The sequence below is a fragment of the Streptomyces justiciae genome, from assembly GCF_015163075.1.
Taxonomy (GTDB): Bacteria; Actinomycetota; Actinomycetes; order Streptomycetales; family Streptomycetaceae; genus Streptomyces; species Streptomyces justiciae.
In genome coordinates this window covers 1-57,106 of the sequence record NZ_JADDXU010000028.1, presented here as the reverse complement: position 1 = coordinate 57,106, position 57,106 = coordinate 1, and the positions used below count along the sequence as shown (strand labels likewise).

At 70.6% G+C, this 57,106-nt stretch carries 49 protein-coding genes and 5 tRNA genes (1 of these 54 cut by a window edge); 21 read left to right on the top strand and 33 right to left on the bottom strand.

Translation table 11 applies throughout. The features are described 5' to 3' along the window. Positions 1–1,445, top strand: the 3' portion of a protein-coding gene (locus IQ210_RS43765; RefSeq protein WP_194084826.1) for a tetratricopeptide repeat protein. It extends 1,504 nt beyond the left edge of the window; the window shows 1,445 of its 2,949 coding nt (coding positions 1,505–2,949); the start codon falls outside the window, past its left edge; it ends in the stop codon at positions 1,443–1,445. Positions 1,446–1,494: 49 nt separating this feature from the next. Here IQ210_RS43765 and IQ210_RS43760 read toward each other — a convergent pair whose 3' ends face one another. After that, positions 1,495–3,171 (bottom strand): DAK2 domain-containing protein, encoded by a 1,677-nt coding sequence (locus IQ210_RS43760; RefSeq protein ID WP_194084825.1) that lies wholly within the window; start codon positions 3,169–3,171, stop codon positions 1,495–1,497. Positions 3,172–3,427: 256 nt separating this feature from the next. Here IQ210_RS43760 and rpmB point away from each other — a divergent pair, with 256 nt between their 5' ends. Then, entirely contained in the window at positions 3,428–3,613 is a 186-nt protein-coding gene (gene rpmB, locus IQ210_RS43755) for a 50S ribosomal protein L28 (protein ID WP_003993230.1), read from the top strand. A gap of 80 nt (positions 3,614–3,693) precedes the next feature. Here rpmB and thiD read toward each other — a convergent pair whose 3' ends face one another. After that, complete coding sequence (gene thiD, locus IQ210_RS43750; protein ID WP_194084824.1) at positions 3,694–4,479, bottom strand: bifunctional hydroxymethylpyrimidine kinase/phosphomethylpyrimidine kinase; 786 nt, start codon at positions 4,477–4,479, stop codon at positions 3,694–3,696. Then, complete coding sequence (locus tag IQ210_RS43745; RefSeq protein ID WP_126274566.1) at positions 4,476–5,441, bottom strand: thiamine-phosphate kinase; 966 nt, start codon at positions 5,439–5,441, stop codon at positions 4,476–4,478. The genes thiD and IQ210_RS43745 overlap by 4 nt, the downstream gene beginning before the upstream one ends. 206 nt (positions 5,442–5,647) lie before the next feature. Here IQ210_RS43745 and IQ210_RS43740 point away from each other — a divergent pair, with 206 nt between their 5' ends. Both IQ210_RS43740 and IQ210_RS43735 read left to right on the top strand, forming a co-directional pair. Further along, the gene (locus IQ210_RS43740) at positions 5,648–5,881 is read left to right on the top strand and encodes an Lrp/AsnC family transcriptional regulator (protein ID WP_003997603.1); all 234 of its coding nucleotides are present in this window, start codon (positions 5,648–5,650) and stop codon (positions 5,879–5,881) included. Positions 5,882–5,901: 20 nt separating this feature from the next. Next, the gene (locus IQ210_RS43735; protein WP_194084823.1) at positions 5,902–6,402 is read left to right on the top strand and encodes a DUF3515 domain-containing protein; all 501 of its coding nucleotides are present in this window, start codon (positions 5,902–5,904) and stop codon (positions 6,400–6,402) included. 13 nt (positions 6,403–6,415) lie between these two features. On the opposite strand, the gene IQ210_RS43730 is transcribed toward IQ210_RS43735, so the two are convergent. From IQ210_RS43730 to IQ210_RS43720, 3 genes are read right to left on the bottom strand one after another with little or no spacing between them, the layout of a single operon-like run. Continuing rightward, positions 6,416–7,573, bottom strand: a complete 1,158-nt coding sequence (locus tag IQ210_RS43730) for a D-alanine--D-alanine ligase family protein (RefSeq protein WP_194084822.1) — start codon at positions 7,571–7,573, stop codon at positions 6,416–6,418. Between the two features lie 59 nt (positions 7,574–7,632). Further along, the gene (locus IQ210_RS43725) at positions 7,633–8,643 is read right to left on the bottom strand and encodes an NAD(P)H-dependent glycerol-3-phosphate dehydrogenase (RefSeq protein ID WP_194084821.1); all 1,011 of its coding nucleotides are present in this window, start codon (positions 8,641–8,643) and stop codon (positions 7,633–7,635) included. Continuing rightward, positions 8,640–9,404 (bottom strand): lysophospholipid acyltransferase family protein, encoded by a 765-nt coding sequence (locus IQ210_RS43720; RefSeq protein WP_194084820.1) that lies wholly within the window; start codon positions 9,402–9,404, stop codon positions 8,640–8,642. The genes IQ210_RS43725 and IQ210_RS43720 overlap by 4 nt, the downstream gene beginning before the upstream one ends. Before the next feature lie 156 nt (positions 9,405–9,560). On the opposite strand from IQ210_RS43720, the gene cofC reads away from it, so the two are divergent. Next, positions 9,561–10,199 carry a 2-phospho-L-lactate guanylyltransferase gene (cofC, locus tag IQ210_RS43715; protein ID WP_194084819.1) on the top strand — a complete coding sequence of 213 codons (639 nt, stop codon included), beginning with the start codon at positions 9,561–9,563 and terminating at the stop codon, positions 10,197–10,199. A gap of 94 nt (positions 10,200–10,293) precedes the next feature. After that, positions 10,294–10,485, top strand: a complete 192-nt coding sequence (locus tag IQ210_RS43710; protein WP_194084818.1) for a hypothetical protein — start codon at positions 10,294–10,296, stop codon at positions 10,483–10,485. Between the two features lie 63 nt (positions 10,486–10,548). Here the strand turns inward: IQ210_RS43710 and IQ210_RS43705 are convergent, their stop codons facing one another. The 4 genes from IQ210_RS43705 to leuC form a co-directional block, all read right to left on the bottom strand. Next, the gene (locus tag IQ210_RS43705; RefSeq protein WP_194084817.1) at positions 10,549–11,193 is read right to left on the bottom strand and encodes an HU family DNA-binding protein; all 645 of its coding nucleotides are present in this window, start codon (positions 11,191–11,193) and stop codon (positions 10,549–10,551) included. Positions 11,194–11,330: 137 nt separating this feature from the next. Next, entirely contained in the window at positions 11,331–11,561 is a 231-nt protein-coding gene (locus tag IQ210_RS43700) for an SCO5555 family protein (RefSeq protein ID WP_079310414.1), read from the bottom strand. Between the two features lie 277 nt (positions 11,562–11,838). Continuing rightward, a complete protein-coding gene (gene leuD / locus IQ210_RS43695) occupies positions 11,839–12,432 on the bottom strand; it encodes a 3-isopropylmalate dehydratase small subunit (RefSeq protein WP_194084816.1) in 594 nt (197 codons plus the stop codon). Between the two features lie 6 nt (positions 12,433–12,438). Continuing rightward, a complete protein-coding gene (gene leuC, locus IQ210_RS43690) occupies positions 12,439–13,863 on the bottom strand; it encodes a 3-isopropylmalate dehydratase large subunit (RefSeq protein WP_194084815.1) in 1,425 nt (474 codons plus the stop codon). Between the two features lie 192 nt (positions 13,864–14,055). Between leuC and ndgR the strand changes: the two genes are divergently transcribed. Further along, complete coding sequence (gene ndgR / locus IQ210_RS43685; RefSeq protein ID WP_015036427.1) at positions 14,056–14,772, top strand: IclR family transcriptional regulator NdgR; 717 nt, start codon at positions 14,056–14,058, stop codon at positions 14,770–14,772. A 77-nt stretch (positions 14,773–14,849) separates the two neighbouring features. Here ndgR and IQ210_RS43680 read toward each other — a convergent pair whose 3' ends face one another. Further along, entirely contained in the window at positions 14,850–15,368 is a 519-nt protein-coding gene (locus IQ210_RS43680) for a DUF4188 domain-containing protein (RefSeq protein ID WP_194084814.1), read from the bottom strand. Positions 15,369–15,457: 89 nt separating this feature from the next. Here IQ210_RS43680 and IQ210_RS43675 point away from each other — a divergent pair, with 89 nt between their 5' ends. Continuing rightward, the gene (locus tag IQ210_RS43675; protein ID WP_194084813.1) at positions 15,458–16,102 is read left to right on the top strand and encodes a MerR family transcriptional regulator; all 645 of its coding nucleotides are present in this window, start codon (positions 15,458–15,460) and stop codon (positions 16,100–16,102) included. A 66-nt stretch (positions 16,103–16,168) separates the two neighbouring features. On the opposite strand, the gene IQ210_RS43670 is transcribed toward IQ210_RS43675, so the two are convergent. The 9 genes from IQ210_RS43670 to IQ210_RS43630 form a co-directional block, all read right to left on the bottom strand. Then, positions 16,169–16,241, bottom strand: a tRNA-Glu gene (locus IQ210_RS43670). A 28-nt stretch (positions 16,242–16,269) separates the two neighbouring features. Further along, positions 16,270–16,341: transfer RNA gene (locus IQ210_RS43665), tRNA-Gln, on the bottom strand. A gap of 20 nt (positions 16,342–16,361) precedes the next feature. Then, positions 16,362–16,434, bottom strand: a tRNA-Glu gene (locus IQ210_RS43660). Between the two features lie 62 nt (positions 16,435–16,496). Further along, a tRNA-Glu gene (locus IQ210_RS43655) sits at positions 16,497–16,569 on the bottom strand. A 21-nt stretch (positions 16,570–16,590) separates the two neighbouring features. Continuing rightward, positions 16,591–16,662: transfer RNA gene (locus tag IQ210_RS43650), tRNA-Gln, on the bottom strand. 91 nt (positions 16,663–16,753) lie between these two features. Then, positions 16,754–17,485, bottom strand: a complete 732-nt coding sequence (locus IQ210_RS43645; RefSeq protein ID WP_194084812.1) for an HAD family hydrolase — start codon at positions 17,483–17,485, stop codon at positions 16,754–16,756. 95 nt (positions 17,486–17,580) lie between these two features. After that, the gene (gene gltX, locus IQ210_RS43640) at positions 17,581–19,065 is read right to left on the bottom strand and encodes a glutamate--tRNA ligase (RefSeq protein ID WP_194084811.1); all 1,485 of its coding nucleotides are present in this window, start codon (positions 19,063–19,065) and stop codon (positions 17,581–17,583) included. Next, positions 19,049–19,825: a fumarylacetoacetate hydrolase family protein gene (locus IQ210_RS43635; RefSeq protein ID WP_079310420.1), complete on the bottom strand. Its 777-nt coding sequence runs from the start codon at positions 19,823–19,825 to the stop codon at positions 19,049–19,051. The genes gltX and IQ210_RS43635 overlap by 17 nt, the downstream gene beginning before the upstream one ends. 137 nt (positions 19,826–19,962) lie before the next feature. Next, a complete protein-coding gene (locus tag IQ210_RS43630) occupies positions 19,963–20,148 on the bottom strand; it encodes a hypothetical protein (RefSeq protein WP_194084810.1) in 186 nt (61 codons plus the stop codon). Between the two features lie 605 nt (positions 20,149–20,753). Between IQ210_RS43630 and IQ210_RS43625 the strand changes: the two genes are divergently transcribed. The 8 genes from IQ210_RS43625 to IQ210_RS43590 all read left to right on the top strand — a co-directional run bounded on the left by IQ210_RS43625 (position 20,754) and on the right by IQ210_RS43590 (position 31,482). Then, on the top strand, positions 20,754–24,635 hold the full coding sequence (locus tag IQ210_RS43625) for a sensor histidine kinase (protein ID WP_194084809.1): 3,882 nt from the start codon (positions 20,754–20,756) through the stop codon (positions 24,633–24,635). A gap of 9 nt (positions 24,636–24,644) precedes the next feature. Next, the gene (locus tag IQ210_RS43620) at positions 24,645–25,058 is read left to right on the top strand and encodes a roadblock/LC7 domain-containing protein (protein ID WP_003973453.1); all 414 of its coding nucleotides are present in this window, start codon (positions 24,645–24,647) and stop codon (positions 25,056–25,058) included. A 113-nt stretch (positions 25,059–25,171) separates the two neighbouring features. Then, complete coding sequence (locus IQ210_RS43615; protein ID WP_030611532.1) at positions 25,172–25,567, top strand: DUF742 domain-containing protein; 396 nt, start codon at positions 25,172–25,174, stop codon at positions 25,565–25,567. Next, positions 25,548–26,123, top strand: coding sequence for a GTP-binding protein (locus IQ210_RS43610; protein ID WP_015657619.1), 576 nt, complete (start codon positions 25,548–25,550; stop codon positions 26,121–26,123). Before IQ210_RS43615 ends, IQ210_RS43610 begins: the two co-directional genes overlap by 20 nt. Before the next feature lie 379 nt (positions 26,124–26,502). After that, entirely contained in the window at positions 26,503–29,811 is a 3,309-nt protein-coding gene (locus IQ210_RS43605; RefSeq protein WP_194084808.1) for a sensor histidine kinase, read from the top strand. Positions 29,812–29,821: 10 nt separating this feature from the next. Then, positions 29,822–30,235 (top strand): roadblock/LC7 domain-containing protein, encoded by a 414-nt coding sequence (locus tag IQ210_RS43600; protein WP_004983065.1) that lies wholly within the window; start codon positions 29,822–29,824, stop codon positions 30,233–30,235. Between the two features lie 97 nt (positions 30,236–30,332). After that, the gene (locus IQ210_RS43595; protein ID WP_194084807.1) at positions 30,333–30,920 is read left to right on the top strand and encodes a DUF742 domain-containing protein; all 588 of its coding nucleotides are present in this window, start codon (positions 30,333–30,335) and stop codon (positions 30,918–30,920) included. Next, positions 30,901–31,482, top strand: a complete 582-nt coding sequence (locus IQ210_RS43590) for a GTP-binding protein (RefSeq protein WP_026248371.1) — start codon at positions 30,901–30,903, stop codon at positions 31,480–31,482. Before IQ210_RS43595 ends, IQ210_RS43590 begins: the two co-directional genes overlap by 20 nt. Before the next feature lie 140 nt (positions 31,483–31,622). On the opposite strand, the gene IQ210_RS43585 is transcribed toward IQ210_RS43590, so the two are convergent. The 3 genes from IQ210_RS43585 to IQ210_RS43575 all read right to left on the bottom strand — a co-directional run bounded on the left by IQ210_RS43585 (position 31,623) and on the right by IQ210_RS43575 (position 35,905). After that, positions 31,623–31,817, bottom strand: coding sequence for an acyl-CoA carboxylase epsilon subunit (locus tag IQ210_RS43585; RefSeq protein ID WP_194084806.1), 195 nt, complete (start codon positions 31,815–31,817; stop codon positions 31,623–31,625). A gap of 46 nt (positions 31,818–31,863) precedes the next feature. After that, positions 31,864–33,447, bottom strand: a complete 1,584-nt coding sequence (locus IQ210_RS43580) for an acyl-CoA carboxylase subunit beta (RefSeq protein ID WP_194084805.1) — start codon at positions 33,445–33,447, stop codon at positions 31,864–31,866. A 154-nt stretch (positions 33,448–33,601) separates the two neighbouring features. Further along, on the bottom strand, positions 33,602–35,905 hold the full coding sequence (locus IQ210_RS43575; RefSeq protein WP_194084804.1) for a polysaccharide lyase 8 family protein: 2,304 nt from the start codon (positions 35,903–35,905) through the stop codon (positions 33,602–33,604). A 159-nt stretch (positions 35,906–36,064) separates the two neighbouring features. Between IQ210_RS43575 and IQ210_RS43570 the strand changes: the two genes are divergently transcribed. The 3 genes from IQ210_RS43570 to IQ210_RS43560 all read left to right on the top strand — a co-directional run bounded on the left by IQ210_RS43570 (position 36,065) and on the right by IQ210_RS43560 (position 39,710). Continuing rightward, positions 36,065–36,619 carry a YceI family protein gene (locus IQ210_RS43570; protein WP_194084803.1) on the top strand — a complete coding sequence of 185 codons (555 nt, stop codon included), beginning with the start codon at positions 36,065–36,067 and terminating at the stop codon, positions 36,617–36,619. Between the two features lie 307 nt (positions 36,620–36,926). Next, positions 36,927–38,120 carry a Cmx/CmrA family chloramphenicol efflux MFS transporter gene (locus IQ210_RS43565; RefSeq protein ID WP_194084802.1) on the top strand — a complete coding sequence of 398 codons (1,194 nt, stop codon included), beginning with the start codon at positions 36,927–36,929 and terminating at the stop codon, positions 38,118–38,120. Between the two features lie 804 nt (positions 38,121–38,924). Then, positions 38,925–39,710 (top strand): serine protease, encoded by a 786-nt coding sequence (locus IQ210_RS43560; protein WP_194084801.1) that lies wholly within the window; start codon positions 38,925–38,927, stop codon positions 39,708–39,710. A 262-nt stretch (positions 39,711–39,972) separates the two neighbouring features. Here the strand turns inward: IQ210_RS43560 and IQ210_RS43555 are convergent, their stop codons facing one another. Together IQ210_RS43555 and IQ210_RS43550 are read right to left on the bottom strand one after the other, a co-directional pair. Beyond that, on the bottom strand, positions 39,973–41,364 hold the full coding sequence (locus tag IQ210_RS43555) for a hypothetical protein (RefSeq protein WP_194084800.1): 1,392 nt from the start codon (positions 41,362–41,364) through the stop codon (positions 39,973–39,975). A 46-nt stretch (positions 41,365–41,410) separates the two neighbouring features. Next, positions 41,411–44,404, bottom strand: coding sequence for a glycoside hydrolase family 3 protein (locus IQ210_RS43550; protein WP_194084799.1), 2,994 nt, complete (start codon positions 44,402–44,404; stop codon positions 41,411–41,413). 245 nt (positions 44,405–44,649) lie between these two features. On the opposite strand from IQ210_RS43550, the gene IQ210_RS43545 reads away from it, so the two are divergent. Then, the gene (locus IQ210_RS43545; protein WP_194084798.1) at positions 44,650–45,162 is read left to right on the top strand and encodes a hypothetical protein; all 513 of its coding nucleotides are present in this window, start codon (positions 44,650–44,652) and stop codon (positions 45,160–45,162) included. Between the two features lie 143 nt (positions 45,163–45,305). Here IQ210_RS43545 and cimA read toward each other — a convergent pair whose 3' ends face one another. The 7 genes from cimA to ureA all read right to left on the bottom strand — a co-directional run bounded on the left by cimA (position 45,306) and on the right by ureA (position 54,223). Then, positions 45,306–46,910, bottom strand: a complete 1,605-nt coding sequence (gene cimA, locus IQ210_RS43540) for a citramalate synthase (RefSeq protein ID WP_194084797.1) — start codon at positions 46,908–46,910, stop codon at positions 45,306–45,308. 309 nt (positions 46,911–47,219) lie between these two features. Next, the gene (locus tag IQ210_RS43535) at positions 47,220–48,500 is read right to left on the bottom strand and encodes a TolB family protein (protein ID WP_194084796.1); all 1,281 of its coding nucleotides are present in this window, start codon (positions 48,498–48,500) and stop codon (positions 47,220–47,222) included. A 107-nt stretch (positions 48,501–48,607) separates the two neighbouring features. Continuing rightward, positions 48,608–49,885 (bottom strand): TolB family protein, encoded by a 1,278-nt coding sequence (locus IQ210_RS43530; protein WP_194084795.1) that lies wholly within the window; start codon positions 49,883–49,885, stop codon positions 48,608–48,610. A 194-nt stretch (positions 49,886–50,079) separates the two neighbouring features. Then, positions 50,080–50,688 carry a TetR/AcrR family transcriptional regulator gene (locus IQ210_RS43525; protein WP_194084794.1) on the bottom strand — a complete coding sequence of 203 codons (609 nt, stop codon included), beginning with the start codon at positions 50,686–50,688 and terminating at the stop codon, positions 50,080–50,082. A 59-nt stretch (positions 50,689–50,747) separates the two neighbouring features. Beyond that, positions 50,748–51,779, bottom strand: a complete 1,032-nt coding sequence (locus IQ210_RS43520) for an agmatine deiminase family protein (RefSeq protein WP_194084793.1) — start codon at positions 51,777–51,779, stop codon at positions 50,748–50,750. A gap of 9 nt (positions 51,780–51,788) precedes the next feature. Further along, positions 51,789–53,501, bottom strand: coding sequence for an urease subunit alpha (locus tag IQ210_RS43515; protein WP_194084792.1), 1,713 nt, complete (start codon positions 53,499–53,501; stop codon positions 51,789–51,791). Then, the gene (ureA, locus tag IQ210_RS43510) at positions 53,498–54,223 is read right to left on the bottom strand and encodes an urease subunit gamma (RefSeq protein ID WP_194084791.1); all 726 of its coding nucleotides are present in this window, start codon (positions 54,221–54,223) and stop codon (positions 53,498–53,500) included. Before ureA ends, IQ210_RS43515 begins: the two co-directional genes overlap by 4 nt. Before the next feature lie 117 nt (positions 54,224–54,340). Between ureA and IQ210_RS43505 the strand changes: the two genes are divergently transcribed. Beyond that, positions 54,341–55,780: a cytosine permease gene (locus IQ210_RS43505; RefSeq protein WP_194084790.1), complete on the top strand. Its 1,440-nt coding sequence runs from the start codon at positions 54,341–54,343 to the stop codon at positions 55,778–55,780. Here IQ210_RS43505 and IQ210_RS43500 read toward each other — a convergent pair. Continuing rightward, complete coding sequence (locus IQ210_RS43500; RefSeq protein ID WP_194084789.1) at positions 55,777–56,865, bottom strand: branched-chain amino acid aminotransferase; 1,089 nt, start codon at positions 56,863–56,865, stop codon at positions 55,777–55,779. The genes IQ210_RS43505 and IQ210_RS43500 overlap by 4 nt on opposite strands. Between the last annotated feature and the right edge of the window lie 241 nt (positions 56,866–57,106).

Here is a 57,106-nt window from a genome sequence, read left to right as displayed (position 1 = left end):
ACGGCACCGGCGTACGGCAGACGGCGTCGGTGCTGATGGGGCGGGCGCGGATCCTGCTGCGGCGGGTGCAGGCGGCCGAGGAGGAGGGCGCCGTACCGGCGTCGGTCCTGGCGGAGGCCGAGGCCGCCGTCCGGGAGGTGCTCGCGCTCGTCGACGGGCGGGTCGGCGAGGACGTGCGGCTCGGCTCGCGGGACGCCGAGGCGCGGGCCATGCTCGCGGAGCTGGCGGCGCACGCCGGGGACCTGCCGAGGGCCGCCGAGCTGTTCGCGCGGGCCGCTGAGGGGTTCGTGGCGGCGGGGCTGCCGTGGTTCGCGGTGGAGTACCAGGCCAGGCTGGCCGGGCTCGCCCACCATCTCGGCGACATCGGGCAGGCCGAGTGGGCGCTGCGGGCGGCCCTGACGCACGGCGAACCGTATCTGGAGGCCACCGGGCGGGCCCAGCTGCACCTCCAGCTCGCCGAGGTGCTCGGCGGCACGGGACAGCCGGAGGAGGCCGCGGAGCAGGCCCTGGAGGCGGCGCACTGGGCCGACGAGGCCGGTGCCGGACCCACGCTCGGCGCTTGGGCGCGGCATCTGCTCGGCGGGTTCCTGCTGCGGCAGGGCCGGTGGGCCGAGGCGGCGGCGGTGCTGGAGTCGGCGCTGCCCGACCTGAGCGTCGACACGCACGGCGACGCCGCGGTCGTCCAGGCGCAGTGGTGGCTCGGCGACTGTCTGAGCGAGCTCGGCGAACACCGTGAGGCCGCCGAGCACCGCCTCCGGGCCGCCGAGATCGCGCGCGAGTGGCCCGAGCAGCAGGACCACGCGACGCTGGCCCACCTCGCCGGGGAGTCGCTCAGTCAGGCCGGGCTGCCCGACGAGGCCGACCGTGCGTACACGCGCGCGGGCGAGCTGTGGCGCGAGGTCGGTGACGTGCACGGGCTGGTCCGCTCGCTGCGCGCCCGCGCGTGGCTGGCGCTGCGCGCGGAGGGCGGGCAGGACGAGGCCCGGGAGCTGATGGCGGAGGCGGTGCGGGAGTGCGGGGAGGCGCTGGGCGCGGACTCCGTGGGCGACGAGGCCCGGCAGCGGCTCGTCGCCGAACTCGGGCACACCCATCGGCAGTACGGCGACCTGCTCGCCCGTTCGGCCGCCGAGGACGCCGAGGACGAGACGATCCAGGCCGCCCTGGAGGACGCCCTCGCCCAGATGACCGAGGCCATCGTGGTGTTCGCGTCCCTCGGCGACGAGGCCCTGCACAGCCGTACCGGCGCCGAGCTCGCCGCGGGCTGGCTGGAGGCCGACCTCAGCCGCCCCGACCGCGCGGTGGCACGCGCGCGTGCGGTGCTGGCGGCGTACGAGGACTACGAGCCGTACGAGGCCCATGGGGCGTACGACGAAGGCGAGGACGACGAGACGGCCGAGGCGCGCTGCGCGGAGGCCCGGCAGATGCTCCAGGTGCTGGACGACTAGGGCGCCCCCCAGCAGCCCCCAACGGCTCCCCACGCCTGTCGGCGACCCGCTACTCGACCCCGATGAGGAGCAGCGCCCCCTGGCGTCCGCCCCGGTACACCACCGTGTCGACGGCGAGGTACGCCTCACGGACACGTGCTTCGAGATGGTCGGCGATGGACTCGGGGGCGTCGTCGCCGAGGACGAGGGTCACGAGTTCGCCGCCCGCCGACAGCATGCGGTCCAGGACGGTCTCGGCGGCGGCGGTGACGTCGGAGCCGATCACGGCCACGTCGCCGTCGATGAGGCCGAGGACGTCGCCCGCCTCGCAGATGCCGGCGAGGGTCCAGGACTGGCGTTCGGCGACGGCGACCTCGGCGTAGCGGGTGGCGCCGGCGGCCGAGGTCATCGAGACGACGTCCTCGTCGAAGCGGCGCTCGGGTTCGTGCACGGCGAGCGCGGCGATGCCCTGGACCGCGGAGCGGGTCGGGATCAGCGCGACCCGGATGCCCTCGGTGCGGGCCTGCTCGGCGGCGGCGGCCGCGGTGTGGCGCAGGTCGGCGTCGTTGGGCAGCAGCACGACCTCGCGCGCGTGGGCCCGTCGTACGGCCTCGACGATCTCCCCGCTCGCGGGCGGCTCCCCGGGGCGCGCGAGCACGGTGGTGGCGCCGGCCTCCGTGTAGAGCCCGGCCAGCCCCTCGCCGGGCACGACGGCCACGACAGCCCGCTGGACCCGTTCCCGGGGCGGTCGCTCGCCCCCGCGCGTGTGGACGTCACCGAGCCCGAAGTGCGTGATCCGGATCCGGTACGGCCGCCCCGCCTCGACGCCCGCCTCCACGGCCGCGCCCGCGTCGTCGACATGCACATGGACGTTCCACAACCCGTCGCCCCCGACGACGACGAGCGAGTCCCCCAGGGCGTCGAGGCGGGTCCTCAGCCGCGCCACGGCCGCGTCCTCGGCCTCCAGGAGGTAGATCACCTCGAAGGCGGGCCCACCGGCTTCCGAAGGCGCGTCCGCGCACTCGTCCACGGCCGCCGTGTCGGAAACGGCAGCCACGCGCGCGTGCGCAACGGAAGAAGCCGCCACCACTCGGGGCATCTCCCCGGTGAACGTCTCCACCAGTGCCCCGAGCACCGCCACCAGCCCCCGGCCGCCCGCGTCGACCACCCCGGCCCGCTCCAGGACCGCCAGCTGCCCCGGGGTCGCCGCGAGCGCCGCCCGCGCCCCTTCGTAGGCGGCCCGCGCGACCGCCCCGCAGTCGCCCTCGTTCCCCTCGGCGGCGTCGGCCGCGGCCGAGGCGACGGACAGGACGGTGCCCTCCACCGGGTGGGCCACGGCCTCGCGCGCGGAGTCGGCCGCGCGTCGCAGGGCGAGGCGGAGACCGGTCCCGTCGGTGTGAGACGCCTCACCGTCGCGGGCGAGGACCTGGGCCATGCCGCGCAGCAGCTGGGCGAGGATCGTCCCGGAGTTCCCGCGGGCGCCTATGAGGGCGCCGTGCGCCATCGCGCGGGCCGCGTCGGCCAGAGAGGGCTTGCCGCTCTCGTCGTAGGCGGTGAAGACGGCCTCGACGGCCGCCGCCGCGGACTCGGCGGTCAGATACAGGTTCGTGCCGGTGTCGCCGTCGGCCACCGGATAGACATTGATCGCGTCGATCTCCTCGCGCGCCCGCCCGAGCGCCTCCAGCGCGAGACCGCACCAGGTGCGCACCGCGAGAGCATCGAAGAATGTCTGCGGCACCTGCGCCACCTGCGCCTCCTTGGACTGCTGGACGTGGACGCAGCGTAGACCCCGGGGAGGTGTCCACCGGAAGAGGGCCGGGAGCAGGGCCCTGAGCAGCCATGGTAGTTTCGTTCTACTGGCGCAGTCGTTGTATGCTGCTCCGGTTGCCCGATCCGATCGGGCCATTCCCCTGGCAGCGCCACTCAGATCTCTGATCCTACGATCTCGATCCCGGCTTGCCGGGATCCAACCGTAAGTGCATCTGAAGTCTTTGGAGTGACCCGTGGCTGCCAACTGCGACGTCTGCGGCAAGGGGCCGGGCTTCGGCAACAACATCTCGCACTCGCACCGCCGTACGTCCCGTCGCTGGAACCCCAACATCCAGCGCGTCCGTACCGTGGTCGGCGGGACGCCGAAGCGCGTGAACGCTTGCACCTCGTGCATCAAGGCCGGCAAGGTCTCGCGCTGACGCACAGCTAAGCGCGCGGCCACTGCTGGTTCGCTGCACTGAGCCGGTCCACCTCCGGGTGGGCCGGCTTTTTGCCGTGCCTATGCGGTGAACCGCCAGGCATGATCGACAGGGCCGATGCCATCGCCCAGCGCGAACCCGCCCTTGATCGCCCCGGTGACGTACGCCTTCGCCTCGGTCACCGCCTCCGGCACGGACCGCCCCTTCGCCAGCTCCGACGCGATCGCCGAAGCCAGCGTGCAGCCGGTCCCGTGGGTGTGCCGGTTGTCGTGGCGCGGCGCGCGCAGCCAGTGCTCCTCGGACCCGTCGGTCAGCAGATCGACGGCGTCCCCCGTGAGGTGACCGCCCTTGATGAGCACCCACCGGGGCCCGTACGCCAGTACGGCCTCGGCGGCCCTCCGCAGGTCTCCCTCGGACTCGACGTGCACCCCGGCCAGTTGGGCCACCTCGTCGAGGTTCGGGGTCGCCACGGTCGCGGCCGGGAGCAGCCGTGTGCGCACCGACTCCAGCGCGGAGGCGGCCAGCAGCGAGTCGCCGTGCTTCGACACCCCGACCGGGTCGACGACGGCCGGGGCGTCGGTCCCGGCGAGCAACTCGGCCACCGCCTCGACCAGTTCGGCCGAGGCCAGCATGCCGGTCTTCACGGCCTGTACGCCGATGTCGTCGACGACGCTGCGGTACTGGGCCCGCACGACCTCGACGGGCAGCGGCCAAGCCCCTTGCACACCCAGGGAGTTCTGCGCGGTGACGGCCGTGACGACGCTCATGCCGTGCACGCCGAGCGCGAGCATCGTCTTCAAGTCGGCCTGGATTCCGGCTCCTCCACCGGAGTCGGAGCCCGCGACCGTCAGCACGCGGGGCTTCACGACTCGATGTCCCCGAAGTGGTCCCAACCGCCCTTGCTCGTCCACGGCGCCCCGTCGACCGTCACCTGGGGCAGCGCCGAGGGGTTGAGGACCTCGCCGATGACCTTCCAGCGGGCGGGCAGCTTCACGTCCGGCGGGAAGGTCGCCACGATCGCGTGGTCCTCTCCCCCGGTCAGCACCCACTGCATGGGGTCGACGCCGACCGCCTGCCCGATGTCGTTCATCTGGGACGGGATGTCGATCGCGCCGGAGCGGATGTCGATGCGGACCTTGCTGGCCTCGGCGATGTGCCCGAGGTCGGCGATCAGCCCGTCGCTCACGTCGCACATGGCCGTCGCGCCCAGGCCCGCCGCCGCCGGTCCCGCGTGATACGGCGGCTCGGGACGCCGGTGCGCCTCCACGAACGCCCGCGGCGAGCGGAAACCCCGCGACAGCACCGCGTACCCGGCCGCGGACCAGCCCAGCCAGCCCGTCACGGCCACGAGGTCGCCGGGCTGCGCGCCGGCCCGCGTGACGGGCTCCTGGTTGCGCAGATCGCCGAGCGCGGTGATGGAGACCATGATGGTGTCCCCTCGTACGACATCTCCCCCGACCACGGAGGCGCCCGCGACCTGGCACTCGTCGCGCAGGCCGTCCATGAGCTCGGACGGCCAGGTCACCGGGAGTTCGGCCGGGACGACCAGGCCGAGCAGGAGGGCCGTCGGTACGGCGCCCATGGCGGCGATGTCCGCGAGGTTCTGTGCGGCGGCCTTGCGGCCCACGTCGTAGGCCGTGGACCAGTCCCGGCGGAAGTGCCGCCCCTCCAGGAGGATGTCGGTGCTGGCCACGACCCGGCGGTCGGGAGCGGCCACCACCGCGGCGTCGTCGCCGGGGCCGACCCGGACCGCCGGGGTGGTGGTGAGACGGGAGGTGAGCTCCCTGATGAGCCCGAACTCCCCGAGCTCACCAACAGTGCCCTTCATTGCCCTTTCGCCCCTTCTGTCCCTTGCCGTGCCCGGTCGCGCGTGACCAGTGTCCTCGATACGGTCGAAGTGACCGTCAACTTCTGCCATGTCTGCACCCCGGCGCGGGCGTCCGCGCCCCCGCAGGTCTCCCCGCGGCGAGCGGCGACGCGATACCGTGGCGTTCCTTTTCCCCACATGATCCTCGTGGCCGCCCTGGAGGTTCCGTGGTACAGGCGTACATCCTGATCCAGACGGAGGTCGGCAAAGCGTCGACCGTCGCCGAGACGATCAGCAAGATTCCTGGGGTGATCCAGGCCGAGGACGTGACAGGACCTTATGACGTGATCGTGCGGGCCCAGGCGGACACCGTCGACGACCTCGGTCGGATGGTGGTCGCGAAGGTCCAGCAAGTGGACGGCATCACCCGCACCCTGACCTGCCCGGTCGTCCATCTGTAGCCCCCGTCTACCCTTGGCCGGTGAACTCTTTCCGTCACCGGCTCATCGGCCTGCCTGCGCTCGCCCTGTTGATCACCGCCGCGGGCTGCTCATCTGCAGACGACAGCGCGTCGGCGGCGGTTCCCAGTCCCGGCACGAAGGCCACCGAGCTGTGCCGGAAACTGGACAAAGCACTGCCGGCCAAGGTGGACGGTGAGAGCCGTGAAGACCCCGAGCCCGCGTCCGCGCTGACCGCGGGCTGGGGGAACCCGGCGATCATACTGCGCTGCGGTGTCACACGACCGCCGAAGATGGTCGACCCGAAGGTGGCCGAAGGCGGCGACCCGAGCGCCGTCGCGGGGGGCGTGAACGGCGTCGACTGGCTGATGGAGCAGCAGGACGACGGCGCCTACCGCTTCACGTGCGCCAACCGCGAGGCGTACGTCGAGGTGACCGTGCCGAAGGGTGTGGACACGTCGTCCGTGCTGATCGACCTGGCCGAGTCCGTCAAGAAGGCGATCCCCGAAGGGATCGCCGACTAGACCGCCACCGGGCTCAGCGCAGGCCCGTCGACCTGCGCAGCGCCGCCTGGATCAGCCGGTCCACCAGCTCCGGGTAGCTGACCCCGGTCGCCTGCCACATCTGCGGATACATCGAGATCGGCGTGAAGCCCGGCATCGTGTTGATCTCGTTGATCACGAACTCGCCGTCCTCGGTGAGGAAGAAGTCCGCGCGGACCAGCCCCTCGCAGGACGCCGCGTCGAAGGCGTCCACCGCGAGCCGCTGCACCTCTGCGGTCTCCTCCGGCGTCAGCGGCGCCGGCACGAGCCCCGGGGTGGAGTCGATGTACTTGGCCTCGAAGTCGTAGTACGCGTGCGCGTCCGGCGGCGGGATCTCGGCCGGAACCGAGGCACGGGGACCGTCCTCGAACTCGAGCACCCCGCACTCGATCTCCCGGCCGCGCAGGGCCGCCTCGACGAGGATCTTCGGGTCGTGCCGCTGGGCCTCGACGATCGCCTCGTCGAGCCCGGACAGGTCGTCGACCTTGGTGATGCCGATCGACGAACCCGCGCGCGCGGGCTTCACGAACAGCGGCCAGCCGTGCTCACCCGCGAAGTCGACGATCTTCTTACGGGCGGCCGACTCGTCCTGCTCCCACTCGCGGGGCCGAATCACCACGTACGGGCCGACCTTGAGCCCGAAGGAGGTGAACACCCGCTTCATGTACTCCTTGTCCTGACCGACCGCCGAGGCGAGCACGCCCGAGCCGACGTACGGGACACCGGAGAGCTCCAGCAGACCCTGAAGGGTGCCGTCCTCGCCGTAGGGGCCGTGCAGGACGGGGAAGACGACGTCGACCTCACCGAGCGCCTTGGGCACCGATCCCGGTTCGCTGTACACGACTTCGCGGTTCGCGGGGTCGACGGGGAGCACCACTCCGCCCTCGTGCGACTCGGCCAGCTCGTCGACGTTGGGCGTACGGCGCTCGGTGATCGCCATGCGGTCCGGTTCGTCGGCGGTGAGCGCCCAACGGCCGTCCTGGGTGATGCCGATCGGCAGGACGTCGTACTTGGTCCGGTCGATGGCCTTCAGGACGGCGCCGGCGGTGACCACGGAGATCCCGTGTTCGGAGCTGCGCCCGCCGAACACGACGGCCACGCGCGGCTTGCGAGACGGCTGCTCAGGGCTCTGGGGGAGGTTCTCGGTGCTCATATCGCGTTGAGAGTACCCGTTGGTAGAGCCCCGATACAGCGTGCCTCCACCCGCGTCGCTCAGCGTCGTTCGGGCTTCGCGCTGCGCGACATCAGCTCCTTGACGGCGACCACCGGAGGCTTGCCCTCGTGCACGATGGCGACGACCGTCTCGGTGATCGGCATGTCGACGCCGTGCCTGCGGGCCAGATCCAGCACGGACTCACAGGACTTGACGCCCTCGGCGGTCTGCTTGGTGACCGCGATGGTCTCCTGGAGGGTCATGCCCTTGCCGAGGTTGGTGCCGAAGGTGTGGTTGCGCGAGAGCGGCGAGGAGCAGGTCGCCACCAGGTCGCCGAGACCGGCGAGTCCGGCGAAGGTGAGCGGGTCGGCGCCGAGCGCGACACCGAGCCGCGCGGTCTCCGCGAGGCCGCGCGTGATGAGCGAGCCCTTGGCGTTGTCGCCGAGCCCCATGCCGTCCGCGATGCCGACGGCGAGCCCGATGACGTTCTTCACCGCGCCGCCGAGCTCACAACCGACCACGTCCGTCTCGGTGTACGGCCTGAAGTACGGCGTGTGGCAAGCGGACTGGAGTTTCTGCGCGACCGCCTCGTCGGTGCACGCGACCACCGCGGCGGCCGGCATCCGGGCGGCGATCTCGCGCGCGAGGTTGGGCCCGGTGACCACGGCGATACGGTCCTGCCCCACCTTGGCGACGTCCTCGATCACCTCGCTCATCCGCATGGCGGAGCCGAGTTCGACGCCCTTCATCAGCGACACGAGGACGGTGTTCGGCGCGAGCAGCGGCACCCACTCGGCGAGGTTGCCGCGCAACGTCTGCGAGGGGACGGCGAGAACGGTGAAGTCGGCGTCGCGCGCGGCATCCGCCGCGTCCGTCGTCGCCCGCAGGTTCACCGGGAGTTCGACGCCGGGAAGGTAGTCCGGGTTCGTACGCGTGGAGTTGACCGCTTCCGCGAGTTCGGCGCGGCGGCCCCACAGGGTGACCTCGCAGCCCGCGTCGGCGAGGACCATGCCGAAGGCGGTGCCCCACGATCCGGTACCGAAGACAGCCGCCTTGACGGGCTTGCTCACTTGGCGTTCTCCTCCTCGTGGCCGGCCTCGGCCTGACTCCGCCTGCGCTGCTCGATCCGCTCCTTGCGCGGGTCGTAGGGCGTGGCGGGCGCCTTCTCGCCGCGGATCTCCTCCAGCTGGCGGGTGATGGCGGCCATGATGACCTCGGTGGCGTCCTTGAGGAGGTCCGGGGTCATCTCCTTGTCGTAGAACGGCGTCAGGTCCACCGGCGGGCCCGCGAGGACCTTCGAGGTCTTGCGCGGACGGAGGTTGAGCTTCTTGGCGTACGGCGGCAACACCTCGTTGGCGCCCCACTGCGCGACCGGGATCACCGGGCACTTGGTCTGCAGGGCCACCCGCGCGGCGCCGGTCTTGCCGGTCATCGGCCACTGGTCGGGGTCCCGGGTGATGGTGCCCTCGGGGTAGAACGCGACGCACTCGCCGCGCTCCACGGCGTCGATCGCGGCCCGGAAGGCGCTCAGCGCGTCCGTGGTCTCGCGGTAGACGGGGATCTGTCCGGTGCCGCGCATGAAGGCACCGACGAATCCCTTCTTGAAAAGACCGCTCTTCGCGAGGAATCGCGGAACACGGCCGGTGTTGTACTGAAAGTGCGCGTACGCGAAGGGATCGATGTGCGAATTGTGGTTCACCGCGGTGATAAATCCGCCATCAGCCGGAATGTTCTCCATTCCGCGCCAGTCCCGCTTGATCAGAACCACCAGCGGCGGTTTGGCGATCACCGCTGCCAAGCGGTACCAGAAGCCGATTCTGCGGCGGGGCACGCGGACACCTTCCTCTAGGGGCCTTCAGGGCCGCACAAGTGTCGCCCCAGGCCGCCGGTCTGTCGAGAACACCGTACGCCTCGCCGCGACGACCGCCAGATGGCCCAGGTGACGGCTGAGTGACAATGACCGCGACAAGAGAGGGACGGAACGCTCGTGCAGTGGACCTTGGTCATACCCCTGAAGCCCCTGGAGCGGGCCAAGAGCAGGCTCTCGGACACCGCGGCGGACGGGCTGCGCCCGGGCCTCGCCCTCGCCTTCGCCCAGGACACCGTGGCAGCGGCGCTGGCCTCCCGCGCGGTCGGGGATGTGGCAGTAGTCACGGACGACCCGCTGGCCGGCCGCGAGCTGTCCGCCCTGGGCGCCCGAATCGTCCCCGATGAGCCGCGCGGCGGCCTGAACGCGGCGCTGGCGTACGGGGCGGGGGTCGTACGCGCTTCGCACCCGGAAACCCCCGTAGCGGCCCTGAACGCCGACCTGCCCGCCCTGCGCCCGCTGGAATTGGCCCGGGTACTGGACGCAGCGACGGAATTCCCCCGCGCTTTCCTTCCGGACGCGGCAGGAATCGGTACGACGCTACTGGCGATCCACGGGGACCAGGAATTGCGCCCGTCATTCGGCACGGATTCCCGGGCCAGGCATCGTGCGTCGGGGGCGGTGGAACTGGCTCTCACGGACGTCGACTCGGTACGCCAGGACGTGGACACGGGCGAGGACCTGAGAGCGGCGCTGGCGCTGGGGGTGGGGCCCCGTACGGCGGCAGCGTCGGCGCGCTTGCTGATCCCGGGCTCTTGAGGCCGACGGCACTGCAACGCCCCAGGGGCGCGGGGAGCTGCGCGACCAGCCGCGACAGGCCCGCACCCGACGACGAACCACTAGGCTGACGACCATGCAGGCCACCGCATACACCTACGACGCCGACACCCGAACCGGCAGCGTGCTGCTGGACGACGGCACCCCCGTCCCCTTCGACGCCCCGGCGTTCGACGCAGGCGGCCTCCGCCTGCTCCGCCCCGGCCAGCGGGTCCGCATCGAACTGGACGGCGACAAGGTCACCCTCGTAACCCTCCAGACCTTCTAGAACGCGCCGCGGGCCGGACTCCATGAACGGAGTCCGGCCCGGCGCGTGAGTACCGCTCGCCCCTTACCTCTTGCGGGCGGTGGCCTTCTTGGCGGTGGTCTTGCGAGCCGTCGACTTCGCGGCGGGCGCCTTCTTGGCGGTCGCCTTCTTCGCCGGGGCCTTCTTGGCCGTCGCCTTCTTGGCGGTGGTCTTCTTCGCGGCGGAGGTCTTGGCGGCGCCCGTGGTCTTCTTGGCCGTCGTCTTCTTCGCCGTGGTCTTCTTGGCGGCCGCCGTGGTCTTCTTGGCGGTCGTCTTCTTCGCCGTGGTCTTCTTCGCGGCGGCGGTCTTGGTGGTGGCCTTCTTCGCGGCGGCCTTCTTGACCGTGGCGGAAGCCCCACCGGTCAGGCTGCCCTTGGGGGCCTTCTTGACCGCGACGTCGTTCTTCGGGAGCTTCTTCGTGCCGCTCACCAGGTCCTTGAAGCCCTGGCCCGCACGGAAGCGGGGAACGGAGGTCTTCTTGACCCGAACCCGCTCGCCCGTCTGGGGGTTCCGGGCGTACCGGGCCGGGCGGTCGACCTTCTCGAACGAACCGAAGCCGGTGACCGAGACCCGGTCCCCCGCCACGGTCGCGCGGACGATGGCGTCCAGGACCGCGTCGACCGCGTCGGCGGCCTGCTGACGGCCACCGACCTTGTCGGCAATCGCTTCTACGAGCTGCGCCTTGTTCACGTCTTCCCCTTCGGAGACATTGCCCGAACGAAACTGTTCAGGCTTTTTCGCACGTTAGGCAGATATATACCGCAAATCAAACACGAAACGGGCTTATCACCCTTGTGCCGCAACGGGTTCGGCTGTCTCGGACTTGTTCAGCGTTCCTCTTCGGGGAATCGACCCGCGTCGAGGTCCGCCGTGAAGGCCTCCAGACGCCTTGCCGCATCGGCGAGATCGTGCTTGGCCGCGGCCGTAATGACCAGCAGCTTCCGGGTCAGCGCCATCCGTACGCCCTCCGGGACTTGCAGTGCGCGCACCCTTGTGTGCGCTTCCTTGAGTTGGTCCGCGACCGCCGCATAGAGCTCGAGTTGGCCGTCGTGTTCCATGCACAGATTGTGCCATCTGGGGCGAGTTGTCGCCCGCTCAGGGTGCAACTGCCGCCTCAAACGGCCTTCCGGGCGCGTGCCGAAGCCACGGCCACAACAGTCGCGTACCCCTGCAACACCCCTTCTAACGTGGGAAGTTGAGAAGCGTTTTGGGCGGGCGCAGGGCCGTTCGGGTGCAGACACGGCTGTACCCCCGATCGGGCTGATCGGGGGTACAGCGGGGGGTGTTCGGTGGCCGAAACTCGACCTGTTCAGTTGTGCCGCGCGAGGGTCGCGGTCAGACCTCGAGCGTCCGCGGCTTGAACGAGGGCCGCTTGGCCTCGTACGCGGCGATGTCGGCCTCGTTCTGGAGGGTGATGGAGATGTCGTCGAGGCCGTTCAGCAGCCGCCAGCGGGAGTTCTCGTCCAGCTCGAAGCTCGCGGTGACGCCCTCGGCGCGCACCTCGCGGGCCTCCAGGTCGACCGTGATCTCGGCCTGCGGGTCGTTCTCGCTGAGCTCCTGCAGCTCTTCCACGATCTTCTGGTCCAGAACGACCGTGAGCAGGCCGTTCTTGAGCGAGTTGCCGCGGAAGATGTCGGCGAAGCGGGAGGAGATGACGGCCTTGAAGCCGTAGTTCTGCAGCGCCCACACGGCGTGCTCACGGGAGGAGCCGGTGCCGAAGTCGGGGCCGGCGACCAGGACCGTCGCGCCCTTGCGCTCGGGCTGGTTGAGGACGAACGTCTCGTCCTTGCGCCAGGCCTCGAACAGCCCGTCCTCGAACCCGTCCCGCGTGACCTTCTTGAGCCAGTGAGCAGGGATGATCTGGTCGGTGTCGACGTTGCTGCGGCGCAGCGGGACGGCCCGGCCGGTGTGCGTGGTGAATGCTTCCATGACTGATCAGACTCCAGCGGCGACAGGGGCGTCGGACAGGTCGGCGGGCGAGGCCAGGTGGCCCAGCACGGCGGTCGCGGCGGCGACCTGCGGCGAGACCAGGTGCGTACGGCCGCCCTTGCCCTGCCTGCCCTCGAAGTTGCGGTTCGAGGTGGACGCGGAGCGCTCACCCGGGGCCAGCTGGTCGGGGTTCATGCCCAGACACATCGAGCAGCCCGCGTGCCGCCATTCGGCACCGGCGTCCTTGAAGACGACGTCCAAGCCCTCGGAGACGGCCTGCAGACCGACCCGCGCGGAGCCGGGAACGACCAGCATCCGTACGCCGTCGGCGACTTTGCGGCCCTTGATGAGCTCGGCGGCGGCGCGCAGGTCCTCGATCCGGCCGTTGGTGCAGGAGCCTACGAAGACGGTGTCCACCTTGATGGAGCGCAGCGGCTGTCCGGCCTCCAACCCCATGTATTCCAGGGCCTTTTCGGCGGCGAGGCGCTCCGAAGCGTCTTCGTACGAAGCGGGATCGGGGACGTCCGCCGAAAGCGGCGCGCCCTGACCGGGGTTGGTGCCCCAGGTGACGAACGGCGACAGTTCGGCGGCCTCGATGACGACCTCGGCGTCGAACTCGGCGTCCTCGTCCGTCTTCAGGGTCTTCCAGTACGCGACGGCCGCGTCCCAGTCCTCGCCCTTGGGGGCGTGCACCCGGCCCTCGAGGTAGTCGAAGGTGGTCTGGTCGGGGGCGATCATGCCCGCGCGGGCACCGGCCTCGATCGACATGTTGCAGATGGTCATGCGGGCCTCCATCGAGAGTTTCTCGATGGCGGAGCCGCGGTACTCCAGGACGTAGCCCTGGCCGCCGCCGGTGCCGATCTTGGCGATGATCGCCAGGATCAGGTCCTTGGCGGTGACGCCCTCGGGCAGTTCGCCGTTGACCGTGATGGCCATGGTCTTCGGGCGGACCAGCGGCAGCGTCTGGGTGGCCAGCACGTGCTCGACCTGGGAGGTGCCGATGCCGAACGCCAGGCCGCCGAAGGCACCGTGCGTGGAGGTGTGGGAGTCGCCGCAGACGACGGTCATGCCGGGCTGGGTCAGACCCAGCTGCGGGCCGACGACGTGCACGACGCCCTGCTCGACGTCGCCCAGCGGGTGCAGGCGCACGCCGAACTCGGCGGCGTTCTTGCGCAGCGTCTCCAGCTGGACCCGGGAGACCGGGTCGGCGATGGGCTTGTCGATGTCGAGGGTCGGGGTGTTGTGGTCCTCGGTCGCGATGGTGAGGTCGAGGCGGCGCACCTGGCGACCGCTCTTGCGGAGGCCGTCGAAGGCCTGCGGGCTGGTCACCTCGTGCAGCAGATGCAGATCGATGAAGAGGAGGTCGGGCTCGCCCTCGGCGCGCCGGACGACGTGGTCGTCCCAGACCTTCTCCGCGAGTGTCCTACCCATCGCTTTCCCTCCGGCCGGCAAGAGGTGCGCCGGCCCAACTAGAGATCTTCCGGAAGCGGCGCCCGCACCCCTGGATTCCCGGGCAGCCGCCGCCAGGCCCGTTTGGTCCGCGGGCCGCTGTGCATCCAAGGGTTGCGCGTCTCACGAAAAAAGGAACTTGCGTTTCACAGAGTGAGACGTGAGTATCGTTTCATGGACAACAGTAGCGGCGTCGGCGTTCTGGACAAGGCAGCCCTTGTCCTCAGCGCCCTGGAGTCCGGTCCGGCCACCCTCGCGGGGCTTGTGGCGGCCACCGGACTGGCAAGACCCACGGCCCACCGGCTGGCCGTGGCTTTGGAACACCACCGTATGGTGGCGCGCGACATGCAGGGCCGTTTCATTCTCGGCCCGCGCCTCGCGGAACTGGCCGCGGCGGCCGGCGAGGACCGTCTCCTCGCCACGGCGGGCCCGGTCCTGACGCACCTGCGTGACGTCACGGGCGAGAGCGCCCAGCTCTACCGCCGCCAGGGCGACATGCGCATCTGCGTCGCCGCGGCGGAGCGCCTGTCCGGCCTGCGGGACACCGTCCCGGTCGGCTCGACGCTCACGATGAAGGCCGGTTCCTCGGCCCAGATCCTGATGGCCTGGGAGGAACCCGAGCGCCTGCACCGCGGCCTCCAGGGCGCCCGCTTCACGGCGACGGCCCTGTCGGGCGTCAGGCGCCGCGGCTGGGCCCAGTCGATCGGCGAGCGCGAGCCGGGCGTCGCGTCCGTCTCAGCGCCCGTACGCGGCCCTTCCAACCGGGTCGTGGCCGCCGTGTCCGTCTCCGGCCCCATCGAGCGTCTGACGCGCCACCCGGGCCGTATGCACGCCCAGGCGGTCATCGACGCCGCGGCCCGCCTCTCCGAGGCCCTGCGCCGCACGGGCTGAACCCCGGACCGGGACATCGACGAAGGGGCCTGCCCCAACGCCGCGGCAGGCCCCTTCGTTCCCCCGATCCCCCCGGGTCAGCCGGTCTTCCCGGCCGCCTTCGCCGACCGGTGCGCGAACCGGTCCTTGGCGTAGCGCCCCCGCCGCTCCAGCGGCACCTGCCCGTGCGCCGCGGCGAGCCCGAACGCGGGCATGTCCCCGTAGATCGCCTCGTACGACCCCTCGGGCACCACATAGGCCTCGTGCCAGATGCCCACATGGCCCTTGACCTTGCCCTCCCGCTCCTTGCGGTTGAGGAGCCCCCAGATCCGGTGGTGGATCATCTCCGGCGAGTGGGCGTAGGCGTAGAGCTTCTCCTTGGACTCCCAGTACTGGACGATGTAGTACGTCCGCGGCGACGCCGTCAGCATCACCTTGCCCAGCAGCCCGCGGCTCGGGTCCTTGGCGAGCTCCGCCAGCATGCGGAACATCGACACCATCACGAGCCCCCACTGGTGCACGGCCCAGAAGTGGTTGATGCGCATCCCGATGAGCAGGACCACCACGTCCCCCTCGGCATCGGCGGTCGTACGCCCCAGCACCCGCTTCGTGAACACGGCTCCCCCATGGCTCCCTCATCGGATAGCGGCACTATCCTTCTGGATGATGCTTGGATAGTGGCACTCCCCAATGAAGGGCGCAAGACATGCGGCTGGCCGAACTGAGCGAGCGTAGTGGGGTGTCCACGGCGACGATCAAGTACTACCTGCGCGAAGGGCTGTTGGCGCCCGGCCGCCAGGTCAACACGACCACCGCCGACTACGACGAGGAGCACCTGCGCCGACTGAGGCTGATCCGCGCGATGATCCAGGTCGGCCGGGTGCCGGTGGCGACGGTCAAGGAGGTGCTGGGGCACGTCGACGACGACTCCTTGCCTCGCGCGATGCGCCTGGGCGCGGCGGTCTGGGCCCTGCCGCAGGTTCCGGAGCCGGACGCGGACGACGAGTTCGTGCAGGGCGCGCGGGTCGCGATGGAGGGGCTGCTCAAGACCCTGGGGTGGTCCAACGCCCAGGCCATGACGACGATCTCGCCGTCCTTCCGCTCCCTCGTGGTGGCGACGGCCGCGCTGCGCCGGCTCGGCTACGACTGGAATCCCGAGACGCTCGTGCCGTACGCCCGGCTGATGCGCCAAGTCGCCGAGCTGGACATGGAGTTCATGGAGTCCCACGTCTCGGAGGCGGAGAAGGCGGAGGTGGCGGTGCTGGGTGTGGTGCTCGTCGAGCCGATGCTCCAGGCGCTGCACCGGCTGGCGCAGGAGGAGGAGTCGACGCGGCGGTACGGCTTCGAGTAGGGCGGCGGGAGCCGGTCCCCGAGAACGGAGAAGGCCCCCCACCGAAGTGGAGGGCCTTCCTCTACGTACCCCCGACCGGATTCGAACCGGCGCTACCGCCTTGAGAGGGCGGCGTGCTAGGCCGCTACACAACGGGGGCGTGGAGCCTGCGTCTCCGCAGGTCCGAGCTGGTCTACCTGGACTCGAACCAAGACTAACTGAACCAGAATCAGTCGTGCTGCCAATTACACCATAGACCAATGTGGTTTAGACCAGTCAGTACCCCCGACCGGATTCGAACCGGCGCTACCGCCTTGAGAGGGCGGCGTGCTAGGCCGCTACACAACGGGGGCCCTAGCGATCCTGCATCGATGGTGGTGGGAGCTACCCGAACCACCTTCGCGGGAAGGATCTGTACCCCCGACCGGATTCGAACCGGCGCTACTGCCTTGAGAGGGCAGCGTGCTAGGCCGCTACACAACGGGGGCTTTGCAGATGAGCTCTGCGAGCTGGCCTACCTGGACTCGAACCAAGACTAACTGAACCAGAATCAGTCGTGCTGCCAATTACACCATAGGCCACTGGAACGCAAGCCCCGATGGGGATCTTGTTCTAGTTTCGCGCTGTGGGTTTCCGGCCTCTCGGCCCGCTCCCCTCGGCGCAGGAAGAACATTACCCGAAGGTGGACGGGGCTCCAAAACGGGTATCCGCGCCGAGGAGCGCGGGGAGTTCGGCGAGGGTGGCGATCCGGTGCGGGCCGACGGGCGCGTCGATGCCGGCGTACCCGCCGTCACGGTTGATCCACACCGAGAGCAGCCCGGCGTCGGCTGCGCCCCGGCCGTCGATCTCCGGATGGTCCCCGACGTACGCCACCTCGTGCGGGGCGAGGTCCAGGGCGTCGCAGGCGGCGAGGAAGGCGGCGGCCTCCGGCTTGGAGACGCCGAGTTCGGCGGCGCACAGGATCGCCTCGAAGCGGTCGTGGACACCGAGACTGCGCAGCTTGCGGTCCTGGACCTGGATGCTGGAGTTGGAGAGCACCGCGTGCCGGTGGCTGGCGGCGAGGGCGTCGAGGGCGGGCAGGACGTCCGGGAAGAGCTCCCAGACGGTCTCGTAGTGGTCGACGTACCGCTGGAACCAGGCGTCCGCCTCCGCGTCGCTCAGCTGCTCGCCCAGGAACGCCCGGACCCGGTCGCGGCGCTGGCCCTGGAAGTCGACCTCTCCGGCGGAGAACCGCGCCCACTGGACGTCGGTGATCTCCCGCCAGCGGACGATGGCCTGCTCGACGCTCTCGTACCCGTCCAGCAGTCCCTCGGCCGTCAGATGCAGCCGCATGCCGGCGCGGTCGGCGCCGGTGTAGTCGAAGAGAGTGTCGTCGACGTCCCAGACCACGGCCCGAATGCTCATGATCCGACGGTAACCCGGGAGTTGCCGCCCTGTCCGGGGTACGGCGAAGGGGCGGCACCCGGTGGTCCGGGTGCCGCCCCTCACGGGTGTGCGGGTTACGCCGCCAGCTTCGCCAGGGCCGCGTCGATGCGGGCCAGCGTCGTCTCCTTGCCCAGGATCTCCAGGGACTCGAAGAGCGGCAGGCCTACGGTGCGGCCGGTGACGGCGACACGGACCGGGGCCTGGGCCTTGCCGAGCTTGAGGCCGTGGGCCTCGCCGGCGGCCAGGACGGCCTCCTTCAGCGACTCCGCGGAGCTCCAGTCGGCCGCGTCCAGCTTCTCGCGGGCCGTGGTCAGGAGCGCGTCGCTGCCCTCCTTCATCGCCTTCGTCCAGGACGGCTCGTCGAAGACCGGCTCCGCCAGGAAGAGGAAGTCGACGTTGTCGGTGATCTCGGACAGGACCTTCAGACGGGTCTGGGCGTGCGGGGCGATCGCCTGCCACTTCGCCTCGTCGAACTCCTCCGGCGACCAGGGCGCGAAGGGCGCCTGGAGCCAGGGGGCGCAGCGCTCGGTGAAGTCCTTCACGTCCAGCAGGCGGATGTGGTCGGCGTTGATCGCCTCGCACTTCTTCAGGTCGAAGCGCGCCGGGTTGGGGTTCACGTCCGCGATGTCGAAGGCCGCGATGAGCTCGTCGGTGGTGAAGATGTCCTTGTCCGCCGAGAGCGACCAGCCCAGCAGGGACAGGTAGTTGAGCAGGCCCTCGGGCAGGAAGCCGCGCTCGCGGTAGAGGTTGAGGGAGGCCTGCGGGTCGCGCTTGGAGAGCTTCTTGTTGCCCTCGCCCATGACGTACGGCAGGTGGCCGAACTCCGGGACGGTCTTGGCGACGCCCAGCTCGATCAGCGCCTTGTACAGGGCGATCTGGCGGGGGGTGGAGGAGAGCAGGTCCTCGCCGCGCAGGACGTGGGTGATCTCCATCAGGGCGTCGTCGACCGGGTTGACGAGGGTGTAGAGCGGGGCGCCGTTCGCGCGGACGATGCCGTAGTCCGGGACGTTCTCCGGGGTGAAGGTCAGCTCGCCGCGGACCAGGTCCGTGAAGGTGATCGTCTCGTCGGGCATGCGGAAGCGGACGATCGGCTCGCGGCCCTCGGCGCGGTAGGCCTCGACCTGCTCGGCGCTCAGGTCGCGGCAGTGGCCGTCGTAGCCGGAGGGCTTGCCGGCGGCGCGGGCGGCCTCGCGGCGCTCGTCCAGCTCCGCCTGGGAGCAGTAGCAGTGGTAGGCGTGGCCGGCGTCCAGGAGCTTGGCGGCGACGTCCTTGTAGAGGTCCATGCGCTGCGACTGGCGGTAGGGCGCGTGCGGGCCGCCGATCTCGGGGCCCTCGTCCCAGTCGAAGCCCAGCCAGCGCATCGAGTCGAGCAGCTGCTGGTACGACTCCTCGGAGTCGCGGGCCGCGTCGGTGTCCTCGATGCGGAAGACCAGGGTGCCCTGGTGGTGCCGGGCGAACGCCCAGTTGAACAGGGCGGTGCGGACCAGGCCCACGTGGGGGTTACCGGTGGGCGAGGGGCAGAAACGTACGCGGACGGGTGCGCTAGCCACGCTTGACAACCTTGTTGGTGAGAGTGCCGATGCCTTCGATGGTGACGGCGACCTCGTCGCCGACGGTGAGCGGTCCGACGCCTGCCGGGGTGCCCGTGAGGATCACGTCGCCGGGGAGCAGCGTCATGGCCTCGGAGATGTTGACGATCAGATCCTCGATCGGGTGGATCATCTCGCTGGTGCGGCCGAGCTGGCGCTGTTGGCCGTTGACCGTGAGCTGGATGGTGAGGTCGCTCGGGTCGAGGTCGGTCTCCACCCAGGGGCCGAGCGGGCAGGAGGTGTCGAAGCCCTTGGCCCTGGCCCACTGCTTCTCGCGCCGCTGCACGTCACGGGCGGTGACGTCGATGGCGCAGGTGTAGCCGAGGATGACGTCCTTGACGCGCTCGCGCGGGACCTCGCGGCACATGCGGCCGATGACCACGGCCAGCTCGGCCTCGTGGTGCAGTTCCTCGGAGAAGGACGGGTACTGGATCTCGTCGCCGGGGCCGATCACCGAGGTGGACGGCTTGAAGAAGGCGAACGGGACGTCCGGGACGTCGTTGCCGAGTTCGCGCGCGTGCTCCGCGTAGTTGCGGCCGTAGGCCACGACCTTGTTGGGGAGCACCGGCGGCAGCAGCCGGACCTTGCTCAGCGGGACCTTCGTGCCGGAGAGCTCGAAGTCGGCGAACGGGATGCCCTTGATGATGTCGAGGACGAGTTCGTCCGGCTTGTCGCCCTCGACCGCGCCGAAGGCGACGTTCCCGTCGATGGAGAATCTGGCGATGCGCACGGGATCCTTGCGCCCCTTAACTGAGCTGGCTGGAGTCTGACGCTCCAGGCTAACGCGGGGAGGGGCGGCTGCCGCGCGCATTACCGAGGGCGCCCCGCGGATCGGCGTGGGCGCCCTGATGGTCGTACGGCTGTGATCTACTCGGCGGCAGCGGCGACCGGGATCTCCATCAGGACCGTGCGGCGCGGGTTGGCGGTCTGGGCCGGGAGGTCGACCGAGTGCTCCGGGAGCTCCGGGGTCTGCAGGTCGTCGGCGTCCTCGAGGTGCGCCAGCGTCGTGCGCCGCGGGTTGGCTATGTTGCGGAACATCATCGTCGTCTTCACGGTTGCAGTGGACCTTGTCGTCCTCGGGCGTCGGCGGAGTCCTGAAGGACCCTCGCGCAGACGCAGGTTGTCAAAGTGTTACGTCATGTAAAGCGTCAGGCTAAACATGCAATTCCCCTCCGAAGAGCGGAAGACCCCATGATCCGTGTGTGAGTTTGCTCACGACCCCAGGGGCAAAGCGGTCAATTCCGGCCCGCAACTCACCCCAACGAAACGGACATTGACCCCCTGAACCCATCATTCCGCTCCTGATCATGGCGACTGGGACACCCCCCGCACGTCAACGATCCGTTGGCATACGTCCGTTATCGTCCGGATCACTTTCTACGACCCGTAACTCAGCCCTTACGTGCTGTCACGTAGGTCACGGCCTGACCCACGGCCCTTGTTGGAGATCCGGCACTGTGCTGGAATCTCACGGACCGCCGCAGGATCGAGCCGGCGCACAGGGGGCGCACCGAGCGCCGAGTGGCGGCGAGAAGGGGGAGCCAGCGCCGGTCACTCACGACCATCGGGGGGCGTAATTCAGGACGCCCCCCGTAGTACGCCGACACCGTGCCGTTCCGTTCACGCGGAGGGCGCCTGGTCCAGAGGTTGCGACGCTAGTGCAGGGACGTTTCAAGAGGGATGGCAGTGCTTCGGCGGAGCCGGAGCCGCACGGCGGGACTGCCCCCAGCAATGGCAGCTCCTCGCCCCAGCACGCCCAGAACCCGGGCCAGGTGGCGTCCGGCGACGGAGGTGCGCGCCCCGGCGCGACGCCCTCCGGGGCCCCGAACCCCACCGCCCCGACGGTGAAGCCGCCGAAGGGCCCGAGCGGACCCGGCTCGCGAATAGCGCTGCGCAACTGGCGTATCTCCACGCGTCTGGTGTCGCTGCTCGCGCTGCCCGTCGTCGCGGCCACCTCGCTGGGCGCACTGCGCATCAGCGACAACGTGAACGACATCCAGCAGCTCGAGAACATGAAGCTGCTGACGGACATGACCAAGCAGGCCACGGCCCTGGCCGAGGCGCTGCAGAACGAGCGTGACCAGTCGGCCGGCCCGCTGGCGCACGGCTCCAGCGCGAGCGACTACACGATCAAGGGTCTGCGGGACAAGACCGACCGCGCCATCACGGACTTCGTCGACTCCTCGGAGGAGATCGGCGACCAGGGCAGCGGCCTCCAGGGCATCCGCGACAACGTGGTCCTCCTGGTGGGCAGCCTCCGCTCGATCGAGAAGGTCCGCAACAACGCGTACGAGGCCCCGGACAACTCCACCCAGACGGTGGAGGCCTACCACCGCCTCATCACGCAGCTGCTGGACCTCTCGCAGGACATGGCGCAGGCCACCAGCAACCCGGACATGATCCAGCGGACGCGTTCCCTGGCGGCCTTCTCCGCCGCCAAGGAGTACGCCTCCATCCAGCGCGCCGTCCTCGCCGCGGCCCTGCCCGCGAACAAGACGTCCTTCGGTGACCTCTCGGAGAACGACCGGCTGTACGCCCAGTCGGCCCTCACCAGCGAGGAGTCCGAGCTCAAGAGCTTCCAGTCCATCTACGGCAAGGCCAGCGCCGTGGAGCTCCTGGAGCCCATCGGCGACAACAACACGACCATCCAGTCCTCCGACACCTACGCCAGCCGCGCCCTGGACTCCACGAACGGTCTGGAGAACCTGGACAAGCGGTCGTACAAGGACTGGCTGGACGACAGCTCGACCAAGATCGACCAGATGGGCAAGATCGAGAGCACCCTGCTCGAGCAGATGGAGCAGAAGGCCCGCGAGCTGCGCAACGAGTCGGAGAGCGAAGCGATCATCTCCGGTGCGCTGATCCTGCTGGTGCTCGGTATTTCGCTCGTCGGCGCCTTCGTGGTGGCCCGCTCCATGATCCGCTCGCTGCGCCGGCTGGAGGAGACCGCCACCAAGGTCGCCACCGACCGTCTGCCCGAGCTGGTCAAGCAGCTGTCCGAGTCCGACCCGCAGGACGTCGACACGTCCGTGGAGTCGGTCGGTGTGCACTCGCGCGACGAGATCGGCAAGGTGGCCGCGGCCTTCGACGACGTGCACCGCGAGGCGGTCCGGCTCGCCGCCGAGCAGGCCCTGCTACGGGGCAACGTCAACGCGATGTTCACCAACCTCTCGCGTCGTTCCCAGGGTCTTATCCAGCGTCAGCTGTCGCTGATCTCCGAGCTCGAGTCCCGTGAGGCCGACCCGGATCAGCTGTCCTCGCTGTTCAAGCTCGACCACCTCGCGACCCGTATGCGTCGTAACGGTGAAAACCTTCTGGTGCTCGCGGGTGAAGAGCCCGGCCGCCGCTGGACCCGTCCGGTCCCGCTGGTCGACGTGCTCCGTGCCGCCGCCTCCGAGGTGGAGCAGTACGAGCGCATCGAGCTGGCCGCCGTGCCGACCACCGAAGTGGCCGGCCGCGTCGTCAACGACCTCGTGCACCTCCTCGCCGAGCTGCTCGAGAACGCGACCTCGTTCTCCTCGCCGCAGACCAAGGTCAAGGTCACCGGTCACGCGCTGCCCGACGGCCGCGTCCTGATCGAGATCCACGACACCGGCATCGGCCTCTCCCCCGAGGACCTCGCCGCGATCAACGAGCGGCTCGCCTCGCCGCCCACCGTGGACGTCTCGGTCTCCCGCCGCATGGGTCTGTTCGTGGTCGGTCGTCTGTCGCAGCGCCACGGCATCCGCATCCAGCTCCGGCCGTCCGACTCCGGTGGTACGACCGCGCTGGTCATGCTGCCCGTCGACGTCGCCCAGGGCGGCAAGAAGCCGCAGCCCAAGCCCGGTCAGGGCGCGGGTGGCGGTGCCCCGTCCGCCGCGCAGGCGGCCGCCGGTGCGGCCGCGGCCCGTGGCGGCTCCGGCCGGCCGGGCGGCGGTTCGCTCGGCGCCGGTGCGCCCGCGGGCGGTGCCCTCGGTGCCGGTGCTCCGGCCGGTGGCCGGCTCGGTGCCGGTCAGGGACCGCGGGCCGCGCTGCCGGGTACCGGCAACTCCGGTCGTCCGGGTGCGCCCGGTGGCGCGCGTGGGCCGCAGTCGCCGTCCGCTCCGTCGCAGGGCCGGCCCGCTCCGGCCGGTGCGGGCGCGGGCTTCGGCGGTCAGGCTCCAGGTGCTCCGCAGGGGCTTCAGGCCGCCGGTACCGGTGGGCCGCAGGACGCCTTCGGTGGCGGTCGGCCGCCGCAGCAGTCCGCCCCGTCGGCGGGCGAGCAGGGCGGCGGTCGGCGGAGCCGTCTGCTGCCGGGTCGCGGCGGTCCGCGGGCCGAGCTGCCGGGCGGCAACGCGCAGCAGTCGCGGCCCAGTTGGAGCGACGAGAACGCCCAGCCGCAGATCTCGCACGCCTCGCTCGACGCCCCGCGCGGGCATGACGAGCAGGACCCCTCGCAGACCTCGCGCATGCCGCGGATCGACGACCGGCAGGGCCCGGGCTCCACGTCCGAGTTCCCCCGCCCGGACTTCGACGCCCCGATGCCGGGCACCGGCGGCCCGCAGCAGACCGGCCAGTTCCCCCGGCCGAACGCGGTGCCGGGCGCCCAGGACTCCGGCCAGTTCGCCCGTCCCGGCACCTCGCAGGACTCCGGCCAGTTCGCGGCCTCGGACTTCGGTGGTCCGCAGAGCACGGGTCAGTTCCCCCGGCCCGACTTCGACGCCCCGCAGAACACCGGGCAGTTCGCCCAGCCGGGCGCCAACGCCCCGCAGGACGGCACGGGTTCCTTCGTCCGCTCGGACGTCTTCGGCACCCCGGCCCCCAACGGCCCGTCCGCGACCGGTCAGTTCCCGGTCCCGCAGGGCTACGACAACGGCTCCACCGGCCAGTTCCCGGCGCCGAACCACGACAGCAGCTCCACCGGTCAGCACGCGCTGCCAGGCCGCCAGTCCCCCGCCGGACCGGTGAACCCGCAGCAGACCGGCCAGTTCGAGCGGCCGCAGCAGGGCGCCGGACGCGGTCCCGCCGACTTCGGCGCCCCGCGGCCCCCGGCCCCGCAGCGTCCGCAGCGGCCGGTACGTCAGGAGCCCGAGGCGCTGCCGCCGGCGGCGAGCCCCGGCGACGGACGTACCCCGCTCTACGACACCCTGGAGACCAACTGGTTCCACGGTGCGCAGGGCGGCCAGGGCCAGGGTCAGCCGGCGAACGGCAACGGCGCGGCCCCGGCCGCCCCGGCCCAGGCTCCTCAAGCGCCGCAGGCCCCGGCTGCTCCGCAGCGACCCGGCTCGGCCGCCTGGCGCAGCTCGCCGAACGACGACCTCGTCCGGCAGGCCGAGCGCGTCCGGCAGCCCGCCGCGGGCGGTGTCACCACCTCCGGTCTGCCGCGCCGGGTGCCCCGGGCGAACCTCGTCCCGGGCACGGCTCAGCAGCAACAGCACCAAGCCGGTCCGGCGGTCTCCCGTGCGCCTGATGACGTACGCGGCCGTCTGACCAATCTCCGTCGGGGTATCGCGCAGGGTCGTCAGGCCGGCACCGGCCAGACGGGCAGCTTCCCGAGCCCCACTCACCAGCAGGAGCGTTAGTTGAGCCCGATGAGCCAGGCGGCACAGAACCTCAACTGGTTGATCACCAACTTCGTGGACAACACCCCCGGGGTGTCCCACACCGTCGTCGTGTCCGCCGACGGTCTTCTGCTGGCGATGTCCGAGGGTTTCCCGCGTGACCGTGCCGACCAGCTGGCGGCCGTCGCGTCGGGACTGACCTCGCTGACGGCCGGGGCCTCCCGGATCTTCGAGGGCGGCAACGTGGCACAGACGGTCGTCGAGATGGAACGGGGCTTCCTGTTCCTCATGTCCGTCTCGGACGGCTCGTCGCTCGCCGTGCTCGCGCACCCGGAGTGCGACATCGGCCTCGTCGGCTACGAGATGGCCCTGCTCGTCGACCGCGCGGGTGCGGTCCTCACGCCCGATCTCCGCGCGGAACTACAGGGCAGTCTGCTTCACTGAACCGCCTCGATCCACCCGTCTCACGAAATCACCGTCGGCCGACACAATCCCCCCACCGGCCTCACCAAGACGGCACGACTGACCGGAAGTTTGCTGTCCCGCCCGGAGGATCAATGACCCCGCCCACCGCCTCTCATGATCCGTACGCGGAGCCGTACGAGGATGAGGGCGACCAGCCGCTGGTACGTCCGTACGCGATGACCGGCGGCCGGACCCGGCCGCGCTACCAGCTGGCCATAGAGGCCCTGATCAGCACCACGGCCGACCCGGCAGCGCTCATGGGCCTGCTCCCGGAGCACCAGCGCATCTGCCATCTGTGCCGTGAGGTGAAGTCGGTCGCGGAGGTGTCGGCGCTCCTGGCCATGCCGCTCGGTGTGGCCCGCATCCTCGTCGCGGACCTCGCCGAGGCAGGGCTCGTCGCCATTCACCAGCCGGGCGGCGACGAGAGCACCGGCGCTCCGGACGTGACACTGCTCGAAAGGGTGCTCAGTGGACTTCGCAAGCTCTGACGGAGGCCGGGCGACCACCTCCGCGAAGATCGTGGTGGCCGGCGGCTTCGGCGTCGGCAAGACCACGTTCGTGGGCGCCGTCTCCGAGATCAACCCGCTGCGCACCGAGGCCGTCATGACGTCCGCGTCCGCGGGCATCGACGACCTCACCCACACCGGGGACAAGACCACCACCACGGTGGCCATGGACTTCGGCCGTATCACCCTGGACCAGGACCTGATCCTGTACCTGTTCGGTACGCCCGGTCAGGACCGTTTCTGGTTCATGTGGGACGACCTGGTGCGCGGCGCGATCGGCGCGGTGGTCCTGGTGGACACCCGGCGTCTTGCCGACTGCTTCCCCGCGGTCGACTACTTCGAGAACAGCGGTCTGCCGTTCGTCGTGGCCCTCAACGGCTTCGACGGACACCAGCCCTACGCGCCCGAGGAGGTGCGTGAGGCACTCCAGATCGGTCCGGACACCCCGATCATCACGACGGACGCCCGGCACCGCTCGGATGCGAAGAGTGCCCTGATCACGCTGGTCGAGCATGCTCTCATGGCACGTCTGCGATAGCACTCAAATCGTCCGCGCCATACGGCAGTTGTCGTAGATGCCCCGGAGCCGGCTGTGTCCTTTGACACGGTCGGCCCCGGTGTTCATAACGTTTCGGCAGAGGAATCGGGTGGTACGGCCACGCGTCGCGGTCAACCGGTGTCGCTGCGTCCACAAAGGCCCCGTCTTTTGACGGGGCTCGCTCTTTATGACCGTTTTATCTGGGGCTTACATCACTCGGAATCCCTGCACTCCCATGTTTGGACGAGCGCAGGACCACGTGCTGGAATGCCTGAACTGCCCAATAGTCAAAGACGTACTCATCAGTCGATGGCGAACTGGGCTCTGAGAGACTGCGGCACAACGTAGGTGCCGACCCCTCCGAGAGGTTGTTGGTCGAGTGAGGCGAAGCAAGAACGGTCCCGAGCCGTCGGCCCGGGGCAACTTCACCCCGCCGCCGCGCGGAGCGGCGCCCGCCCCTGTGCCCGGTTCCGAACCAACGGCTGCTCCGGCGCCGAGCGGTGGCCGGCTGTCCCCCCGCAACTGGCGGGTGCCGACCAGGCTGAACGCGATCCTGCTCATACCCGTGCTGGTCGGCCTCGTCATGGGCGGCTTCCAGGTGAAGAGCTCGATCGACACCTGGCAGCAGGCCGAGGACGCCGAGAAGACCGCGCGTCTGGTCCGTGCCGCCCTGACCTACGGCGACGCCCTCTACAACGAGCGCGACACCACCGCCGCCCCTCTCCTGCAGGGCAAGGGCCAGACCGACAAGACGGTCGTCGCCGCCCGCAAGGCCACCGACGACGCCGCCGACGCCTTCGACGAGGCCGCGCAGAACATGCCGCAGACGGCGGGCCTGCAGCGCCGCCTCCAGCTGTTCCGCGAGGTCGAGGGCGACCTCACCAAGCTGCGCGCCGCCGCGTACACGGACAAGCTCCGCGGTGTGCAGACCGAGGAGGGCTACGTCCAGGTCGCGCACCCCCTGATGGAGTTCGCCAACGAGCTCGGTCTCGGCACCGGAAACATCACCAGCTACGGCCGTACCGTCTACGCCATCGCGCTGACCAAGGCCTCGCTGTCGCTCGAGCGTTCCATCGGTATGCACCTGCTGATCGCCCCGGGCCCCAAGGACACCGACCTGGCCGCCCAGCGCACCGCGCTCACCTCGTACGCCTACCTCGAGGGCATCGCCATCGAGGAGTACGTCGGTGGTGGCACCGAGGCCGACGCGGCCAAGCTCGACACCCTGCAGAAGCAGGCGCTGGCGGACGGCAAGGCGATGTCCGAGGAGGCCGCGAAGAAGAACGCCGCCTACGTGGCGCCGCCGACCGACACGGCCACCTTCGTCAAGTACGTCGGCTCGCTGACCTCCACGGACAAGTCCGAGCGGGCGGCACTCGCCACCAAGGGCGTCACCGCGGAGAACTGGTGGGCGTTCAACACCCTCAAGTACAAGACGTACCGGACCATCGAGTCCGACATGAGCGACACCGCGGTGGACGAGGCCGCGAGCATCGCCGACGACGCCAAGCGTGACGCCCTCATCACCGGTGCCGCCGTCGTGGTCGCCCTGCTCGCCGCGTTCATCCTGGCCGGCATGGTGGCCCGCCAGATGTCCCGCTCGATGCGCCAGCTGCGCAACGCCGCCTTCGGCATCGCCGAGCAGCGCCTGCCGATGCTGGTCGACCAGCTGTCCCGCACCGACCCCGGCCGCGTCGACACCCGGGTGCAGGCCATCCCGATCACCTCCACCGACGAGATCGGCGAAGTCGCCCGCGCCTTCGACCAGGTCCACCGCGAGGCCGTCCGGCTCGCCGCCGAGCAGGCCCTGCTGCGGGGCAACATCAACGCGATCTTCACCAACCTGTCGCGCCGCAACCAGTCGCTGATCGAGGGCCAGCTGACCCTGATCACCGACCTGGAGAACAACGAGGCCGACCCGGACCAGCTGGAGAACCTCTTCCGCCTGGACCACCTCGCGACCCGTATGCGCCGCAACGGCGAGAACCTCCTGGTCCTCGCCGGCGAGGAGCCCGGCCGCCGCTGGGACCAGCCGGTCCCGCTGGTCGACGTGCTGCGCGCCGCCTCCTCCGAGGTGGAGCAGTACGAGCGCATCGAGCTCTCCGGCGTCCCGGAGGCCGAGATCCACGGCCGCGCCGTGACCGACCTCGTGCACCTGCTCGCCGAGCTCCTGGAGAACGCCACCACGTTCTCCTCGCCGCAGACCAAGGTCCGCGTCACCGCGACCCGTCTCCCCGACGGCCGCGTGATGATCGAGATCCACGACAAGGGCATCGGCCTGACCGCCGAGGACTTCGCGGACATCAACCACAAGCTGGCCAACCCGCCGACCGTGGACGCCGCGATCTCGCAGCGCATGGGCCTGTTCGTGGTCGGCCGGCTGTCCGACCGGCACGGCATCCGCGTCCAGCTCCGCCCCTCCGGCGAGCAGGCCGGCACCACCTCGCTGGTCATGCTGCCCGACGCGATCACCCACGGTGGCGGTGGCGAGCAGCAGGCGCCGGTCGACGAGTTCACCGTCTCGCAGATCATCCCGGAGCAGCAGTACCAGGGCGAGGACTTCAACAACGGTCTGCCGATGCGGACGGCCGCCGAGCTCGGCTTCGACGACAGCCGCTACAGCACCGAGGTCCCCGACGACATCCGTGAGCTGGACCCCGTGGGCCGCTCCCTGATGCGCGAGGAGCGCCGCGCGGCCCTGGAGGCCCAGGCGCACACCCCGCAGCCCGGCCAGGAGGCGCCCGCGGCCCCGTCGTACGGCGACGAGTTCGACGCCCGCCCGGCCGGGTACGACAACGGCCAGGGCGGCTACCAGGAGCCCGCCGCGTACGAGGAGCAGCAGCAGTCGGCGTACGCCGAGCCGCAGCACACCTCGTACGAGGAGCCCCGGCAGCCGTCGTACGACGAGCAGTACTACGCGCCGAACGGCGGCCTGCCGCAGAACGACACCTTCTCGTCGAACGGCGGCGGCTACCCCGAGCCCGCGTATGCGGAGCCGGTCCAGGAGGAGTCCGCGGCCGCCCAGACGGCTGTCCCCGAGAGCTTCCCGGCCTTCGAGGAGCGGCGTTACCAGGACGACTGGCCGCAGCAGGACGCCTATCAGAACGGCTACCAGGACCAGTACGCTCCCGAAGCGGAATCCGTGCAGGCCGCTGACGCGGGTGAGCGTGACCGCGTAGGCTTCGACCGTCCGGGACCTGCCCCGTCGTCCGTCCACGAGCTGACCGACGCCGGCCTTCCGCGGCGCGGCTCCGGCGGTGGCGCGGCGAACGGCACGAGCAGCGCGAACGGCACGGGCGGCAGCCTGTTCGAGTCGCGGCACACGAACCCGGCGCCGACGCCCTCCGCACCGGAGAGCAACGGCAGCGGCAACAACGGCAACGGAACCGGCAACGGCGACTGGCGCTCGGCCAACGACGAGCGCTGGCAGCAGGCATCGGCGCTCCGTAAGCCCAAGGCGGGCGGGGTCACCTCCTCCGGTCTGCCGCGGCGGGTACCCAAGGCCAACCTGGTCGAGGGAGCCGCCGAAACCACCCCCCAGGGGGGCCCACAGGTCTCCCGCGCTCCCGAGGACGTCCGGGGCAGGCTGAGCAACCTGCGCCGCGGTGTCCAGCGGGGTCGAAGCGCAGGAAGTGAAACGAACGGCCAGGGCCTCGGTCCTGACAGCACCTACAACCAGGAGCGTTAGTGTGAGCCCGATGAGCCAGGCGGCACAGAACCTGAACTGGTTGATCACCAATTTCGTGGACAACACCCCCGGGGTGTCTCACACGGTGGTGGTCTCCGCCGACGGACTCCTTCTGGCGATGTCCGAAGGGTTTCCGCGCGACCGCGCCGACCAGCTTGCGGCCGTCGCCTCCGGTCTGACCTCGCTGACCGCGGGTGCCTCGCGCATCTTCGAGGGCGGCAGCGTGAACCAGACGGTTGTGGAGATGGAGCGGGGATTCCTGTTCATCATGTCCATCTCCGACGGTTCCTCGCTCGCGGTGCTGGCCCACCCGGAGGCGGACATCGGCCTCATTGGGTACGAGATGGCCCTTCTGGTGGACCGTGCCGGCACGGTCCTGACGCCCGATCTGCGTGCGGAGCTCCAAGGGAGCCTTCTCAACTAACAGACAGACGGTGCGTTTTGGCGTCCCGGGGCCGTAAGGTTTCGGGACGCGGCTCCACAGTGATGCGGTGCCCGGCACAGTCGGAGGAGGAGAGAAAGTGGCAACACCCCCAGGCGGTTCATCGTCGGGCAATTGGTCGTACGGCCCCGGACAGGGCCAGAACGACGGTGCCCAGAACCCGAACCGTTACAACTTCCCCTCCGCACCCAGCCAGCGGCAGCCGTACGCACCCCAGCACCCCCAGGGTCCCGGGCCGTCGCCGTACGACCAGCCGCCCGCGCCGCGCATCCAGCCGGTGCAGCCGCAGCGACGCGCCCCTGAGCCGGCGCCCGCAGGGGCGTCGAACAACCCCTTGGTGCGCCCGTACGCCATGACCGGCGGCCGGACGCGCCCCCGCTACCAGCTCGCCATCGAGGCGCTGGTGCACACCACCGCGCAGCCGCACCAGATGCAGGGCCAGTTGCCCGAGCATCAGCGGATCTGCAACCTCTGCCGGGAGATCAAGTCGGTAGCCGAGGTCTCGGCTCTGCTGACCATCCCTCTCGGCGTGGCCAGGATCCTCGTCGCCGACTTGGCGGAGGCGGGACTGGTCGCGATCCATCAGCCCGGCGGCGACGAGAACGCCGGCGGCCAGCCAGACGTGACACTGCTCGAAAGGGTGCTCAGTGGACTTCGCAAGCTCTAGCGGCGGTCCTTCCCGCTCCACCACCTCGGCGAAGATCGTGGTGGCGGGTGGCTTCGGCGTGGGCAAGACCACGTTCGTCGGGGCCGTTTCGGAGATCAACCCGCTGCGCACAGAGGCCGTGATGACATCCGCGTCGGCGGGCATCGACGACCTCACCCACACCGGAGACAAGACGACCACGACGGTCGCGATGGACTTCGGCCGTATCACGCTCGACCAGGACCTGATCCTGTACCTGTTCGGTACGCCGGGTCAGGACCGCTTCTGGTTCATGTGGGACGACCTGGTGCGCGGCGCGATCGGCGCGATCGTCCTGGTGGACACCCGCCGCCTCGCCGACTGCTTCCCCGCGGTCGACTACTTCGAGAACTCGGGTCTCCCCTTCGTCATCGCCCTCAACGGCTTCGACGGCAACCAGCCGTACAACCCGGACGAGGTCCGCGAGGCGCTCCAGATCGGCCCCGACACCCCGATCATCACGACGGACGCGCGGCATCGGGCCGATGCGAAGTCAGCTCTTATCACGCTGGTCGAGCACGCGTTGATGGCTCGCCTGCGGTAGCGGCTAGTGGGCTGCCACGGACGGTTGTGTGCCGTCTGCGGCAGCCCGGGGGCTGGTCGCGCAGTTCCCCGCGCCCCCAAAAGACAAAACGCTGCAGGGCCCCTCTCCTGAAGAGAGGGGCCCTGCAGCGTCGTACGAGCTCAGTGCCAGCTGTGCGGGGCGCGGAAGCCGCCCTCGCGTTCCAGGCGGCGCCAGCCGGCCTTGGGGCGGCCGCGGTGGGCCTGGTCGGTGGACGACGGCTGGGCGGCCGCTCGGGCCAGGAGGAGGGCCGTGATGGCGGCGACTTCCTCGGGCTCGGCGTGGCCCTTCTCGACGCGGATGTCAGGGGTGTTCATAGGTCACAGTCTCCGTGAGAGAGGTTTCCGCAGCGGTACCTGTGGGTTACTGCGGGGGGTTGCCGTGCTTGCGGGAGGGCAGGTCGGCGTGCTTGGTCTGCAGCATCGCCAGGGACTTGATGAGGACCTCGCGGGTCTCCGCCGGGTCGATCACGTCGTCCACCAGGCCGCGCTCCGCCGCGTAATACGGGTGCATCAGCTCGGACTTGTACTCCTTGACCATCTTCTGCCGCATCGCCTCGGGGTCCTCGGCCTCGGCGATCTGCCGGCGGAAGATGACGTTGGCGGCGCCCTCGGCGCCCATCACGGCGATCTCGTTCGTCGGCCACGCGTACGTGAGGTCAGCGCCGATGGACTGGCTGTCCATGACGATGTAGGCACCGCCGTACGCCTTGCGCAGGATCAGCGAGATCCGCGGCACGGTCGCGTTGCAGTAGGCGTAGAGGAGCTTCGCGCCGTGGCGGATGATGCCGCCGTGCTCCTGGTCGACGCCCGGAAGGAACCCGGGGACGTCCAGGAAGGTGACGATCGGGATGTTAAAAGCGTCACACATCTGGACAAAACGCGCAGCTTTTTCCGACGCCTCGATGTCCAGGACACCGGCCAGGGACTGCGGCTGGTTCGCCACGATGCCCACGACCTGGCCGTCCAGACGGGCCAGCGCGCAGATGATGTTCCGCGCCCAGCGCTCGTGGACCTCCAGGTAGTCGCCGTCGTCGACGATCTCCTCGATGACCTTGGCCATGTCGTACGGCCGGTTGCCGTCGGCCGGCACCAGGTCCAGCAGAACCTCACCACGGCGGTCCGGCGCGTCAGTGGACTCCACGCGCGGCGGGTTCTCGCGGTTGTTCTGCGGGAGGAGGGAGAGGAGGTACCGGACCTCCGCGATGCAGGTCTCCTCGTCGTCGTACGCGAAGTGGCAGACGCCGGAGGTCTCGGCGTGCACGTCCGCGCCGCCGAGGCCGTCCTGCGTGATCTCCTCGCCGGTCACGGCCTTGACCACGTCCGGGCCGGTGATGAACATCTGCGAGGTCTCGCGGACCATGAACACGAAGTCCGTGAGGGCGGGGCTGTAGGCCGCACCGCCCGCGCAGGGACCGAGCATCACCGAGATCTGCGGGATGACACCGCTCGCCTTGGTGTTGCGCTGGAAGATGCCGCCGTAACCGGCGAGCGCCGAGACGCCCTCCTGGATACGGGCACCCGCGCCGTCGTTCAGCGAGACCAGCGGCGCACCGGCCGCGATGGCCATGTCCATGATCTTGTGGATCTTCGTGGCGTGGGCCTCGCCCAGCGCGCCGCCAAAGATCCGGAAGTCGTGCGCGTAGACGAAGACCGTACGGCCCTCGACCGTGCCCCAACCGGTGATGACACCGTCGGTGAACGGCTTCTTGGCCTCCAGACCGAAGCCGACCGCGCGGTGCCGGCGCAGCTGCTCGACCTCCTGGAAGGACCCGGGGTCGAGAAGGAGTTCGATGCGCTCCCGGGCGGTCAGCTTGCCCTTGGCGTGCTGCGCCTCGGTCGCCTTCTCGCTCGGTCCGGCCAGTGCCTGGGCACGGATCTCGTGCAGCTCGGCCACTCGTCCGCGTGCGTCCGTCGGCTCACCCGGCGCGTCATCCAAAACGGTCATGTAGTGACCTTACGAAGCACGGCAAGGAAAGCGGGCCGTCGACTCCGTACAGTCTCCGGCCCGTTTTCCTGGTACCCCTGAACAGAACCTGAGCGGCATGCAGCCGTTCCGACTGCTCAGGGGGCTTCCTGCTTGTAGGGGTCGCACAAAGCGGTCAGCCGAGAGCCACCTCACATTCGTGCGTGGCGCATGCCCTCCCCGGAGTGACACGGAGGCGCAGACGGCGGCCCGTGCCGAGGATCTCGACCGGGTCGTCGGCTCGGAGGACGGCGCGTACGGGGTGGTCCCAGATGATCTCCAGCGGCTCGCCGGTGCGGGGCGGCTCGCTGACGCAGAGGGTAGCGGTGCGGCCCCTGCGGCGGAGGAGCACGCTGGCGCCAGCCGAGGCCGTGAGCGGTCCGACCGTGCCGGCCTGCCAGAAGTTGACGGCGGTCAGGCCCAGGGCGGGGGCCCGGACCGCCTGCCGGGTGCCGTCGTTGGCGAGGACGGACAGCCAGTGCCGGTCGGCGGCCCGGGCGGCGGTCTCGTGACGGTCGGCGCCGGGCAGGAGGACATAGACGTACGTGGCGTCGACCGGGTCGGTGCCGTGGTCGAGCCAGAGGGTCTGCCAGCGCCGGGTGGCCCGTTCCGTCGTACTGGTGGTGTTGATGTCGGACCAGGCTCCGGTGCGGTCCTCGCGGAGGGCGCGGAGGGTGCCGTACGGCAGGACGTAGCCGCCGTGGCCTTCGAGGTGGGCCCAGCCGTGGCCGCGTACGAAGGGCTGGGTGCCGTTCTCGCCGAGGTTGCGGTTGTCGACGACCGTCTCGACGGGGACGCCGTCGGCGCAGGTGATGCCGGCGCCCAGGCAGATCACCGCGTCGTCGACGCAGAACCACGACTTGCGGGCCTGGAGGGTGGAGCCGAGCCCCTTCAGGTGCTGGCCGATCGCCGCGTACTCGCCGTCCGTCGCTCCCCCGACCCAGCGGGCGTCGGGCTTGGGCTCGCCCCACTCGCCGCCGGCCTTGTCGGGGAGGCGGCGGGTGGAGACCGTCGTACCGGGGAGGCGGTACCAGTCGACGGTCGGCCAGTACCAGTCGGTGAACTGGTCGCCGTTGCCCTCGGCCCACCAGGAGAGCATTCCGGCTCCCGTGTGCCAGCCGCGCGGGTTCTCGCCGTTGCCGCACTCGTAGTGGGCGATGCGGTCACTGGCCATGGCGATGTTCGCGACGAAGCGGGGGCGGCGGTGGACGGCGCGGTCCATGGCGGCGAAGAGGTGGTGGCCGGTGGGTGCGGGGGTGGCGGGGACCGGTGACTCGACCACCGCCTGGAGCCGGGCCAGGTCCGCGACCCCGAACTGACGTGCCGTCAAGATCGGTGTGACGGTGTCCCGTTCGACCCAGTCCTTGATACGGCCGTACCAGCGCTGTCGCTCCGCAGGGCTCGCGCCGTCGGCGAGGAGGGCGATCGCGGCGATGATCCCCTGGCCGTGGAAGTGGTCGCTGCACAGGACGTGCCGGTCGTCGCTCTTGAGGTAACCCCGGCTGATGGCACGGCCGTTGACGCTGTCCATCATCAACCCGTCGTGGATCAGCGGCGCGTAGGCGTGCTCGACGCTGTCGAGGACGATCTGCCGGGCGGGGTCGGTGACTTCCCACTCCGATCCGGCGAGGAGGGCGAAGAGGCGTCCGAGGCCGTCGAGGAGGACCTGGCCGTACGTCCCCGAGTAGGCGACCCAGGTGTGCTGGACGAAGGAGCCGTCGGCGTAGAGGCCGTCCCCCTGCGTGACGTAGGGGAAGACCGGTGAGAGGGCGTCGCGGGCGAGGGCGATGCGGTCGGGGGCGCGGCCGAGGATGCCGCGCAGGGCGACGGAGCGGCACAGGTCGACGCGGTTGGCGCCGGTGGAGGTGCCGGAGTAGTCGGTGAGCATCGTGTCGGGGATGAAGTGGTCGACGGCGGCGCAGGCCGCTTGCCGCTGGGCGTCCGTGAGGTGGTCGTAGAGAGCGGCCGTGAGGTCCATGAGGAGGCGGGGGCTGCCGATCTGCCATTCCCACCAGTTGCCGTAGCGGGTGGTGGTGGGGTTGTAGACCGTGGCGGAGAGGTGGTCGAGGCCGCGGATCACGTCCGCGAGGAGGGTGTCGTCGCCGGTGGAGCCGGTGCCGGGCTGGGTGTGGGCCTGGGCCATCGTCCACAGGCGGCTGTAGCTCTGGGTGATGCCGGAGGGCGGGTCGTAGGGGCGGTCGGGCCACAGGGAGCCGGCGGTGGGGGCCATGGTGGTGCGGAAGGCGCGGGCCAGTTCGCCGGTCTCGGCGAGGCGGGAGGCGTACGGCTCGGCGGTGGGGTCGTAGCCGGCGCCGAGGGCGATGTCGAGCCAGCGGTGGCGGAGGGCGGCGTAGGGGTCGGGGGCGGCGGCGCGGCTCACGGAGGTGCTGGTGGCGACGAGGGTCGCCGCGAGTAACAGGGCTCTGCGCGTGAGTCTCATGGAGTCAGCGTGACGTTGGTTCATGCCCTGGGCATCTACCACCTCAGCGTAATCACGCCAACACTTTGCGGATGATGTTGAAACTTGAATGGAATAGGGCTACCGTCGTTCCTGTTGGTTAGTTCAACGTTCAACTTACTCACTCCGAAGGAGCACACCATGGCGAACACCGACCTGACCGCCCTGACCGGTGACTACACGATCGACGCCGCGCACTCCACGATCGGCTTCACCGTCCGGCACGCCATGGTCACCAACGTCAAGGGGAAGTTCGTCGACTTCAGCGGCTCGCTGCACCTCGACGGCAGTGACCCGTCCGCCTCGACGGCCTCCATCGACGTCAAGATGGACAGCATCGACACCGGCTCCGCCGACCGTGACGGTCACCTCAAGAGCGCGGACTTCTTCAAGACCGACGAGTTCCCGACCATGACCTTCCGCTCCACCAAGGCGGAGGCCCTGGGCGACGAGGACTACCGCATCACCGGTGACCTCACCATCCTCGGCACCACCAAGCCGCTGACCATCGACCTCGAGTTCAACGGCGCCGCGAAGGACCCGTTCGGCAACGAGCGCGTCGGCTTCGAGGGCAAGGCGGAGATCAAGCGCTCCGAGTGGGGCCTGACCTGGAACGCGGCCCTGGAGACGGGTGGCGTGCTGATCTCCGACAAGATCAAGCTGAACTTCGACATCTCGGCGATCAAGAACGCGTGACGCCCCGGCGACAGCGCCGGTGAGTCGCCGCGACTCACCGGCGCTTCGCGCTGCCTTTGATCCCTGGTCGTTTGATCCCTGGTCGTTTGACCTCTTGTCTTTGATCCCTGGTCTTTAATCCCTGCGCGGGCGGTCTCGAACGAGTAGCCTGCCCGCGTGTCCAGCCCCGAGGCGTCCAGACTCCGGCCACCGGCTCTCCGGTGGCTGTTCGTGATGCCGGGCTGACAGGCCCCGCTCCGCGCTGCCCGGACGGCCGGTACTTCGTGCCGTGTTCCACTTCTTCTGCTTCGGGTTGCGGAGTTCCTTCATGCCGTTTGCGTTGTTCCTGCTGGGCGTCGCCGTGTTCGCCCAGGGGACGTCCGAGTTCATGCTGTCCGGGCTGCTCCCGGACATCGCCCGTGAGCTGCACGTGTCCGTCGCGGACGCCGGTGCGCTCACCTCCGCCTTCGCCGCCGGGATGGTGGTGGGGGCGCCCCTGATGGCCGGGCTCGCCCGGCGCTGGTCGCGGCGCGGTGCGCTGCTGGGGTTCCTGGTCACCTTCCTCTGCGTGCACGTGGTGGGTGCGGTGACCGGGAGCTTTGCCGTACTGCTCGCCACCCGGGTCGTGGGGGCGCTGGCCAACGCCGGGTTCCTGGCGGTCGCGCTGGTCGCGGCGGTCGGGATGGTGCCGCCGGACGCCAAGGGGCGGGCCACGTTGATGCTGCTGGGCGGGGTCACCCTGGCCTGTGTCGTGGGGGTGCCCGCGGGGGCGCTGCTGGGTCAACTCTGGGGCTGGCGTGCCGCGTTCTGGGCGGTGGCGCTGGTGTCCGTGCCGGCCGTGGTGGCGGTGGCCCGGTCGGTGCCCGGTGGTGCGGCGCCGCAAGGTCCCGCGCTGGGCGGTGAGTTGAGGGTGCTGCGCCATCGCCGACTGCTCCTCCTGCTGCTGCTCGGTGCGCTGGTGAACGGGGCGACCTTCTGCACGTTCACCTACCTCGCGCCCCTCGTCACCGAGGTCGCCGGGCTGGGTGACGCGTGGGTGCCGGTCGTGCTCGCGCTGTTCGGGGTCGGGGCGTTCGCCGGGGTACGGGCCGGTGGGCTGCTCGCCGACCGGCGCCCCGGGGTGGTTGTGGGCGTGGGCGGGGCCGCCCTGTGCCTGGGCTGGGCGGCTCTCGCGCTCGGCGCCGGGGAGCCTGCCGTGCTGCTGGGGTCGGTTCTCGTGCAGGGCGCGCTCGCCTTCGGCGTCGGGTCCACGCTGATCTCCCAGGTGCTCTACGCGGCACCGGGCGCCCCGACGCTGGCCGGCGGATTCGCCACGGCGGCCTTCAACGTGGGGGCGGCTTGCGGGCCTTGGGTTGGTGGGGTGGTCCTCGATGCGGGTATCGCGGGCGGGGACGGGTATCGGGCGCCGGTGTGGGTGAGTGCGGGGCTGGTGGCGCTGGCCTTGGCGACCGGGGTCGGGGTGCGGGCGGGAGTGCGGGGAAAGCCGGGTGCGGACACGGGAGTTCGTCGTCCCGCGCCATAAGCCGGACCTGGCAACCGGAGCCAGAACTCAGGCAAGAGCGCAGGCAATACGGGGGTACGGACACGGGAGTTCGTCGTCCCGCGCCATGAGCCGGACCTGGTGACCGGGGCCGGAACTCAGGCAAGGGCGCAGGGGATGCGGGGTGCGGGCACGAAAGTTCGTCCCGCGCCATGAGCCGGTCCTGGTGATCGGGGCCGCGATTCAGGCAAGGGGGCGGGGAAATCCGGGTGCAGGCATGGGAGTTCGTCCGCATCATGAGCCGTATGGCCTCTGCCGCTCCCGTCACCCAGCCCGTCTGGGTGCTCGTCGCCTCGTACGAGAACACCGCCGGAACTCCCCGGCCCCTGGCCGCCGTTCGCGCTTGACTGCGGGAACGCGGCGTCGACTGGATGCCGTTCGCCGCCGAGGAGCTCCGGTGGGATCTCGCCTGCGGGCCCGGGCCGGACGGGCGGTGGCGTGGATGGTTCGCCGTGTACGTCGACGGCGGGGCGCTCCGGCGGCTCGGGTTGCATCCGAGTCAGCCGGGCTCCGCCGTCAACGGCCCTTCACCGCCCGCCTGGTGGCATGCCGCCGGGGAGCGGTACGGGCGGCGGTGGCCTCTCGACCGGGCGGCCTGATGCCCGGCTCGGCTCAGGTACGTGGCCGGATTCCACCCCTTGCCTCAGGTCTCACAGCGTTCTCATAATCCACCGACAGATTTGACTTGCCCATGCCATCCAATGGGCGGTTCTTTGCTGTGCTGCCTGGCATGCGCGCGTCACCTCTGTGATCCGAGCACTTCCACCCCCCACGGAAGGCATCACGTTGAAGAGACTCCTCACGGCCCTCAAGAGATGCGCGGTCCTCGGCGCCGCCGCCCTCGCGATCGCCAGTCTTCAGCCCGTCTCGGCCGCGCAGGCCGCTCCCGCGCCCGTCGTCGGCGGGACCCGGGCCGCGCAGGGCGAGTTCCCGTTCATGGTCCGGCTCTCCATGGGCTGCGGCGGGGCGTTGTACACCCAGCAGATCGTGCTGACCGCCGCGCACTGTGTGAGCGGTTCCGGGAACAACACGAGCATCACCGCGACCGCCGGGGTCGTCGACCTCCAGTCGACCAGCGGGCGCGTCCAGGTCCGGTCCACGAAGGTGCTTCAGGCGCCCGGCTACAACGGCACCGGCAAGGACTGGGCGCTCATCAAGCTCGCCCAGCCGATCAACCTGCCCACGCTGAAGATCGCCACGACCACGCAGTACAACACCGGTGACTTCACGGTCGCCGGGTGGGGTGCGGCGCGTGAGGGCGGGGCTCAGCAGCGGTATCTGCTCAAGGCGACCGTGCCGTTCGTCAGTGACGCCACGTGCAAGGCGTACGGCGGGTCGTACGGTGGGCTCGTCGCCGGCGAGGAGATCTGTGCCGGGTTCGCGGCGGGTGGGGTCGACACCTGTCAGGGTGACTCCGGTGGGCCGATGTTCCGCAAGGACAACGCCGGGGCCTGGATCCAGGTCGGGATCGTCAGCTGGGGCGAGGGCTGTGCGCGGCCCAACGCGCCCGGCGTCTACACCGAGGTGTCCACGTTCGCCTCGGCGATAGCGTCGGCGGCTTCGACGCTCTGACGGCGGCTGGTTCTCGTACGGTCTCTCGCGGGTCCGGCATGTCGGGTGCCGGGCCCGTGGGGGTTCACGCCGGGTTTTTCTCGCCCCCGCCGCCCCCACCCGTCCCATCACTGGGGGCTGCCGCCCCCAGACCCCCGCTTCGGCCCTGAACGGGCCTCGTCCTCAAACGCCGGACGGGCTGGATGATGCGGACCGGCACTTCAAGGATGCCGCCCCCTCCGGGTGGGTGGGGGGTCGGGACGGCAGGAGCTCGTCCTCGTCCTCAGAACCCGCCCCCGAAGTCCCCTCCCCCTCCGAAATCGCCGCCCCCACCGAAGTCGCCGCCGTCCCCGCCTCCGAAGCCGCCGCTGAAGTCGTCCGAGTCGAAGTTCGCGCCCGAGACGTCGCCGCCCTCGTAGCCTCCGGGGCCGCCGAAGTCGCCGTAGCCCGACCCGTAGTCGGCGGCGTACGACGGGGTCGCCATCATGCTGCCCAGGACCGTGCCGACGAGGAGGCCGGGGAGGATGCCGCCGCCGAAGTAGCCGCCTGCCCAGGGGCCGTACGCCGGGCCCGCGTCCCAGTAGGGGCGGCGGCCCGCGTCCGTGTCGACCTCGCGCATCACGGGGTCGCGGCCGTCGGCGAGGCGGGTGGCGTCGGCGGCGCAGACCGGGACCTCGCGCGGGGCGCCGGACGGGGGTGTCCAGGTGGCGTCCGTGACGGAGGGGCCGTGGCGGGGGTCGAAGAAGCAGGGGGCCCGGCGTTCCGGCAGGGGCCTGCCCTCGCGGCGGGCCGCGAGTTGGGCCAGGGAGAAGCGGCCTTCCTCCAGCGCCTGGGTGACCGCTCGTACTTCTTCCGGCTTGCCCACCGCCGCCATCAGGGTCTTCGCCTGCTCGTACGCGTCCAGCGCGCGCTCGTAGTCCGCGCGCATCGCGTCGTCCGCGCCCTTCTCCGCCGGGTGGAAGTCGAGGCGGTCCAGTTCCTCGCCGAAGGCGGTGATGTCCTCGTCCACGACCACCCGCAGCTTCTCCAGTGCCGCCCGCTGCTCCTCCGCGTGCCGGCGTCGGTTGCGGCGGACGAGCGCGTAGGCGCCTGCCCCGCCGGCCACCAGGACCGCGCCGACCGTGACGAGCGCGCCCGTCGGGACGCCGTTGTCGTCGGAGGCGGTACCCCAGCTCGCCGGGGCCGAGCCGCCCATGTTCGTCAGCGCGCTGTTCGTGAAGTCGCTCAGCTGGGCCCGGGTGTCCTCGCCTGCGACCGTGGTGACGAGGTTCCGTACGGCCGCGCGCGGCAGGACCGCGGAGTCGGCGCGGGCGTCGAACGCGTCGCCGAGGCGGATCGCATACAGGCCGGTGATGCCGGTCGCCGTGCGCAGTTTGGTGAAGAGGTCCTGGGTGGGGTAGCCGGCCGGCAGGACCGCGAGGAAGAGCGGTTTGTCCGCGTTCTTGATCTGGTCGGCCAGGGTGCGGGCGTCGGAGGCGGACAGTTGGTCCGATGCCGCCTCGTCCACGTAGACGGGGCTCTCGCGGAGCGCCTCGGCGATCGTCGAGACGCTCGTTGCGGCAGGCGCGGCGGCGGACGCGGGTGGCGCGGGGGCCACCCACAGCGCGGTCAGGGCGGCGAGCGCCAGGGCCGCCAGCAGCCTGGGGAGGCTTCGGGTCCGTAGGGCGGACTTCATACTCCGACGCTACCCGAAGCCTCCCAAACCAGGACATCGACCCTGGTCAGCTCGCCCGGTAGGCCGCCAGCAGGCTCTCCACCGCCTTTCCGTACCGTCCGGTCAGCAGCAGATGGTCCGCCTCCGCGAAGGGCTTCGCCGAGGCCGCCGTCACCGGCCGTTGCTGGACGATCAGCCGCGCCTTGGTCACCAGGGCGTGCCCCGCCTCGTCCGCCCCGGCCTTCTCGGCGACGGCCGCCGCGACGGCGAGCGCCTTCAGCGTCGTCGCGCCGCCCGCGGGGACCTTGGTCAGGGTCGTGAGGCCCCAGCCGTACGGGAACTGCGGGTCGTACGTCGCGTCCCCGACGTTGATCGGCAGCTGCGCCTCCGACTTGGGCCAGGTGACGGGGAGTTGGCCGGTGAAGGGCCGCCTGCCGTAGAGGACGTCGGCGACGCCGGCGCCCTCGGTGCCGGGCAGCCAGGACGCCACCAGGGCGTCGATCGCGCCGAGCCGGTCGCCGATGAGCTGCGGGCGTCCGGACACGATCAGCACCGCGCACTTCATGGCCGCGCACACCTTGTCGACGGCCGCCTTGTCGGCCGCGGACAGCTCCAGGTCGTGACCGTTGCCGACGTCACCGACGCCCTCGGCGTACGGGGTCTCCCCCACGACGACCACCCCGACGTCGTAGCCGGTCGTGGGCGCGGCGGCGTCCTTGGAGTACGTCACGTCTCCCCCGGCGTCGCGCAGGCCTTCCAGGATCGTCGTCCCGGGGACGATGTCGCCGGAGGCGCCCTGCCAGGTGACCGTCCAGCCTCCGGTCTGATTGCCGATGTCATCGGCGTTGGAGCCGGCGACGTACACCTTCTGGGACTTCTTCAGCGGCAGCACACCGCCCGCGTTCTTCAGCAGCACCTGCGACTCGGCCGCCGCCTGCCGGGCCACGGCACGGTGTTCGGCGGAACCGATCTTCGCCGCGCCGCTCGTGTCGGCGTACGGCTTCTCGAAGAGCCCGAGCCTGAACTTCTGGGTGAGGATGCGGGATACGGCGTCGTCGATGCGCGTCTCGCTGACCCGTCCCGCCTCGGCCTCCGCGACCAGGCCGGTGCGGAAGTCCTTGTAGGCGTACGGGGCCATCACCATGTCCACGCCCGCCTTCACCGAGGTGCGGATGTCGCTCGTGTAGTCGCCGGGGATCTGGTTGATGCCGTCCCAGTCGCTGATGACGAAGCCGCCGAAGCCCATCCGGCCCTTCAGCACGCCGTTGATCATGTCGGCGCGGGCGTGCATCTTGACCGGGCCCTGGCCGTCGCCGATGACGTCCAGGGAGGAGTACGACGGCATGACCGTGCCGACGCCGCGGTCGACGGCCGTCTCGTACGGGGCGAGGTGGATGGCCTCCAGCTGCTGCCGGGTGACGGTGGTGACGCCCTGGTCGATGGTGTAGGTGCCGGTGGTGGAGGAGCCGTAGGCGGTGCCGCCGTCACCGACGAAGTGCTTGGCGGTGGCGAGGACCTTGTCGTCGTCCTTCAAGTCCTTGCCGTTCGCGGCGCCTTGGAGACCCTGGATGACCGTCTCCATCGAGTCGACCAGGGCCGGGTCCTCGCCGAAGGACTCGTAGGAGCGGCCCCAGCGTTCGTCGCGGGTGACGCAGAGGCAGGGGGCGAAGTCCCAGGGGATGCCGGTGGCGCGGACCTCGGCGGCGGTCACCGCGCCGGTGCGTTGGGCGAGTTGGGGGTCGCGGGTGGCGCCGAGGCCGATGTTGTGGGGCATTACGGTGGCGCCGATCAGGTTGTTGTGGCCGTGGACGGCGTCGACGCCGTAGATCAGGGGGATCTGGAACCTGGTTGCCTGGGCCCGGAGTTGGAAGGAGTCGATCATCTTCGCCCAGGCCTCGGGGGTGTTGGGCGTGGGGGTGGAGCCGCCGCCGGAGAGGAGCGAGCCGAGGGCGTACGTGGCGATGTCGCCGCCGGTCCCGACCGCGCCGCGCTCCGCCTGGGTCATCTGGCCGGCCTTCTCGGCGAGGGACATCCGGGAGAGGAGATCGGCGACGCGCGCCTTGATGGGCAACTTGGCGTTCAGATACGGCAGTCCGTGGGCGTCGATCACGATCTGCGGCGTCTCGTCGGGGGCCTTGGCGCCGGTGACGGTGAGCTCGAGGGGGATGGTCTCGGCGTTCTCGGCGGCCTTGTCCTTGAGGGTGCGGACCTGGATCGTGCGCGTGGTGCCGGAGGCCGTACCGGCGGGGAAGGTGAGGGTGCCGGAGACGGGGGCGTAGTCCTTGCCGGGGTCGGCGGGCGTCTCGTACGCGACCGTCACGGGCTCCTCGACGGGGGCGGAGCCGGTGGTGGCCAGGGTGACCTCGACGGTGGCGGTGCCGCCTTCCTTCACCGGGTACACCGGCGCGTCGGTGAGGACGGAGGCGCGCCGGGACTGGTCGGCCTTGCCGTACAACTCGACGCCGTCCATGGCGAACTGCCCGGGTGCGCCGACCGGGAGGGTGACCGCGTATCCCCAGGTCTCGGTGAGTCCGAGGACGTGGTCGATGCCGCCGACGGGCTGGTAGTCGGTGCGGTACACGAAGTCGGTGAAGGGGATCTCGATCTGTTTCCAGCCACTGAAGTCGTCGGTGAAGGACGTCGTCCAGAGCTCTGAGGCCTCGCCGTTGGCGCCGCCGTCCTTGAGCTCGAAGGCGATCTTCTTGCCGTTGTCCTGGCCCTCCCACCAGAACCGGATGCCCTGGTGGGCGGACCAGTCGTGGGCGGGCTCGGCGAAGGCGAAGTCGTGGGTGAAGCCGCCGTAGCCGCTGATGTCGTAGCTGCCGGTGAGGACCTTGTCGCCCTCGGGGGCGTCATCTCGCGCCGCGAGGCGGAGCGTCGGCGGGTCGTCGGTGTCGCTGCCCCAGGTGAAGAGGCCGCCCTCGGGTGGGTCGGCGAAGGGGACCTCGCCCTCGAAGCGGTCGACGGGGACCGGGGCGGGATCGTCGGCGGCCTGGGCGGCCAGGGCCGGCAACAGGGCCACCAGCAGGGTGGCGGAGGTGAGCAGGGCGGTTCTTCGCATGGAGCTTCCCCCTCGGCTCGCGTGGCTCTCGTGGTCCACACATGACTTACCTCACGGCGTGAGTTAACTGGTGGCCCGCACGCCCGTCAAGGCATCACATCAGCCATTCGGGCTCCCGCGGCGCACCCTCAACTCACGTTCCCACCAGGCATGTTGTACGACCGCAACGAGACCGGTGCCGAACGGTGGTCGTACCACCGGTCGCCCGCGTGATGTGGTCGGCACGACGACGGAGGGGGCGGGGCGTGAGACGCGTGGGGTTCGTGGCGGCGGGTGTTGCGGCCGGGGGGTTGCTGCTCAGCGGGTGCAGTCCGGCGCAGCTGTCGCTGGTCGGCGTCTGGCTGGACGCGGACGGTCGGCCGATGGCGCGGGTACGGCCGTGCGACGACGACCAGTCGGGCAGCGTGACGCTCCGGGCCTCCCCGGACGACCGGAACGGTGGCCGTGGCCGCCGGGGCCATCAGGCCGCGAACGGCTGGTCGGCACCGGCCATGCCCGCCCTCGCCGACACCACGTTCCCGCTCTTCACACCGCCCGACTCCTGGCACCCGGACACGGTCGGGCCGCAGCGGATGCTGTCCGGCGCGACCTACCACCTGAAGTTCACGGCGTACGAGCACGAGGACTTCGTGGACTACGTCGGCGAGGTCACCTTCACGGACAAGGACCTTGCCGCCCTGAAGGACGGCGAAGTCTGGGCGGACGGGCGGGCGATGAGCGAGGACGACTTCGACGAGCTGGTGGGGGACGCGTGTTGAGGCCACAAGGCAGGGACGCCGAGTTCCCGGTGTTCGCAGCGCCGACGGCCTCGTCGGCCTCGCCCCCGGTCAGGTCTGGGTCGACGGGCGGTTCATGAGCCTCGGCGAGTTTGAGGGGCTCGCCGAGGGCTCGTGGTGAGGGGTTACTCGGCGGGGGTGACGCCGGCGCGGAGGAGGCCGTATGTGTACGCGTCCTCCAGGGCCTGCCAGGACGCGGCGATGACGTTGTCGGCCACGCCGACCGTGGACCACTCGCCGGTGCCGTCCGACGTGGAGATCAGGACGCGGGTCGTGGACTGCGTGCCGTGGACGCCCTCCAGGATGCGGACCTTGTAGTCGACGAGGTCGAGCTTGGCCAGCTGGGGGTAGATCTTCTCCAACGCCACCCTCAACGCCCTGTCCAGGGCGTTGACCGGGCCGTTGCCCTCCGCCGTGGCGACGATCCGCTCGCCCTTGGCGAAGAGCTTGACCGTGGCCTCGTTGGCGTGGCTGCCGTCGGGGCGGTCCTCGACGATCGCGCGCCAGGACTCGACGCCGAAGTACTTCAGCGGCTTGCCCTCGACCTCACCGCGGAGGAGGAGTTCGAAGCTCGCGTCCGCCGCCTCGTACGTGTAGCCCTTGAGCTCGCGCTCCTTCACGCGCTCCACCACCCGGCCGACCAGTTCTCGGTCGCCGCCGAGGTCTACGCCGAGCTCCTTGCCCTTCAGCTCGACCGAGGCGCGGCCCGCCATGTCGGAGACCAGCATCCGCATGGTGTTGCCGACCAGCTCGGGGTCGATGTGCTGGTACAGGTCCGGGTCGACCTTGATCGCGGAGGCGTGCAGGCCGGCCTTGTGGGCGAACGCCGAGACACCGACGTACGGCTGGTGGGTGGAGGGGGTGAGGTTGACGACCTCGGCGATGGCGTGGGAGATGCGGGTCATCTCGCGCAGCTTGCCCTCGGGCAGCACCTTCTTGCCGTACTTCAGCTCCAGCGCGGCCACCACCGGGAACAGGTTGGCGTTGCCGACCCGCTCGCCGTACCCGTTGGCCGTGCACTGGACGTGGGTCGCGCCCGCGTCGACGGCGGCGAGGGTGTTGGCGACCGCGCAGCCGGTGTCGTCCTGGGCGTGGATGCCGAGGCGGGCGCCGGTGTCGGCCAGCACCGTCGACACGACCGCCTGGACCTGGGCCGGGAGCATGCCACCGTTGGTGTCGCAGAGGATGACGACGGAGGCGCCCGCCTCGGAGGCGGCCCGTACGACGGCCTTGGCGTACTCGGGGTTGGCGCGGTAGCCGTCGAAGAAGTGCTCGCAGTCGACGAAGACCCGGCGGCCCTGCGCGACCAGGTACGACACCGTGTCGCGGACCATCTCCAGGTTCTCGTCCAGCGTGGTGCGCAGGGCGAGCTCGACGTGGCGGTCGTGGGACTTGGCGACCAGCGTGATCACCGGGGCGCCCGAGTCCAGCAGGGCCTTGACCTGCGGGTCCTCGCTCGCCTTGGCACCGGCCCGCCGGGTCGCGCCGAAGGCGACCAACTGGGCGTGCCTGAACTCGATCTCCGCCTGCGCGCGGGCGAAGAACTCGGTGTCCCGCGGGTTGGCGCCGGGCCAGCCGCCCTCGATGAAGCCCACGCCGAAGTCGTCCAGGTGCCGTGCGATGGCCAGCTTGTCCGCGACGGTGAGGTTGATGCCCTCCCGCTGGGCGCCGTCGCGCAGGGTGGTGTCGAAGACGTGGAACTGATCGTCGAGCTCGCTGGTTTCGGTCATGTTCTCAAGGCTCCTGAGGATTGGATCTCGGTCGTACCGGAATGACCGGCTCCACCGCCCCCACATACTCCCTCGCGCTCTCGCCTCCGGCTGCAGGTGGGCCAGAAAAGCGAAAAACCTCTCGCGGGTGCGAGAGGTCTGCGCGCGGGTCGAGGACGACGGTGTCCGCCCGTACCTGGTCGTACGAGACGGTCACTGCGGACCGGCGCGCCTGCTGCCAATAATCATGGCGAACGAGAGCACGGGGGCAGTCTGGCACAAGTCGCCCCCGCGCTCACCGTCCGTCTCAGAATGCGAACCCTGTGCTGGTCAGCGCAGGTGGCGGACGAAGCCGTCGGTGACCCCGTTGGTGTCGTCCGGCACCAGTTGCGTGGAGCTGGAGGAGAGGCCGACCTCCTTGCCGCCACGGCTCACGGAGTAGAGGGTGACGGCCTCGTCTTCGACCGTGCCGCCGGTGACCGACTCGCTGACCAGGCGGACCGTGCCGGTGCGCAGGTCGCGGAGGTAGACGTTGCCGACGCCGAAGTAGCCCGTGTCGCGGTCGCGCAGGGTGGCCTCGTAGGCGACGTACCGGCCGTCGGGGCTGATCTCGGGGTTCTGGGTGCCGAAGGCCGTCTCCGCGTTGTGCGTGATCCGCCGGATCTTGCCGGTCTCCAGGTCGCGCACGAAGACGTCGGTGTCGCCGTTGGTGTCGTCCGGGACCAGGTCCGGGGCGCCGGAGCTGAAGGCGACGTACCGGCCGTTCGAGGTGAGCGAGGCGTCGACGGCCATGACGGTGGTCGGGGTGCCCTCGGGGGTGACGTTCAGCTGCTGCTGGGTGCCCTTCTTGATGTCGTACGCCCACAGGGCCGAGCCCGGGCCGCGGTACTGGAACTGGTCGTAGACGATGCGGCTGCCGTCGTCGCTGACGTCGTACACGACCGACGTCCACTCGGGACGGTCGCGCCCGCTGATGCGCTTGACCTTCCCGGTCTCGCGGTCGAGGAGGTAGAGCATCCGGTAGCCGTTGGGGTCGTCGGCCTCCATCCGGTTGGGGCGGGCGGTGAAGGCGACGTAGCGGGCGTCGGCCGACATGGCGGCGCCGCCGACGTCGACGGAGCGGCCGTCGAGACCGAAGCTGAGCCGTTCCGTCTTTCCGGTGCGCCGGTCGTGCAGATAGACGTCGTCGACCCATTCGTCGGCGGGCGGCGGGGTGTCCCAGTGGACGAGGTTGCGGGCCTGGGAGGTGAACAGGACGTACCGGCCGTCGCGGCTGATGTCGAACGAGGTGGACGTGTTGTCGGCCTGGGCGCCCGCGGAGCTGACGTTGACCCGCTCGACGGTGCCCTTGCGCAGGTCGCGGACGAAGACGTCGCGTTGTCCGTTGGTGTCGCCGGGCACCAGGTTGGAGGCCTCCGAGGAGAAGACCGCGAAGCGGCCGTCGGCGCTGAACTCGGGGCCGTAGGTGTAGCTGTTGCCCTGCTCGCCCGTGGGTGAGGTGCCGAGGCGCTCGGTGTGCGGGGCCGGGGCGGACGACGCCGTGGTGGCGGACAGTGCGAGCAGCCCGGCGGCCAATGCGGCGGCGAGTGCGGTGCGTGTGCTGGCGTACAAGAGCTTGTCCCCCTGTGCTGGTTCGGTCTTTTCTGGCCTTCTGGCCTTCTGGCCTTCTGGCCTTCTGGCCTTCTGGCCTTCTGGCCTTCTGGCATTCGGTGCTCCGGTCAGTGCAGGCGGCGGGCGAAGAGGTCCGTCACCCCGTTGGTGTCGTCCGGCACGAGGTTCGTGGCGTCCGACGCGTAGGCGACCCGATGGCCGCTCAGGGCCGTGGCGCCGGTCGCCGGGCCGTCCGCCTGGGTGCCGTCGGCGGCCGTGCTGACCCGCTCGATCGCGCCGGTGCGCAGGTCCTTGACGAAGACGTCGGCGACGCCGTTGGTGTCGTCCGGTACGAGGTTCGTGGCGGCCGACACGAAGGCGACCCGGCGACCGTCACCGCTCAGGTACGCCCCGGAGCTCGCGCCGTCGCCCTGAGTGCCGTCGGCGGCGGTGCTGACGCGCACGGTCGCCTGCGACCCCCGGTCGAAGACGAAGACGTCGGTGACCTTGTTGGTGTCGTCGGGCACCAGAGAGCGGACGTTGGAGGCGAAGGCGAACACACGGGCGTCGGCGCTGAGCGACGAGCCGAACGAGCCTTCCTTGTAGACGTACTTGGTGGGCCGGCTGATCTGTTCCGTGGTCCGCTCCACGCGGTCGCGTACGTAGACGTTGCGGGCGTGGGTGTAGTCGTGGGCCGGGTCGAGCTGGTCCGCCGACTCGAAGGCCACGTACCGGCCGTCGACGCTGAGCGCCGCCCCGAGGGAGTCGGCCTCGCCGAGGGTGCCGTCGGTGCGGTACTGGACCAGTTCGTCCTTGCCCGTACGCCGGTCGTGGACGATCACGTCGTCGCGCCCGTTGGTGTCGCCCGGCGCGGCGTCCGGGGTCGACGTGGTGTACGCGATGACGCGGCCGTCGGCGCTGATGGCGGGCGAGTAGTTGAGCAGGTAGCGCGGCGGCGCGTCCGGGTGGCCGTGGCTGATGCGTTCGGTGCGGTGGGTGCGGCGGTCGACGAGGTAGATGTCGTCGAGGCCGTTGTCGTCGTCCCGCGTGAGCGCGGCGGCCGTGGCGACGACGACGCGGCGGCCGTCACCACTGAGCGCCACGCCCGTCGCGGGGCCCTCACCGACGCGTTCGGTACGGCCGGTGCGCAGGTCGCGGACGAAGGCGTCGGCGACGCCGTTGGTGTCCCCCGGGACGAGGTTCGAGGCGGTCGAGACGAAGGCGACGTACCGGCCGTTCGCACTGAGTACGGGGCGGCTGGATGGACCGTCGGCCTGTCGGCCGTGGGTGTCGACGCTGACCCGTTCGGTGCGCGATGCGGGGTGACCGGCGTAGGCCGGTAACGCGGCCAGGCTGAGCGTGGCCAGGACGGTGGCGATCAGGGTCGTACGGCGTGCGAGTCGCATGGAAGATCCCCCCAGATTTCCATTACTGGCGACGGAGTCCAGTGCAGACGGCGGACGTCCCCCGAAGCCCCCTCGACATCGTTGCCCCCGCTGACACTGTTTCCCCCCGGCCCTGTGCCGAGGGCTCTCCATGAGGCAAGCGCATCACAAAGCCCAGGGCAATCCCCCGAATTGAGTACAACCCGGGCGCGGGCTCAGGCGTCCGCGAGGAGGGTCTCGTTCAGGAACTCCCGTACGTGGCCGAGAATCTGCGGTCGGTCGGTACCGCGGAGGCCGATGGCGACGTGGATGGAGAAGCCGTCGAGGAGCGCCCGCAGCCGGGCCGCGAAGCGGTCGGGGTCCACCGGTCGGAACTCCCCCCGGGAGACCCCCTCCGCCAGCAGTGCCACCAGGTCACGGTGCCAGGCGCCCTCGATGGCGGCCTGGCGGTCGCGGGCGTCCGATTCGACGGCAGCGCTCTGCGAGCGGTTCCAGACCTCCAGCCACAGGGTCCAGTGGGGGTCGCGGTGACCGTCGGGGACGTACAGGTCGACGTACGCATCGAGCCGTTCCCGCGCGGTGCCCGTACGGGCCAGGAGCCGGCCGCGCTCGCCGCCCAGCCGGCCCTCGCTCCACTCCAGGGTCTGGAGCAGCAGTTCGTCCTTCGACCGGAAGTAGTAGAGGAGATGGCCGCTGCTCATCCCGAGCTCGCGCCCGAGCGCGGCCATGGTCAGCTTCTCCAGGCCGCGGTCGGCGATCATCTCCATGGCGGCGGTGAGAATGCGCTCGCGCGGCGGGGCCGGGGTCCGGCGGGGCGTGGTCATACGGCGGTCACCGGTACCGCGTCGGGCAGGAGCTGCGTCAGCACATTCACCCGTACGTTCTACCTGACGCCCGCCCTCGGCTGCTGCTGCGTGATGCAGTGGATGCCGCCCCCGCCCGCGAAGATCGTGCGGGCGTCGACGAGGGTGACCGTGCGGTCGGGGAAGAGGCGGCGGAAGATGCCGGCGGCGAGTTCGTCGTTCGGGTCGTCGAAGGCGCAGAGGACGACGCCGCCGTTGCAGAGGTAGTGGTTGATGTACGAGTAGTCGACCCAGTCGCCGTCCTCGTCCTTCAGGACGGTGGGCGCCGGGATCTCGACGACCTCCAGGCGGCGGCCGCGCGCGTCGGTCTGGCCGCGCAGGATCTCGACGTACTCCAGGGACCGGGCGTGGTCGGGGTGGGCCGGGTTGCGCTGGCTGTGGACGACCACGACGCCGGGCCGCGCGAAGGCCGCGACGATGTCGACGTGTCCCTGGGTGCCGTACGTGCCGTAGTCGCCGGCCAGGCCGTGCGGGAGCCAGATGGCCTTGGTGGTGCCGAGCCGGGCGTGGATCTCCGCCTCGACCTGCTCCCGGGTCCAGTCGGGGTTGCGGCCCGCGCCGAGCTGCACGGTGTCGGTGAGCAGGACCGTGCCCTCGCCGTCCACGTGGATCGCGCCGCCCTCGTTGACGAGGGCGCTGCTCAGCACCGCCACTCCGGTCTGGTCGGCAACATGCCCGGCGATCTTCGCGTCGTGTTCCCAGCGGGCCCACTCCTGCCCGCCCCAGCCGTTGAACGTCCAGTCCACGGCGGCGAGTTGCCCCGCCCGGTCCTTCACGAAGGTCGGGCCGATGTCCCGCATCCACGCGTCGTCGAGCTCGCGCTCCACCAACTCGACGTCCGGACCGAGCAGTTCACGGGCCGACGCCCCCTGCCCCGGCCCGTGCACCATCGTCACCGGCTCGAAGCGGCGTACCGCACGGGCCACGGACGCCCAGGCGGCACGGGCCTCGGCCAGCTCCTCGTCGTTCGTGAACGTCGGGTTGGGGCTGGGCCAGGCCATCCAGGTGCGCTCGTGCGGTTCCCACTCGGCGGGCATGCGGTAGACGGTCATGAGCGAGTCCTAGAGGAAGTAGAGGCGGTTGAGGGAGACGGACTCGGCGGGTTCCGAGCGCAGTGGCTCGCCGTCGAGGGTCACCAGTCCCGTGCGCTGGTCGACATCGACCGCTCCGGTACGGGAGTTGAGGCGCAGGTCGGCCGGTCCGATGCCGCGGGTGCCGCGGACGGCGACCCTGCGGCGCCGGGTCGGCATCGAGTCGTGGCCCTGGTCGACGGCGGCCTGCGCGACGAAGGCCACCGAGAGGTCGGCGGGGGTGGCGCCGTACGACCCGAACTGCGGGCCCAGGACGAGGGGTTCGCAGGTGTCCGTCGCCGCGTTCGGGTCGCCGACGACCCCGTACGCCGGGAACCCGGACTTGAGCACCAGCTGCGGCTTGGCGCCGAAGTACTCCGGGCGCCACAGCACGATGTCGGCCAGCTTGCCGACCTCGATCGACCCGACCTCGTGCGCGAGCCCGTGGGCGATGGCCGGGTTGATGGTCAGCTTGGCCATGTAGCGCAGGACGCGCTCGTTGTCGTGGTCGTCGTTCCCGGCGCCGAACTCGGCCTTCATCTTCCCGGCCATGGCGAAGGTACGGCGGACGGTCTCACCGGCACGCCCCATGCCCTGCGCGTCGGAGGAGGTGATGCCGATCGCGCCCAGGTCGTGCAGCACGTCCTCGGCGCCCATGGTCCCGGCGCGGATGCGGTCGCGGGCCATGGCGGCGTCGCCGGGCAGGTCGGTCTTGAGGTCGTGGACGGAGACGATCATTCCGTAGTGCTCGGCGACCGCGTCCCGGCCGAACGGCAGGGTGGGGTTGGTGGAGGAGCCGATGACGTTCGGGACGCCGGCCATCTTCAGCACGTTCGGGACGTGTCCACCGCCGCAGCCCTCGATGTGGAAGGCGTGGATGGTGCGGCCTACCAGCACCCGCAGGGTGTCCTCGACCGACAGGCACTCGTTCAACCCGTCGCTGTGCAGGGCGACTTGGACGTCATGCTCCTCGGCGACGCGCAGTGCCGTGTCCAACGCCCGGGTGTGGGCGCCCATGTCCTCGTGCACCTTGAAGCCGCTCGCCCCGCCCTCGGCCAGCGCCTCGATCAGGGGCGCTTCGTGGGACGACGAACCCCGGCCCAGGAAGCCGATGTTGACCGGCCAGGCGTCGAAAGCGCTGAACGCGTGCCGCAGCGCCCAGGGCGAGTTGACGCCGACGCCCCACACCGGGCCGAACTCCTGCCCGATGATCGTGGTCACCCCGGACGCCAGCGAGGCCTCCATGATCCGCGGCGACAGCAGGTGGACGTGGGTGTCGACGGCCCCGGCGGTGGCGATGAGCCCCTCGCCGGACACGATGGACGTACCGGTGCCGACCACGACGTCCACGCCGTCGAGGGTGTCGGGGTTGCCGGCCCGCCCGATGGAGCAGATCCGCCCCTCACGGATGCCGATGGACACCTTGCGGACGCCCAGCACCGCGTCGATCACGACGACGTTGCTGATCACGACGTCACAGGTCTCGCGGACGGCCGCGGCCTTGAGGTGCAGTCCGTCGCGGGCGGTCTTGCCGAAACCGGCGAGGAACTCGTCGCCGTACTGCTGCGAGTCGGCCTCGACCCGGATCGTCAGCCCGGAGTCGCCGAGGCGGACGCGGTCGCCGGCGCGGGGGCCGTGGGTGGCGGCGTACTCGTACGGGGTGAGGCGCCGGGCCTCGGCGGGGTGCCCTCCGGGGCGGCTCATACGGCGACCTCCTCGTCGTCCACGTCTTCCATGCCCTCGATGTCCTGGACCCCCAGGTATCCGCAGGCGGCAGCCCTCCGCAGCGCCTCCTCCCGCGCCCCCGGCGCGTCCAGCGCCCCGTCCACGAGCCCGGCGAACCCGATCGCGACCCGCGCCCCGCCGATCGGCACCAGCCCGACCTCCAGCGACTCCCCCGGCCCGAACCGCACCGACGACCCGGCGGGGACGGCGAGCCTCATGCCGTACCCGGCCCCCCGATCGAAGTCGAGGCGGGGGTTGGCCTCGAAGAAGTGGAAGTGGGAGGTGACGGAGACGGGGACGCTGGCCGTATTGGTGACGGTCAGCCGTACGACCGCCTCCGGCTCGGCGTGCGCGGGCCCCGGCAGCAGCGCACCCGGCGCGGCCTCACCCGTCTCCCCGCCCCCGATGGGGTCGGAGACGACCGCGAGCCGCGAACCGTCGTCGAAGACGGCCTCGACATGCACCTCGGTGACGACGTCCGCGACGCCGGGCAGCACGTCGTCCGGGCCGAGGACGGCTCGGGCGCGCTCGATGGCCTCCGCGAGCCGGGCGCCGTCCCGGGCGGCCTCGCACACGGTGTCCGCGATGAGCGCGGTGGCCTCCGGCACGTTCAGCCGGAGGCCGCGGGCCCTGCGCGCCCGGGCCAGCTCGGCGGCGCCGAAGAGCAGCAGGCGGTCGCGTTCGGTGGGGGTGAGCCGCATGTCGTTCCCTTCGCTTTAGAGCATCACTCTAAACCGAGGCTGCCACTAAACAAAGGGTTGACGACAGAGCAGAGCTGAGCCCACATTGAACGTCACTCAAACCGAGGGAGACACAGCATGCCGATGGAACAGCGCGGAGTCGACACCATCCCCGACGAGGAACGCACCAGCGGGCCACGCGACCTCGTCTCGATCCTGCTCGGCTCGAACCTGTGTCTGGGCGTGATCGTCTTCGGCTGGCTGCCGCCGTCCTTCGGCCTCGACTGGTGGTCGTCGGTGAGCTCGATCGTGGCGGGCACGGTGGTCGGCACCCTGCTGACGGCCCCGCTCGCCCTGATCTCGCTGCGCACCGCGACGAACCTCTCCACCTCCTCCGGCGCCCAGTTCGGCGTCCGCGGTCGCCTGGTCGGCTCGGTGGTGGGCCTGCTCCTCGCCCTCGGCTACACCGCGCTGACCGTGTGGATCGGCGGTGACGTGATGGTGGGCGTGCTGGGCCGGCTGGTCGGGCTGCCGGCGAGCGGATGGTCGTACGGCGTGATCTACGGGCTGCTCGCGGCGGCGACCGTGGCGGGCGCGGTCTACGGCTACAAGGTGCTGCTCACTATGTCGCGGGTGCTGGCGATCGGCATGACGGCCCTGCTGGTCCTCGGGGTCGTGGCCTACGCCCCCGACTTCACGACGGACGCGCTGCCCGAGGCGGGCGGCTATCTGCTGGGCGGCTTCTGGCCCACCTGGCTGCTGGCGGCGGTGGCCGCGGGCCTGTCCGGGCCGATCGCCTTCATCACCCTCCTCGGCGACTACACCCGCTACATCTCCCCGGCCCGCCACTCCGACCGCCGGGTCCTGCACGCCACGTGGCTGGGGCTGCTGCTGGGTCTGCTGGTGCCGCAGCTCTTCGGCACGTTCACGGCGTACGCGGCCCGCGCCGCGCTGGACTACGCCGGGCCCCTGGTCGACGCCTCCCCGTCCTGGTACCTGCTCCCTCTCCTGCTGGCCGCCTCCGCGGGCTCGGTGGGCAACGCGGGTCTGATGCTCTACTCCATGGGCCTCGACCTGGACGCGATCCTGCCGCGCGCCTCCCGGGCCACCGCGACCTACACCGTCGCCGTCGTCGCCACGGCCTGCGTCTTCGTCGGCCACTTCGCCTCGTCCGCGCAGGACGCGATGACGTCCTTCGTGCTGCTGCTGACGGCGATCGGCACCCCGTGGGCGGTCATCACGCTGATCGGCTTCGCGCGGTGTCGCGGGGTGTACGACGCGGACGCCCTCCAGGTCTTCAACCGCCGTGCGCGCGGCGGCATCTACTGGTTCCGGGGCGGCTGGAACGTCCCGGCCACGGTGTCGTGGGCGCTGGGTGCGGCGGTCGGTCTGCTGGCGGTGTCGCTGCCGTCGTACGAGGGTCCGCTGCTGTCCCTCACCGGCGGGGTGGACTGTAGTTTCCTGCTGTCGGGGCTCGTGGGCGGAGTCGCGTACCTCCTGCTCTCACCCCGGCGGGACAGCGGCAGGGCCGCCACGGAGGTGACCTCCGGGACGGCCCTGGCGAACAGCGACGTCTAGCCCAGCTTGTGCATCCAGCCGTGCCGGTCCTCGGCCGTGCCGCGCTGGATGTCCAGCAGTGCCTGGCGGAGCTTCACCGTCACCTCGCCGGGCTCGCCCGCGCTCTGCTGCCACTCGGCGCCGGTGCGCTTGACCGTGCCGACCGGGGTGATGACCGCGGCGGTGCCGCAGGCGAAGACCTCGGTCAGGGTGCCGTTGGCGGAGTCGGTCTGCCACTGGTCGACGGAGACGCGGCCCTCCTCGGCCTCGTAGCCGAGGTCGCGGGCGACCTGGAGGAGCGAGTCGCGGGTGACGCCCTCCAGGATGGAGCCGGTGAGGGTCGGCGTGACGATCTTGTTGCCGTACACGAAGTACAGGTTCATGCCGCCGAGTTCCTCGACCCACTTGCGCTCGACCGCGTCGAGGTAGCAGACCTGGGCGCAGCCCTGCTCGGCGGCCTCGGCCTGGGCGAGGAGGGAGGCCGCGTAGTTGCCGCCGGTCTTGGCGTCGCCCATGCCGCCCGGCACGGCGCGGACGTGGTCCTCGGAGACCCAGATCGACACCGGCTTGACGCCGCCCGGGAAGTACGCGCCGGCCGGGGAGGCGATGACCAGGAACAGGTACTCGTTGGCGGGCTTCACGCCCAGGCCGACCTCGGTCGCGATCATGAACGGGCGGAGGTAGAGGGACTCCTCGCCGCCGTGCGCCGGGACCCACGCCTCGTCCTGCTTCACCAGCGCGTCGCACGCCTCGATGAACGTCTCGACCGGCAGCTCCGGCATGCCGAGGCGGCGGGCGGAGGCCTGGAAGCGCTGCGCGTTCTTCTCCGGGCGGAAGGTGGCGACGGTGCCGTCGGGCTGGCGGTAGGCCTTCAGGCCCTCGAAGATCTCCTGCGCGTAGTGCAGGACCATCGTGGCCGGGTCGAGGGAGAGCGGCGCGTACGGCACGAGCTGGCCGTCGTGCCAGCCGCGGCCCTCGGTCCACTTGATGACGACCATGTGGTCGGTGAAGTGGCGGCCGAACCCGGGGTTGGCCAGGATCGCGGCGCGTTCCGCGTCGGAAAGTGGCGAGGCCGAGGGCTTGAGCTCGATCGTGGGCGTCGTCATGAGTGGTTGTCCTTCACCGGTGTGTGTAGTGACACGGGCCGCGCTCACGCCCTTTTACTGTCAGTGACCAGTGCTAGGACGTCCGAGCATTCCCTCATTCCGCGGCTCCGCGTTCGATTATCGCGCGCGGGGGTCCGTGGAAGAAAACGGCGTGAATGCGACCCAGGGGTTGATGGTGTCACCCGGCGGGGGACATACGGAAGCCGCCGGGTGCGTCTGCGACCCGGCGGCTTCGAGGTGG

Bases quoted from the DNA above. Each gene is read 5' to 3' on its own strand.
- IQ210_RS43700 (WP_079310414.1), bottom strand. From the start codon at position 11,561: ATGGAACACGACGGCCAACTCGAGCTCTATGCGGCGGTCGCGGACCAA.
- IQ210_RS43500 (WP_194084789.1), bottom strand. From the start codon at position 56,865: ATGACGACGCCCACGATCGAGCTCAAGCCCTCGGCCTCGCCACTTTCC.
- ndgR (WP_015036427.1), top strand. From the start codon at position 14,056: ATGGACAACAGTAGCGGCGTCGGCGTTCTGGACAAGGCAGCCCTTGTC.
- IQ210_RS43525 (WP_194084794.1), bottom strand. From the start codon at position 50,688: ATGACCACGCCCCGCCGGACCCCGGCCCCGCCGCGCGAGCGCATTCTC.
- IQ210_RS43515 (WP_194084792.1), bottom strand. From the start codon at position 53,501: ATGAGCCGCCCCGGAGGGCACCCCGCCGAGGCCCGGCGCCTCACCCCG.
- leuD (WP_194084816.1), bottom strand. From the start codon at position 12,432: ATGGAAGCATTCACCACGCACACCGGCCGGGCCGTCCCGCTGCGCCGC.
- IQ210_RS43565 (WP_194084802.1), top strand. From the start codon at position 36,927: ATGCCGTTTGCGTTGTTCCTGCTGGGCGTCGCCGTGTTCGCCCAGGGG.
- leuC (WP_194084815.1), bottom strand. From the start codon at position 13,863: ATGGGTAGGACACTCGCGGAGAAGGTCTGGGACGACCACGTCGTCCGG.
- IQ210_RS43600 (WP_004983065.1), top strand. From the start codon at position 29,822: ATGAGCCAGGCGGCACAGAACCTGAACTGGTTGATCACCAATTTCGTG.
- IQ210_RS43585 (WP_194084806.1), bottom strand. From the start codon at position 31,817: ATGAACACCCCTGACATCCGCGTCGAGAAGGGCCACGCCGAGCCCGAG.
- ureA (WP_194084791.1), bottom strand. From the start codon at position 54,223: ATGCGGCTCACCCCCACCGAACGCGACCGCCTGCTGCTCTTCGGCGCC.
- cimA (WP_194084797.1), bottom strand. From the start codon at position 46,910: ATGACCGAAACCAGCGAGCTCGACGATCAGTTCCACGTCTTCGACACC.
- IQ210_RS43550 (WP_194084799.1), bottom strand. From the start codon at position 44,404: ATGCGAAGAACCGCCCTGCTCACCTCCGCCACCCTGCTGGTGGCCCTG.
- IQ210_RS43745 (WP_126274566.1), bottom strand. From the start codon at position 5,441: ATGAAGGGCACTGTTGGTGAGCTCGGGGAGTTCGGGCTCATCAGGGAG.
- IQ210_RS43730 (WP_194084822.1), bottom strand. From the start codon at position 7,573: ATGAGCACCGAGAACCTCCCCCAGAGCCCTGAGCAGCCGTCTCGCAAG.
- IQ210_RS43505 (WP_194084790.1), top strand. From the start codon at position 54,341: ATGCCGATGGAACAGCGCGGAGTCGACACCATCCCCGACGAGGAACGC.
- IQ210_RS43710 (WP_194084818.1), top strand. From the start codon at position 10,294: ATGCAGGCCACCGCATACACCTACGACGCCGACACCCGAACCGGCAGC.
- IQ210_RS43520 (WP_194084793.1), bottom strand. From the start codon at position 51,779: ATGACCGTCTACCGCATGCCCGCCGAGTGGGAACCGCACGAGCGCACC.
- IQ210_RS43645 (WP_194084812.1), bottom strand. From the start codon at position 17,485: ATGAGCATTCGGGCCGTGGTCTGGGACGTCGACGACACTCTCTTCGAC.
- IQ210_RS43570 (WP_194084803.1), top strand. From the start codon at position 36,065: ATGGCGAACACCGACCTGACCGCCCTGACCGGTGACTACACGATCGAC.
- IQ210_RS43615 (WP_030611532.1), top strand. From the start codon at position 25,172: ATGACCCCGCCCACCGCCTCTCATGATCCGTACGCGGAGCCGTACGAG.
- IQ210_RS43580 (WP_194084805.1), bottom strand. From the start codon at position 33,447: ATGACCGTTTTGGATGACGCGCCGGGTGAGCCGACGGACGCACGCGGA.
- IQ210_RS43675 (WP_194084813.1), top strand. From the start codon at position 15,458: ATGCGGCTGGCCGAACTGAGCGAGCGTAGTGGGGTGTCCACGGCGACG.
- IQ210_RS43575 (WP_194084804.1), bottom strand. From the start codon at position 35,905: ATGAGACTCACGCGCAGAGCCCTGTTACTCGCGGCGACCCTCGTCGCC.
- IQ210_RS43555 (WP_194084800.1), bottom strand. From the start codon at position 41,364: ATGAAGTCCGCCCTACGGACCCGAAGCCTCCCCAGGCTGCTGGCGGCC.
- IQ210_RS43530 (WP_194084795.1), bottom strand. From the start codon at position 49,885: ATGCGACTCGCACGCCGTACGACCCTGATCGCCACCGTCCTGGCCACG.
- IQ210_RS43620 (WP_003973453.1), top strand. From the start codon at position 24,645: ATGAGCCAGGCGGCACAGAACCTCAACTGGTTGATCACCAACTTCGTG.